This is a genomic window from Haemophilus haemolyticus (assembly GCF_001008205.1).
GTDB classification, from domain to species: domain Bacteria; phylum Pseudomonadota; class Gammaproteobacteria; order Enterobacterales; family Pasteurellaceae; genus Haemophilus; species Haemophilus haemolyticus_Q.
On the sequence record NZ_LCTK01000003.1, the window covers coordinates 1 to 54317 of the forward strand.

Annotated in this window: 71 protein-coding genes, 3 pseudogenes and 1 riboswitch (1 of these 75 running past the window's edge); of the genes and pseudogenes, 56 read left to right on the forward strand and 18 right to left on the reverse strand. The window is 38.7% G+C overall.

The window, feature by feature from the left end:
- Positions 1-106: 106 nt before the first annotated feature.
- Positions 107-931 carry a lipoprotein e(P4) gene (hel, locus tag AAX18_RS00030; protein WP_046952556.1) on the reverse strand — a complete coding sequence of 275 codons (825 nt, stop codon included), beginning with the start codon at positions 929-931 and terminating at the stop codon, positions 107-109.
- 226 nt (positions 932-1157) lie between these two features.
- Between hel and ftsB the strand changes: the two genes are divergently transcribed.
- The 3 genes from ftsB to ispF are packed head-to-tail and all read left to right on the forward strand — an operon-like array spanning position 1158 to position 2586.
- Positions 1158-1436, forward strand: a complete 279-nt coding sequence (gene ftsB / locus AAX18_RS00035) for a cell division protein FtsB (RefSeq protein ID WP_005627159.1) — start codon at positions 1158-1160, stop codon at positions 1434-1436.
- The gene (gene ispD / locus AAX18_RS00040; protein ID WP_046952557.1) at positions 1436-2113 is read left to right on the forward strand and encodes a 2-C-methyl-D-erythritol 4-phosphate cytidylyltransferase; all 678 of its coding nucleotides are present in this window, start codon (positions 1436-1438) and stop codon (positions 2111-2113) included. The genes ftsB and ispD overlap by 1 nt, the downstream gene beginning before the upstream one ends.
- On the forward strand, positions 2110-2586 hold the full coding sequence (ispF, locus tag AAX18_RS00045; RefSeq protein ID WP_009500705.1) for a 2-C-methyl-D-erythritol 2,4-cyclodiphosphate synthase: 477 nt from the start codon (positions 2110-2112) through the stop codon (positions 2584-2586). Before ispD ends, ispF begins: the two co-directional genes overlap by 4 nt.
- A 521-nt stretch (positions 2587-3107) precedes the next feature.
- Here ispF and dtd read toward each other — a convergent pair.
- The 3 genes from dtd to AAX18_RS00060 all read right to left on the reverse strand — a co-directional run bounded on the left by dtd (position 3108) and on the right by AAX18_RS00060 (position 4305).
- Positions 3108-3542: a D-aminoacyl-tRNA deacylase gene (gene dtd / locus AAX18_RS00050; RefSeq protein ID WP_005629919.1), complete on the reverse strand. Its 435-nt coding sequence runs from the start codon at positions 3540-3542 to the stop codon at positions 3108-3110.
- Entirely contained in the window at positions 3539-3979 is a 441-nt protein-coding gene (gene mioC / locus AAX18_RS00055; protein WP_046952558.1) for an FMN-binding protein MioC, read from the reverse strand. Before mioC ends, dtd begins: the two co-directional genes overlap by 4 nt.
- Positions 3980-4086: 107 nt before the next feature.
- Positions 4087-4305, reverse strand: a complete 219-nt coding sequence (locus AAX18_RS00060; RefSeq protein ID WP_005627167.1) for a cell division protein ZapB — start codon at positions 4303-4305, stop codon at positions 4087-4089.
- 160 nt (positions 4306-4465) lie between these two features.
- Between AAX18_RS00060 and glpX the strand changes: the two genes are divergently transcribed.
- Entirely contained in the window at positions 4466-5479 is a 1014-nt protein-coding gene (gene glpX / locus AAX18_RS00065) for a class II fructose-bisphosphatase (RefSeq protein ID WP_046952559.1), read from the forward strand.
- Positions 5480-5542: 63 nt separating this feature from the next.
- Here the strand turns inward: glpX and AAX18_RS08815 are convergent, their stop codons facing one another.
- The 3 genes from AAX18_RS08815 to ilvC form a co-directional block, all read right to left on the reverse strand.
- On the reverse strand, positions 5543-7585 hold the full coding sequence (locus tag AAX18_RS08815; RefSeq protein WP_230599523.1) for an autotransporter outer membrane beta-barrel domain-containing protein: 2043 nt from the start codon (positions 7583-7585) through the stop codon (positions 5543-5545).
- 21 nt (positions 7586-7606) lie between these two features.
- A complete protein-coding gene (locus tag AAX18_RS08955; protein WP_046952560.1) occupies positions 7607-7798 on the reverse strand; it encodes a hypothetical protein in 192 nt (63 codons plus the stop codon).
- A gap of 70 nt (positions 7799-7868) precedes the next feature.
- A complete protein-coding gene (gene ilvC, locus AAX18_RS00080; RefSeq protein ID WP_005627251.1) occupies positions 7869-9350 on the reverse strand; it encodes a ketol-acid reductoisomerase in 1482 nt (493 codons plus the stop codon).
- Between the two features lie 163 nt (positions 9351-9513).
- On the opposite strand from ilvC, the gene ilvY reads away from it, so the two are divergent.
- From ilvY to AAX18_RS08635, 4 genes are read left to right on the forward strand one after another with little or no spacing between them, the layout of a single operon-like run.
- Positions 9514-10392 carry an HTH-type transcriptional activator IlvY gene (ilvY, locus tag AAX18_RS00085; RefSeq protein ID WP_046952561.1) on the forward strand — a complete coding sequence of 293 codons (879 nt, stop codon included), beginning with the start codon at positions 9514-9516 and terminating at the stop codon, positions 10390-10392.
- Positions 10393-10424: 32 nt separating this feature from the next.
- Complete coding sequence (gene rarD, locus AAX18_RS00090; RefSeq protein WP_046952562.1) at positions 10425-11312, forward strand: EamA family transporter RarD; 888 nt, start codon at positions 10425-10427, stop codon at positions 11310-11312.
- Positions 11302-11619 carry a thiosulfate sulfurtransferase GlpE gene (glpE, locus tag AAX18_RS00095; RefSeq protein WP_005627244.1) on the forward strand — a complete coding sequence of 106 codons (318 nt, stop codon included), beginning with the start codon at positions 11302-11304 and terminating at the stop codon, positions 11617-11619. Before rarD ends, glpE begins: the two co-directional genes overlap by 11 nt.
- 18 nt (positions 11620-11637) lie before the next feature.
- On the forward strand, positions 11638-12744 hold the full coding sequence (locus tag AAX18_RS08635; RefSeq protein WP_046952563.1) for a hypothetical protein: 1107 nt from the start codon (positions 11638-11640) through the stop codon (positions 12742-12744).
- A gap of 174 nt (positions 12745-12918) precedes the next feature.
- Here AAX18_RS08635 and AAX18_RS00105 read toward each other — a convergent pair whose 3' ends face one another.
- Complete coding sequence (locus tag AAX18_RS00105) at positions 12919-13956, reverse strand: LLM class flavin-dependent oxidoreductase (protein WP_005626148.1); 1038 nt, start codon at positions 13954-13956, stop codon at positions 12919-12921.
- Positions 13957-14095: 139 nt separating this feature from the next.
- Here AAX18_RS00105 and AAX18_RS00110 point away from each other — a divergent pair.
- Positions 14096-14296, forward strand: a pseudogene (locus tag AAX18_RS00110) (ATP-binding cassette domain-containing protein); the annotation flags it as partial.
- Positions 14275-14388: pseudogene (locus tag AAX18_RS08960) on the forward strand (rhodanese-like domain-containing protein); the annotation flags it as partial. The pseudogenes AAX18_RS00110 and AAX18_RS08960, both read left to right, overlap by 22 nt.
- Positions 14389-14519: 131 nt before the next feature.
- Here AAX18_RS08960 and mazG read toward each other — a convergent pair.
- On the reverse strand, positions 14520-15311 hold the full coding sequence (gene mazG / locus AAX18_RS00115) for a nucleoside triphosphate pyrophosphohydrolase (protein WP_005626144.1): 792 nt from the start codon (positions 15309-15311) through the stop codon (positions 14520-14522).
- A gap of 131 nt (positions 15312-15442) precedes the next feature.
- On the opposite strand from mazG, the gene pyrR reads away from it, so the two are divergent.
- The 12 genes from pyrR to AAX18_RS00175 all read left to right on the forward strand — a co-directional run bounded on the left by pyrR (position 15443) and on the right by AAX18_RS00175 (position 27261).
- On the forward strand, positions 15443-15982 hold the full coding sequence (pyrR, locus tag AAX18_RS00120) for a bifunctional pyr operon transcriptional regulator/uracil phosphoribosyltransferase PyrR (RefSeq protein ID WP_005626142.1): 540 nt from the start codon (positions 15443-15445) through the stop codon (positions 15980-15982).
- A gap of 75 nt (positions 15983-16057) precedes the next feature.
- Positions 16058-16993, forward strand: coding sequence for a peptidylprolyl isomerase (locus tag AAX18_RS00125; RefSeq protein ID WP_046952621.1), 936 nt, complete (start codon positions 16058-16060; stop codon positions 16991-16993).
- A 69-nt stretch (positions 16994-17062) separates the two neighbouring features.
- Positions 17063-18106 carry an endolytic transglycosylase MltG gene (mltG, locus tag AAX18_RS00130; RefSeq protein WP_046952622.1) on the forward strand — a complete coding sequence of 348 codons (1044 nt, stop codon included), beginning with the start codon at positions 17063-17065 and terminating at the stop codon, positions 18104-18106.
- Positions 18107-18122: 16 nt separating this feature from the next.
- Positions 18123-18755 carry a dTMP kinase gene (gene tmk / locus AAX18_RS00135; protein WP_032825402.1) on the forward strand — a complete coding sequence of 211 codons (633 nt, stop codon included), beginning with the start codon at positions 18123-18125 and terminating at the stop codon, positions 18753-18755.
- Positions 18752-19735 carry a DNA polymerase III subunit delta' gene (locus tag AAX18_RS00140; protein ID WP_005626133.1) on the forward strand — a complete coding sequence of 328 codons (984 nt, stop codon included), beginning with the start codon at positions 18752-18754 and terminating at the stop codon, positions 19733-19735. The genes tmk and AAX18_RS00140 overlap by 4 nt, the downstream gene beginning before the upstream one ends.
- 54 nt (positions 19736-19789) lie before the next feature.
- Positions 19790-20572 carry a YchF/TatD family DNA exonuclease gene (locus AAX18_RS00145; protein ID WP_005626132.1) on the forward strand — a complete coding sequence of 261 codons (783 nt, stop codon included), beginning with the start codon at positions 19790-19792 and terminating at the stop codon, positions 20570-20572.
- Between the two features lie 26 nt (positions 20573-20598).
- Entirely contained in the window at positions 20599-21123 is a 525-nt protein-coding gene (locus AAX18_RS00150) for a DUF1523 family protein (protein ID WP_005626131.1), read from the forward strand.
- 50 nt (positions 21124-21173) lie between these two features.
- A complete protein-coding gene (gene paeA, locus AAX18_RS00155) occupies positions 21174-22472 on the forward strand; it encodes a polyamine export protein PaeA (RefSeq protein WP_046952565.1) in 1299 nt (432 codons plus the stop codon).
- 72 nt (positions 22473-22544) lie between these two features.
- Entirely contained in the window at positions 22545-23075 is a 531-nt protein-coding gene (locus AAX18_RS00160) for a hypothetical protein (protein WP_046952566.1), read from the forward strand.
- A gap of 71 nt (positions 23076-23146) precedes the next feature.
- A complete protein-coding gene (fruB, locus tag AAX18_RS00165) occupies positions 23147-24646 on the forward strand; it encodes a fused PTS fructose transporter subunit IIA/HPr protein (RefSeq protein ID WP_046952567.1) in 1500 nt (499 codons plus the stop codon).
- Between the two features lies 1 nt (position 24647).
- Entirely contained in the window at positions 24648-25589 is a 942-nt protein-coding gene (fruK, locus tag AAX18_RS00170; RefSeq protein ID WP_046952568.1) for a 1-phosphofructokinase, read from the forward strand.
- Position 25590: 1 nt separating this feature from the next.
- Positions 25591-27261 (forward strand): fructose-specific PTS transporter subunit EIIC, encoded by a 1671-nt coding sequence (locus tag AAX18_RS00175; protein WP_046952569.1) that lies wholly within the window; start codon positions 25591-25593, stop codon positions 27259-27261.
- Positions 27262-27322: 61 nt separating this feature from the next.
- Here AAX18_RS00175 and AAX18_RS00180 read toward each other — a convergent pair whose 3' ends face one another.
- Both AAX18_RS00180 and nadR read right to left on the reverse strand, forming a co-directional pair.
- The gene (locus tag AAX18_RS00180) at positions 27323-28003 is read right to left on the reverse strand and encodes a metallophosphoesterase family protein (RefSeq protein ID WP_046952570.1); all 681 of its coding nucleotides are present in this window, start codon (positions 28001-28003) and stop codon (positions 27323-27325) included.
- Positions 28000-29241: pseudogene (gene nadR, locus AAX18_RS00185) on the reverse strand (multifunctional transcriptional regulator/nicotinamide-nucleotide adenylyltransferase/ribosylnicotinamide kinase NadR); the annotation flags it as partial. The gene AAX18_RS00180 and the pseudogene nadR, both read right to left, overlap by 4 nt.
- A riboswitch (FMN riboswitch) is annotated at positions 29218-29395 on the forward strand. It overlaps the preceding pseudogene by 24 nt.
- An 88-nt stretch (positions 29396-29483) precedes the next feature.
- On the opposite strand from nadR, the gene ribB reads away from it, so the two are divergent.
- Both ribB and AAX18_RS00195 read left to right on the forward strand, forming a co-directional pair.
- A complete protein-coding gene (ribB, locus tag AAX18_RS00190) occupies positions 29484-30131 on the forward strand; it encodes a 3,4-dihydroxy-2-butanone-4-phosphate synthase (protein WP_005626122.1) in 648 nt (215 codons plus the stop codon).
- Positions 30132-30221: 90 nt separating this feature from the next.
- Entirely contained in the window at positions 30222-30992 is a 771-nt protein-coding gene (locus AAX18_RS00195; RefSeq protein ID WP_046952572.1) for a glycosyltransferase family 25 protein, read from the forward strand.
- Positions 30993-31039: 47 nt separating this feature from the next.
- On the opposite strand, the gene trmL is transcribed toward AAX18_RS00195, so the two are convergent.
- Positions 31040-31522, reverse strand: a complete 483-nt coding sequence (gene trmL / locus AAX18_RS00200; RefSeq protein ID WP_005625919.1) for a tRNA (uridine(34)/cytosine(34)/5-carboxymethylaminomethyluridine(34)-2'-O)-methyltransferase TrmL — start codon at positions 31520-31522, stop codon at positions 31040-31042.
- A 10-nt stretch (positions 31523-31532) separates the two neighbouring features.
- Entirely contained in the window at positions 31533-32114 is a 582-nt protein-coding gene (gene rsmD, locus AAX18_RS00205) for a 16S rRNA (guanine(966)-N(2))-methyltransferase RsmD (RefSeq protein WP_005625917.1), read from the reverse strand.
- A 96-nt stretch (positions 32115-32210) separates the two neighbouring features.
- Between rsmD and ftsY the strand changes: the two genes are divergently transcribed.
- The 31 genes from ftsY to rplQ all read left to right on the forward strand — a co-directional run bounded on the left by ftsY (position 32211) and on the right by rplQ (position 49209).
- Positions 32211-33554: a signal recognition particle-docking protein FtsY gene (gene ftsY, locus AAX18_RS00210; protein ID WP_005625915.1), complete on the forward strand. Its 1344-nt coding sequence runs from the start codon at positions 32211-32213 to the stop codon at positions 33552-33554.
- Positions 33555-33572: 18 nt separating this feature from the next.
- Entirely contained in the window at positions 33573-34229 is a 657-nt protein-coding gene (gene ftsE, locus AAX18_RS00215) for a cell division ATP-binding protein FtsE (RefSeq protein WP_005635730.1), read from the forward strand.
- A 9-nt stretch (positions 34230-34238) separates the two neighbouring features.
- Complete coding sequence (ftsX, locus tag AAX18_RS00220; RefSeq protein ID WP_005625910.1) at positions 34239-35171, forward strand: permease-like cell division protein FtsX; 933 nt, start codon at positions 34239-34241, stop codon at positions 35169-35171.
- Between the two features lie 319 nt (positions 35172-35490).
- The gene (gene rpsJ / locus AAX18_RS00225; RefSeq protein ID WP_001181005.1) at positions 35491-35802 is read left to right on the forward strand and encodes a 30S ribosomal protein S10; all 312 of its coding nucleotides are present in this window, start codon (positions 35491-35493) and stop codon (positions 35800-35802) included.
- Positions 35803-35818: 16 nt separating this feature from the next.
- Positions 35819-36445: a 50S ribosomal protein L3 gene (gene rplC / locus AAX18_RS00230; protein ID WP_005632753.1), complete on the forward strand. Its 627-nt coding sequence runs from the start codon at positions 35819-35821 to the stop codon at positions 36443-36445.
- Positions 36446-36460: 15 nt separating this feature from the next.
- Entirely contained in the window at positions 36461-37063 is a 603-nt protein-coding gene (rplD, locus tag AAX18_RS00235; protein WP_005625901.1) for a 50S ribosomal protein L4, read from the forward strand.
- The gene (gene rplW / locus AAX18_RS00240) at positions 37060-37359 is read left to right on the forward strand and encodes a 50S ribosomal protein L23 (RefSeq protein WP_005625900.1); all 300 of its coding nucleotides are present in this window, start codon (positions 37060-37062) and stop codon (positions 37357-37359) included. The genes rplD and rplW overlap by 4 nt, the downstream gene beginning before the upstream one ends.
- Before the next feature lie 17 nt (positions 37360-37376).
- Positions 37377-38198, forward strand: a complete 822-nt coding sequence (gene rplB, locus AAX18_RS00245) for a 50S ribosomal protein L2 (protein ID WP_005625898.1) — start codon at positions 37377-37379, stop codon at positions 38196-38198.
- 25 nt (positions 38199-38223) lie between these two features.
- Positions 38224-38499, forward strand: a complete 276-nt coding sequence (gene rpsS, locus AAX18_RS00250; RefSeq protein ID WP_005539416.1) for a 30S ribosomal protein S19 — start codon at positions 38224-38226, stop codon at positions 38497-38499.
- 11 nt (positions 38500-38510) lie between these two features.
- The gene (gene rplV, locus AAX18_RS00255) at positions 38511-38843 is read left to right on the forward strand and encodes a 50S ribosomal protein L22 (RefSeq protein ID WP_005625897.1); all 333 of its coding nucleotides are present in this window, start codon (positions 38511-38513) and stop codon (positions 38841-38843) included.
- A gap of 17 nt (positions 38844-38860) precedes the next feature.
- Complete coding sequence (gene rpsC / locus AAX18_RS00260) at positions 38861-39568, forward strand: 30S ribosomal protein S3 (protein ID WP_005625894.1); 708 nt, start codon at positions 38861-38863, stop codon at positions 39566-39568.
- A 13-nt stretch (positions 39569-39581) separates the two neighbouring features.
- The gene (rplP, locus tag AAX18_RS00265; RefSeq protein ID WP_005625890.1) at positions 39582-39992 is read left to right on the forward strand and encodes a 50S ribosomal protein L16; all 411 of its coding nucleotides are present in this window, start codon (positions 39582-39584) and stop codon (positions 39990-39992) included.
- Positions 39992-40183 carry a 50S ribosomal protein L29 gene (gene rpmC / locus AAX18_RS00270; RefSeq protein WP_005625888.1) on the forward strand — a complete coding sequence of 64 codons (192 nt, stop codon included), beginning with the start codon at positions 39992-39994 and terminating at the stop codon, positions 40181-40183. The genes rplP and rpmC overlap by 1 nt, the downstream gene beginning before the upstream one ends.
- Positions 40183-40440, forward strand: coding sequence for a 30S ribosomal protein S17 (rpsQ, locus tag AAX18_RS00275; RefSeq protein WP_005625886.1), 258 nt, complete (start codon positions 40183-40185; stop codon positions 40438-40440). Before rpmC ends, rpsQ begins: the two co-directional genes overlap by 1 nt.
- A 240-nt stretch (positions 40441-40680) precedes the next feature.
- Positions 40681-41052 carry a 50S ribosomal protein L14 gene (gene rplN / locus AAX18_RS00280; RefSeq protein WP_005548786.1) on the forward strand — a complete coding sequence of 124 codons (372 nt, stop codon included), beginning with the start codon at positions 40681-40683 and terminating at the stop codon, positions 41050-41052.
- Between the two features lie 10 nt (positions 41053-41062).
- The gene (rplX, locus tag AAX18_RS00285; RefSeq protein ID WP_005625883.1) at positions 41063-41374 is read left to right on the forward strand and encodes a 50S ribosomal protein L24; all 312 of its coding nucleotides are present in this window, start codon (positions 41063-41065) and stop codon (positions 41372-41374) included.
- A 17-nt stretch (positions 41375-41391) separates the two neighbouring features.
- Positions 41392-41931 carry a 50S ribosomal protein L5 gene (gene rplE, locus AAX18_RS00290; RefSeq protein WP_005625881.1) on the forward strand — a complete coding sequence of 180 codons (540 nt, stop codon included), beginning with the start codon at positions 41392-41394 and terminating at the stop codon, positions 41929-41931.
- An 11-nt stretch (positions 41932-41942) separates the two neighbouring features.
- On the forward strand, positions 41943-42248 hold the full coding sequence (gene rpsN / locus AAX18_RS00295) for a 30S ribosomal protein S14 (protein ID WP_005625879.1): 306 nt from the start codon (positions 41943-41945) through the stop codon (positions 42246-42248).
- A gap of 36 nt (positions 42249-42284) precedes the next feature.
- A complete protein-coding gene (gene rpsH, locus AAX18_RS00300; protein ID WP_005625877.1) occupies positions 42285-42677 on the forward strand; it encodes a 30S ribosomal protein S8 in 393 nt (130 codons plus the stop codon).
- 15 nt (positions 42678-42692) lie between these two features.
- Positions 42693-43226 (forward strand): 50S ribosomal protein L6, encoded by a 534-nt coding sequence (gene rplF / locus AAX18_RS00305; RefSeq protein ID WP_005625876.1) that lies wholly within the window; start codon positions 42693-42695, stop codon positions 43224-43226.
- Positions 43227-43239: 13 nt separating this feature from the next.
- A complete protein-coding gene (rplR, locus tag AAX18_RS00310; RefSeq protein ID WP_005625873.1) occupies positions 43240-43593 on the forward strand; it encodes a 50S ribosomal protein L18 in 354 nt (117 codons plus the stop codon).
- Positions 43594-43607: 14 nt separating this feature from the next.
- Positions 43608-44108: a 30S ribosomal protein S5 gene (rpsE, locus tag AAX18_RS00315; protein WP_005625871.1), complete on the forward strand. Its 501-nt coding sequence runs from the start codon at positions 43608-43610 to the stop codon at positions 44106-44108.
- Between the two features lie 6 nt (positions 44109-44114).
- Positions 44115-44294 carry a 50S ribosomal protein L30 gene (gene rpmD, locus AAX18_RS00320; RefSeq protein WP_005543631.1) on the forward strand — a complete coding sequence of 60 codons (180 nt, stop codon included), beginning with the start codon at positions 44115-44117 and terminating at the stop codon, positions 44292-44294.
- 3 nt (positions 44295-44297) lie between these two features.
- A complete protein-coding gene (rplO, locus tag AAX18_RS00325; protein ID WP_005625870.1) occupies positions 44298-44732 on the forward strand; it encodes a 50S ribosomal protein L15 in 435 nt (144 codons plus the stop codon).
- A 7-nt stretch (positions 44733-44739) separates the two neighbouring features.
- Positions 44740-46065, forward strand: coding sequence for a preprotein translocase subunit SecY (gene secY / locus AAX18_RS00330; RefSeq protein ID WP_005625869.1), 1326 nt, complete (start codon positions 44740-44742; stop codon positions 46063-46065).
- 28 nt (positions 46066-46093) lie between these two features.
- Positions 46094-46207 carry a 50S ribosomal protein L36 gene (gene rpmJ, locus AAX18_RS00335; RefSeq protein ID WP_005625868.1) on the forward strand — a complete coding sequence of 38 codons (114 nt, stop codon included), beginning with the start codon at positions 46094-46096 and terminating at the stop codon, positions 46205-46207.
- Positions 46208-46348: 141 nt separating this feature from the next.
- Positions 46349-46705 (forward strand): 30S ribosomal protein S13, encoded by a 357-nt coding sequence (gene rpsM, locus AAX18_RS00340; protein ID WP_005625867.1) that lies wholly within the window; start codon positions 46349-46351, stop codon positions 46703-46705.
- A gap of 16 nt (positions 46706-46721) precedes the next feature.
- Positions 46722-47111, forward strand: coding sequence for a 30S ribosomal protein S11 (rpsK, locus tag AAX18_RS00345; protein ID WP_005543603.1), 390 nt, complete (start codon positions 46722-46724; stop codon positions 47109-47111).
- 29 nt (positions 47112-47140) lie between these two features.
- On the forward strand, positions 47141-47761 hold the full coding sequence (rpsD, locus tag AAX18_RS00350) for a 30S ribosomal protein S4 (RefSeq protein ID WP_005625866.1): 621 nt from the start codon (positions 47141-47143) through the stop codon (positions 47759-47761).
- A 31-nt stretch (positions 47762-47792) separates the two neighbouring features.
- Positions 47793-48782, forward strand: coding sequence for a DNA-directed RNA polymerase subunit alpha (locus AAX18_RS00355; RefSeq protein WP_005625865.1), 990 nt, complete (start codon positions 47793-47795; stop codon positions 48780-48782).
- A gap of 40 nt (positions 48783-48822) precedes the next feature.
- Positions 48823-49209, forward strand: coding sequence for a 50S ribosomal protein L17 (gene rplQ / locus AAX18_RS00360; protein WP_005625863.1), 387 nt, complete (start codon positions 48823-48825; stop codon positions 49207-49209).
- 120 nt (positions 49210-49329) lie between these two features.
- Here the strand turns inward: rplQ and AAX18_RS00365 are convergent, their stop codons facing one another.
- Positions 49330-49926, reverse strand: coding sequence for a Crp/Fnr family transcriptional regulator (locus AAX18_RS00365; protein ID WP_046952573.1), 597 nt, complete (start codon positions 49924-49926; stop codon positions 49330-49332).
- 121 nt (positions 49927-50047) lie between these two features.
- Positions 50048-51127, reverse strand: a complete 1080-nt coding sequence (locus AAX18_RS00370; RefSeq protein WP_046952574.1) for an anaerobic sulfatase maturase — start codon at positions 51125-51127, stop codon at positions 50048-50050.
- 136 nt (positions 51128-51263) lie between these two features.
- On the opposite strand from AAX18_RS00370, the gene AAX18_RS00375 reads away from it, so the two are divergent.
- Positions 51264-52073: a sulfite exporter TauE/SafE family protein gene (locus AAX18_RS00375; RefSeq protein WP_032825368.1), complete on the forward strand. Its 810-nt coding sequence runs from the start codon at positions 51264-51266 to the stop codon at positions 52071-52073.
- Positions 52074-52104: 31 nt separating this feature from the next.
- Here the strand turns inward: AAX18_RS00375 and ispC are convergent, their stop codons facing one another.
- The 3 genes from ispC to pckA all read right to left on the reverse strand — a co-directional run.
- The gene (ispC, locus tag AAX18_RS00380) at positions 52105-53298 is read right to left on the reverse strand and encodes a 1-deoxy-D-xylulose-5-phosphate reductoisomerase (protein ID WP_046952575.1); all 1194 of its coding nucleotides are present in this window, start codon (positions 53296-53298) and stop codon (positions 52105-52107) included.
- Positions 53299-53407: 109 nt separating this feature from the next.
- Positions 53408-53965, reverse strand: a complete 558-nt coding sequence (gene frr / locus AAX18_RS00385) for a ribosome recycling factor (protein WP_005632773.1) — start codon at positions 53963-53965, stop codon at positions 53408-53410.
- Positions 53966-54115: 150 nt separating this feature from the next.
- Positions 54116-54317: the 3' portion of a phosphoenolpyruvate carboxykinase (ATP) gene (gene pckA, locus AAX18_RS00390; RefSeq protein ID WP_046952576.1), read on the reverse strand. Its footprint extends 1415 nt past the window's final position; only the last 202 of its 1617 coding nucleotides appear in the window; the start codon falls outside the window, past its right edge — the gene reads right to left on this strand; it ends in the stop codon at positions 54116-54118.

Below are 54317 nucleotides of genomic sequence, written 5' to 3' on the forward strand. Positions count from 1 at the left end.
TTGAGTTAATCTAAAAAACTAAAAAGGCTAAGCCAGTAAAAACTGAGCTTAGCCCCAAAACTAAATTTTCAGAATCGATATTTAAATCGATCTTTTTAATGGAAAATTATTTACCATCCCAAGCTTGTACTGCATCTAAACGAGCTTTGATTTTGCCTTGTGTATCTTTTTTGAAATATCCATCAGCTAAACCGCCTTCCCAGCCACCGTAGTTTGCGTTAGGTAACATAATGAAAGTTTTACCAAATTTACCTTGGTTTTGATCAACGAATGCACGACGATCTGCGTTTAATTTGCCATATACGGTATCACCGAAGTCATCTAAGTTATCGCCTACATAAAGTACGATTTCATAACCTTGTTTTTCAATTTCTGAAAAACGAGCCGCTTTAGCTGATTTGTCTTTTTTCAAATAAAATGCAGATTCTTCCACACCATTGAAACCTAAACGTTTCATATCATCGATAGTGCCGGCTTTTTCAGAGCTATCTTTGCGGTTTGTTACGTAGAACATTTTACCTTTGTGGCTGTTTACGTAATTGTTAAATTCTACCGCACCCGGAACGGCACGAGATTGACGAGCATCTACCCAACGAGTCCAATCTTTACCATCGAATGGTTTGTTATTTTGAACTTGCCAGCCAGCATAAGGGCTGTTATCTAACATGGTTTCATCTAAATCAACCACAACCGCTTTTTTCTTACCTTTTGCCACTTTTGCGTGATCAAATGCTACTTTTGCCGCATTGTAGGCTTGATAAGCTAATGCTTTATATTCGCCAGAATCTTGCATCCAGTTTAAGCCAAGAACAGCTTGTTGTTGTAATTGCATATTTGCATGTTCTTCTGACTTCATTTTGTGTACGCCACAGCCAGATAAAACAAGAGCAGAAAGTGCTGCAAGTGCGGTCATTTTTAAAGTTGTTTTCATGTTATATTCCTTTTAACTTTAGGGTTAGTAAAAACGAGGGAGAGTATAGCAAGCCTTTTTATTTTTTGGGGCGCTTTCTTGGTAATTCTATTAAATTTGTGATGTTCGTCACATTTTTAACGCGAGATTTAGATGTAAAACTTACCGCACTTTCTTTTTTATCCTATCGCCTTTCCCCCCTTTTCACGGTAAACTAACCGCAATTTTATTCATTACCAACATTTTTATGCGACTTCTTATTCTCATTCTTTTTGCCGTATTAGCTTTGTTTCAATATGACTTATGGTTTGGCCGTAATGGTTTCTTCGATTACCGCGACACTGCCGCAAAGATTGTAGAAAACCAAGCGGAAAATGAAAAACTGTCTCAACGCAACCAGCGTATTAATGCGGAGATTCAAGGACTAACTAAAGGCTTTGAAGCTATTGAAGAACGTGCTCGAATGCAGCATGGCATGGTAAAAGAAAACGAAGTGTTTTATCACATTGTGAAAGAGAATAAATAATGGCTCGTTCAATTATTGCGGTATTGCCAGCAGCTGGTGTGGGCTCGCGAATGCAAGCAGATAAACCGAAACAATATTTAACTCTACTCGGCAAAACACTGCTCGAACACACACTTGATGTTATGCTTTCTCATCCTGCCGTCTCTAAAATTATTTTGGCGGTGAGCAAAGATGATCCTTATATTGTTAAGCTATCACTCCCTAGTAAAATTCAGTTAGTGGAAGGTGGCGCAACGCGAGCTGAATCTGTCTTAAATGGTTTAAATGCAATTAAGGAAAAAAATGCGTGGGTGCTTGTTCATGATGCTGCTCGTCCTTGTTTGCAACACGCCGACATTGATAAATTGCTAGCCATTGAAGATGAACATGGTGCTATTTTGGCAATTCCAGCAACGGATACGATTAAACGGGCGGATAATCAGCAATGTATTGTGAAAACAGAAGATCGCCGTCAACTTTGGCAAGCGATGACACCACAGTTTTTCCCAGTAGATATATTAAGAAATGCGCTTTCCACCGGGATTCAACAAGGTGCGAATATAACGGATGAAGCATCAGCAATGGAACTGGCAGGATTTCGACCGCACTTGGTGGCTGGGCGTAGTGATAATTTAAAAGTGACTCGTCCAGAAGATTTGGCATTAGCAGAATTTTATTTAACAAGGAATAAATTATGATCAGAATTGGACACGGTTTTGATGTTCATGCGTTTGGCGAAAATCGGCCATTAATTATTGGTGGCGTAGAAGTGCCTTATCATACTGGGTTTATTGCGCACTCTGATGGTGATGTAGCATTACATGCCTTAACCGATGCCATCTTGGGAGCCGCCGCTCTAGGTGATATTGGAAAGCTTTTCCCTGATACCGATATGCAATATAAAAATGCTGATAGCCGTGGGCTATTGCGTGAAGCATTTCGTCAAGTGCAAGAAAAGGGGTATAAAATTGGTAATGTTGATGTCACTATCATTGCACAAGCACCTAAAATGCGCCCACATATTGATGCTATGCGTGCCAAAATAGCTGAAGACCTACAATGCGATATTGAGCAAGTCAATGTGAAAGCAACGACTACCGAAAAATTAGGATTTACAGGAAGACAAGAAGGAATTGCTTGCGAGGCTGTTGCTCTTTTAATCCGACAATAATCATTTATTCTTAAAAGTGCGGTGAAATTTTTAAAAGAATTTCACCGCATTTTTATTTTTGTGATCTAGATCACAGTTTTAACCTAGGAAAAGGCATACCATATTCTTGTACAGTGAGTTTGTAGCTGATAACACAGACTATAAATGAAAAGATTTAGGCGCAAGAATGGATGTTTGTGCCATTTGGCATTGCGCTGTGCACTTTGCCTATTGGGTTTGGCGGGCTGTTGTCTGACATTCCCGATTGTCCCTAATCAGTGAAATGGCAACGGTGATAATTCACCCTTGTTATTATAAGTGGCCATTGGTGAGAGGAAACGTCCATTTATGGACGAGGGAGCAATGGAGGGCTTCAGTTCGCCTTTTTGCTCACCAACCTTGTTGTTAGGTGCTATGTTGTTAGTTGACGTTGACTAATGGAATATGTACGTTTAACGTAGATATTCCATTAGTTAAGCTATTTAGCGTGCTTAATTTTCTAAAAGTCTTAAGAATCTTATTACTAAATTAACCGTTTTTATTTATACGTTTAACCAAAACGTAACTGGGCCATCGTTTGTTAAGCTCACTTGCATATCTGCTGCAAATTGCCCTGTTGAAACAGGTAATTTCTCACCGCACTTTTGGATAAAGTATTCATATAATTCATTAGCCAATGCTGGGGGGGCACCTTTTGAAAAGCTTGGACGCAAACCTTTTTGTGTATCCGCCGCTAATGTAAATTGAGAAACAATAAGTAATTCACCTTGTACTTGTTGAACATTTAAGTTCATTTTGTCATTTTCATCACTGAAAATTCGATAATTAAGCACTTTTTCAGCCAGTTTATCCGCTTTTTCTTGGTTATCTTCTTTTTCTACACCAAGCAAAACCAGTAAACCTTTGCCAATTTTCCCGATTGTTTCACCGTTTACATCAACTTTCGCTTGGGTGACACGCTGGATTAAGGCAATCATTTTAATCCCTCGATAAATCTCGGTAACCATGCTTCAGCATAGCCTTCTTGATCATCCACGTTTAAAACGTCTATTTTTAACGTCTCGCAAATTTTGACTGCATTTTTTTCTTGGAGAGTTTGCTCTACTTTATCCGCTGCATAGCAAAAAGTATCATAATCAGAATTACCTAATCCAACGACCGCAAAGCGAACATTTGAAAAATCGCTTTGATTTTTAGCTAATTCATCAAATAGAGGTTTTAAATTATCCGGCAACTCGCCCGCACCATGAGTTGAAGTCACAAAAAGCCAAATTTTTTCATTTTCGATATCGGATAGACTTGGTCCGTGAAAAAGAGTGGTGGAAAAATCTTGAGTTTTTAAAACATCGTTTAAATGTTCGGCAACATATTCTGCGCCACCTAAAGTGCTGCCAGAGAGAATGCAAATGTGCATTTGATTATCCTGTATTTATTTTCTTCCCTAACACAGGGAAAAGTAAAAGAATATTTTTGAAATGATTAAAATAAAAAGGCTTAGATTTTCTAAGCCTTTTATTACGATTAAACGTTATCGAATTTGCCAAGCAATGAACGAATATGTTCTTGCCAGTTGCGGTGTTCGTTTTTCAGTTGTTCGTTTTCAGTTTGTAAACTTTCGATATTTCTGTGAGATTCTGCGTTTTTCTCTTTTAATTCTTCAACTTCTAATTGAAGTAATTGGATAGTTTCTACCGCTTGTTTAATTTTTTCTTCAAGCTGGTCTAAAATTTCTAAAGACATAATGATTTCCTTTTAAATATGGGTAAGTTTGAGAGTATTTTACCCAGTAAATTTTCCTTTTTAAAGCGTTGGAGAAAAAATTATTATGCAAACGATTACGTGGTGATAAAATAAGGCCATTTTGCCATGATCTAGAAAAGTAAGCAGAAGGAGAATAATGATGAATCGTGCATTGGCTATTGAATTTTCACGTGTGACTGAGGCGGCTGCGTTAGCGGCTCATATGTGGCTGGGGCGAGGGGATAAAAATGCAGCTGACGATGCAGCAGTGAAAGCTATGCGTTATATGCTGAACTTAATTCATATGGATGCTGAAATCGTGATTGGTGAAGGGGAAATTGATGAAGCTCCAATGCTTTATATTGGCGAAAAAGTCGGTTCTGGCATGGGAGAATTGGTTTCTATCGCCGTTGATCCTATTGATGGCACGCGTATGACCGCAATGGGTCAGTCTAATGCTATTTCTGTCTTGGCTGCTGGTGGCAGAAATACCTTTTTAAAAGCACCAGATATGTATATGGAAAAATTGGTGGTTGGCCCCGATGTTAAAGGCATGATTGATTTAACTTTACCACTAGAACAAAATCTTCGCCGTGTCGCATCTAAGCTAGGAAAATCCCTTTCTGATCTCACCGTAATGGTATTGGCAAAACCACGCCATGATGCGGTAATTAAACAAATGCATAACTTGGGCGTGAGAGTGATGGCGATCCCTGATGGTGATGTAGCAGGTTCCGTATTGTGCTGTTTGCCTGATGCCGAAGTCGATCTTCTTTACGGAATCGGTGGTGCACCAGAAGGTGTGGCTGCTGCAGCTGCAATTCGTGCATTAGGTGGCGATATGCAAGCTCGTTTACTTCCTCGTAACGAAGTAAAAGGTGATACGGAAGAAAATAAAAAAATTGCTACCGATGAAATTCTGCGTTGTGAAGCATTAGGCGTAAAAATCAATGAAGTGTTAAAACTTGAAGATCTTGTGCGTGATGATAACCTAGTATTTACCGCAACAGGTATCACTAATGGCGATTTGCTTAAAGGTATCTCTCGAAAGGGCAATTTAGCCAGCACTGAAACAATTTTAATTCGTGGAAAATCTCGCACAATTCGTAAAATCCAATCCATCCATTATCTAGATCGTAAAGATTCTGAAATTTATAAGATTTTGAATATTTAGTTGGGACAAACAAAAGTGCGGTGAATTTTCACCGCACTTTTAAGAGGTATGTTTAGCAAGATACTACCAGCTATAATGATAAACCGCTTGAATTGCATAAGGTTTATCGAAGTTTTTACCGTCAGCACGGCTTACTTCTAAACCAAAACGATGATTTGCAAATCCAGCATTTAAACCGACCACACTTTCAAAACGTCCACGGCTGCTTGCGACATCAAGCGCGCTGTTTGTGTAATGAATTTTGCTGCTACGGTTTTTGCTAGTAATCGCATTGATTTCTGCATAAGGTTGTAAATTCCAACCATTACTTAATGCAAAGCCTTTGGCTACACGTAAACCAATTCGAGAATAAACAGAAGATAAGCTATCTTCATTCTCTTGTGATGAAATATGAGTCCACGCTAATTGCGCTTGCGAGGTAATTGTCCAATCGTTCGCAAGGCTAAAGCGTTTGCCTAATTCACTCGAAATAGTATAAGCGTTGTAATGGCGTTTTTCAGTGTGATCTGAGTTAGCGTGTAAACGGCTGTATTTCACGATGTTATCTACATAAATACCGTTATCTGCAAGGTAAGCGGCATATAAGCCCACGCTGTTGCTTTTTACTTTGCCATCACCGTAATGACTATTGAAATCAACGTTAGCTTGGCTACGGCCAACAAATCCACCAAGACGGAGGTTATCTGTTACAGCAGCATCAGAGCCCACTTGTACGCGATGTACGTTTTGTTTAAAGCCAGAAGTTTCACTCTCACCAGTCGAAAGTGCGGCTAATTTTTGGCGAGAATTCACATTACGAACCCATACATTACCTTTTTCACCATTTTTCACTTCACCTAGACGTTGATGAATACCACTTAAATCATCTTCCACTAAAAGCAATTGTGCTTGGCGAAGAGAAACTTGTGCATTCGCTAAGTCTGAGAGTAATGGTGTACTTGGTAGAACTGGAGCAGTTGGTGTTACTACAGGTTTATTTGGAGTCACCACAGGTTTGCTTGGAGTCACCACAGGATTGCTTGGGGTAACTGGTGCAACAGGCGGAGTTGGGGTGACCGCATTTTTAGAATTCGCTAATACCCAATTATTTCCTTCTTTTGTTAGGAAATATTGGTAAGCCCCTAAATCTACGCGGTTGTTTGGGTTGGTTAAGCTAAAGGTTGCATCACCACCATGAGTTTCTACAAGAGTTACCCTAGAATTTGCAACTGCAACCGTTCCTTGCTCATTAATATTGAGTTTGTGGTTACCCTCTGCTTTTCCTAAGACAACAATTTTATCTGATTGGAATCCTGGAATTAACGTGTTTAAATAAAACGTTCCGTTACCAGTTAAATCACCTTTAATCGTTAATGTTTGATAATTAGTTCCAAAGCGATCAAAATAAACAGTACCATTATTTAGTGATAAATTTGTAAGTGAGTTTTGGACGGTTTTATTCTCATTTTGATCAAAGTATGCTGATACGTTCCAAGACGAATTGTTTAATGCCAAATTAATTTTACTATTTGGGCTATTAACTTCAGTAAGCCCAGATAGCTGAGAATTATTTGCGATGATGGTTAGATTTTCAGATAGACGCTTATGGCTATCAATATCTGTAACAGAGGCAAGAATTGCTCCTTGAACAGTTGAATTACTAAATGTGATAGAAAATTGGCCATCCGTTGTTTCATGTATTCCTGGAGAAATACCAAGAATTGATCCATTAGGGATAGAAATATTTGAATCATTAATTACAATTTTAGAGTTTGGATTTTTATTTAATGCTTCATAATGAAAAACAGTATTATCACTATATGTAGTAATTTCAGTATTCTTCAACATTAATGAGCTATTTTGATCTACATGGAAAATATCAAAAAGCCCATCACTAGAAGATGAGTTTATTGAAAGTTTAGCATTAGAAATATTTGTTGTTGAATTATTAATATCAAATAAGTAACCTGCGGGAGATGCATTATGTGGGTTGGTAATAGAGTAATTACCACCATCAATATTAACTGATGAATTAGTGATATTAACAACTTTAAATGAGTTACCACGGTTAGCAGGTATTTCAAGAGATGCATTGACGTTATTTAATTGCCCGGTTGAGTTTGTCATCGTTACTGCAGATAGAGAACCCTATTCAGGCTCATTTGTTGGACTGATTGGATTAATCGAACATTGATTCAACACAGCTCCACTTTGCCCAGTAATTGTCACGCCACTACTATTACAAGCCACATCGGCTGCTAGAGCTGAATTTACCAATCCAAGAGCTGTAGCGACTAAACTCACTTTAAAAGTGCGGTTAAAAATTTTATTGTTTTTCATATTAATTCCTTTGGATTATAAAAAAGCCAACTTATTGAATAAGCTGGCTTAAATTTTAACGATCTAATGATTAACCTGCAACTGCGATACGTTTCATATCTGTCATGTAGCCACGTAACTCTTGACCGATTAATTCAACCGGGTGGTTACGGATTGCATCGTTTACATCGCGTAAAGTGATGTTGTCGATAGCGACTGCTGGTGTAGGTTCACCTAAATCACCTTTTTGTAAGGTTGGAATGATTTCTTTAGCAAGAATAGGGGTCGCTACGTTAGAGAATAAGTAGTTACCATATTCTGCCGTATCAGAAATAACTACGTTCATTTCGTATAAACGTTTACGCGCGATGGTGTTTGCAATTAACGGTAATTCGTGAAGTGATTCATAGTAGGCTGATTCTTCATAGATACCACTTGCCACCATTGCATCAAAGGCTAATTCAACACCTGCTTTCACCATTGCGACCATTAACACGCCGTTATCAAAGTATTCTTGTTCAGAAATTTTGATGCCATCTGCTTTTGGTGCATTTTCAAAGGCAGTTTTGCCAGTTGCTTCACGCCATGCGAATAAATCTTTGTCGCCGTTTGCCCAGTCAGCCATCATGGTCGCAGAGAAGTGACCGCTGATGATGTCATCCATATGTTTGTAATATAAGAAACCAAGGCTTTCTTTGATTTGCTCAGCAAGTTCAAATGCACGTAATTTTGCGCTGTTTGATAAGCGATCCATCATTAATGTGATACCGCCTTGTTTTAAGGCTTCGGTAATAGTTTCCCAACCGTATTGGATCAATTTACCTGCGTATGCTGGATCTTTACCGTCCGCGACTAATTTGTCGTAACATACGATAGAACCTGCTTGTAACATACCGCAAAGAATGGTTTGTTCACCCATTAAGTCAGATTTTACTTCTGCAACGAATGAAGATTCTAATACGCCTGCACGGTCACCACCAGTTGCTGCTGCCCATGCTTTTGCAATTGCCATACCCTCACCACGTGGGTCATTTGCTGGGTGAACCGCGATTAATGTTGGCACACCGAAACCACGTTTGTATTCTTCACGTACTTCAGTACCTGGACATTTTGGTGCAGTCATTACTACAGTGATGTCTTCACGGATTTGCTCACCTACTTCAACAATGTTGAAACCGTGTGAGTAACCGAATGCAGAATCTTTTTTCATTAATGGCATCACATCAGCCACCACTTTAGAGTGTTGTTTATCTGGCGTTAAGTTGATCACTAAGTCTGCAGTTGGGATTAATTCTTGATAAGTACCCACTTTAAAACCATTTTCGGTTGCGCGTTGGAATGAAGCGCGTTTTTCTGCAATTGCTTCAGGGCGTAATGCATAAGAAATGTCTAAGCCAGAGTCACGCATATTTAAACCTTGGTTTAAGCCTTGCGCACCACAACCTACGATAACGATTTTTTTGCCTTTTAAGTAGTTGCAACCGTCAGCAAATTCGCTGCGATCCATAAAACGACAACGACCTAATTGATCTAATTTTTCGCGTAAATTTAATGTGTTGAAATAGTTAGCCATTTTTCATCCTTAATATGATGTTGATTAATGTGTATGAGGTTGTGTTTGAATATAGTTTTTTGTTGTGTCATGGATTATAAGATTTTTAATTATTGCGTAAAGTGATATTATTGGCACTTAGTGTTGCATTTTTTGCAACGATATTTATATTTTAGTGATACATATGGACTTTCAAGACCTTCAAATATTTCTTCATCTTGCGGACACACAAAATTTTGCAAAAACCGCTACGCAAAATCATATGTCGCCTTCTACGCTTTCACGCCAGATTCAACGAATGGAGGAGGAATTAGAACAGCCTTTATTTATTCGTGATAATCGACAAGTGCGTTTAACCGAACAAGGTGAGAAATTTTTGCAATTTGCGAAAACAGAATGGCAAAACTGGCAACAGTTTAAGCGTCAGCTTCGGGATAACTCAGCGGAATTAAGCGGAGAGTTACGTTTATTTTGTTCGGTAACGGCTTCATATAGTCACTTGCCACAGGTATTAGCCAAGTTTCGTACGCGTTATCCGAAAGTTGAAATTCAACTGACAACTGGTGACCCCGCTTCTGCGGTGCAATTTATTCAATCGGAACAGGTGGATCTTGCTTTGGCGGGAAAACCGAATAATCTGCCGACAGGATTAGAGTTTTATAAGATTGATGATATTTCCCTTTCATTAATTGCGCCTCGCGTGGCTTGTTTAGCGACACAATTATTGCAAGAAGAGCCGATTAATTGGCAACAAATGCCTTTTATCTTACCGTTAGATGGAATGGCGCGGCAACGTATTGAGCAATGGTTACGGGGCAAGCATATTAAGCATCCGAAAATCTATGCTACCGTAGCAGGACACGAAGGGATCGTGCCAATGGTAGCGCTCGGTTTTGGATTGGCCATGCTACCCGATGCGGTAATTGATAATAGTCCAATGGCAAAAGAAGTTTCCCGTTTAAATTTGGATAATCCGGTAGAAGCGTTTGATTTAGGTGTTTGTGTGCAAAAAAGAAATTTAGCGAATCCCTTAATTCGTGCATTTTGGGAGATGTTAGACTAGAATAATAAGCAGAATTAACCTAAGGATTTATTATGTTAAGAGGCGTACTCATTTCACTTTTAGCCTCATTTTTATTTGGCTATATGTATTATTTTTCCACGCTGCTGAAACCACTCAGCGGCACGGATATTTTCGGCTATCGAATGATTTTTACATTCCCTTTTGTCGCCCTTTCCGTCATCATGTTTAAACAGAAACAGGCATTAGTGGAACATATAAAACGCATCAAAAAACAACCGCTCTTTGCCCTTTCCTATATCACCTGTGGCGCATTAATGGGTTATCAAATGTGGCTCTTTTTGTGGGCACCCAATAATGGCAGCTCCTTAAGTGTTTCTTTCGGTTATTTATTGTTACCAATTGTGATGGTGGCCGCAGGACGGATCATTTTTAAAGAACGAATTTCAACATTGAAATTTATTGCTGTGTTAATTGCGGCTGTAGGGGTGATTTCTAACATCGTTTTAAAAGGCGGGTTATCTTGGGAAGCCATTGTTATCTGTGTGGGTTACACCACCTATTTCTCCATACGAAAAGCCTTAAAAAATACCGATCTTGGTGCCTTTTGCTTAGAAATGATCGCATTATTGCCTGTTAGCATTTACTTTGCCCTTCAAACCGATTTTGCCACCGTGCAGGAATCGAATCCTAATATTTGGGGATTATTGGTATTACTCGGGCTTATTAGTGGTGCAGCATTAATTGCTTACGTGATTGCCAGCAATATGCTGCCGATGAATTTGCTTGGCCTTTTAGGTTATGTTGAAACCATTTTAATGGTGATTATTTCATTTTTAATTGGAGAGGAAATGGATGCGGACAGCTATCCGTTATTCATTTGTTTAGTATTGGCGATGAGCCTGATTATTTTTGATGGCGTGTATAAACAGCGCGCAAAGGGAACAAACCATGTCGTTTAAAGAAATTAGTCCAGAACAAGCTTGGGAAATGGTGCAAAATGGCGCCATGCTTGCTGATATTCGGGATCCACAACGTTTCACCTATTCCCATGCGAAAGGGGCGTTTCATTTAACTAACCAAAGCTTTTTACAATTTGAAGAATTGGTGGATTTCGACTCCCCGATTATCGTGAGTTGTTATCATGGCGTGAGTAGCCGAAATGTGGCGACTTTCCTCGTTGAGCAAGGCTATGAAAATGTGTTTAGCGTCATTGGTGGATTTGATGGTTGGGTAAAAGCTGGTTTGCCGATAGAAACGGCTTATTAATTCTGTGAGGTTGTATAAATGATTAATGATGAAAAGTTAAAGCAAAAACGTTTAGAAGTTTTAAAATATGTCCAAAATGTAAATAATACCGATGAGAAAGCTAGCAAAATTAATTTATGTTTTGTTTTATTAAATACATTAATTTATTTAGGGAGTGAAAAAGAAAATATATTACCTTTTGCCTTTAGAAAATATAGTTATGCATTAGAACAGTATATAAATTCTAGTAATATAGCGGACGATGCATCTTACTTAATATGTGCTTCATTTCTAAAAGAATATTACTTTTATATAAAATATATTAAAGATGACAATAAAGATAAACCTGAAATTTTTGATGCTTATAATACATGGGAGATTTTTTTGAGAAATGAATTTCAGATAAAAGGTCAAGGGATTTTTGATTTTAATTACTATAAAAACTTGAAGAATGATAGGTTTTTAGATTATTTTTATTTATCATTGTCTATTCAAGAAAGAAAGTTTAAATCAAAACTTGAACAACTTGAAAATGCTAAAGTAAATGGCTTAAGGGAAATTAACGAACGAAAAGGTACGTTAGATTCTGAACTTCAGAATTTTGACAAAAATATAATTAAAAATAGGAATGAAACTAATGAATTAGCATCATTGCTAGAAAAGCAAAAAACAGCTTTTAATTTTGTTGGCTTATCAAAAGGATTTGAAAAAATATTAAAGAAAAAAACTTGTGCAAAATGGACTTCTTTTGTTCTTTTATTTTTAATTACCTTATCTATGTTTACGATTTTGGGGTATTATCATAATTCTTTACCTGACGAGCCTACAGAAATCTTTGACTTCTGGAAGTTTTTAATGCCTTATCTTGGTCTTGAATTTATTTTACTTTATTTATTTAGGGTGGTTCTTAAACACTATAATTCAATTCAAACACAAATTATGCAAATAGAACTCAGACAGTCTCTATGTCAATTTATTCAAAGTTATGCTGATTATGCAAAAGAGATTAAAGAAAAAGATGGAACATCTTTAGATAAATTCGAAAACCTAATTTTTAGTAGCATCGTTTCAACATCAGAACAAGTACCAAGTACTTTTGATGGGTTAGAACATATAACTAATTTGATTAAAAGTGCAAAATCATAATAAGTGAATAATAGTTATACCATTTAAAATTTTTTAGTTTAAATATTTATGATTGTTTTTAGTAATGCCTTTCTGAAACACGGGCAAACCGAATTACTCGAGAAATGCCACGGCGACCATCAATCCGAAACAAAAAGTGCGGTGAAATTTACCGCACTTTTTATTTTTGTCTTGCTATTGCTTATCCACAATCGCTTTCAACATCGTGTAAGATTGGGCTTGTTTTTGTTCATCAAAAATATAGCTCACCGCCATAATTTCATCAAAATGTACCCGTTCACGCAGTTGCTTGAGTTGAAATTCCACACTTTCAGGACTACCAATAAGCGAACAAGCGGTCATTTGTTCCACTACAGCACGCTCTTGGTTGTAAATCGGGATCTCCTCGAAATCGACTGGACCAAAGTGCGGTTTCTTTTGGGCATGCATTTGGGCTTTCCAAACATCTTCCTCTGATGCCAAAGGCGGTTGTAAATTTTGTTGTGCGTTAGTGACCACATTTAAGAAAAATAGTGTTTGTGTTGTCACCAGTTGTTTTGCTTCTTTATCGGTTTCAGCAACAATCGCGTTCACACCTAAGATGACATAAGGTTCAGCAAGATAGGTAGAAGGTTTGAAGTTTTTGCGGTAAATCTCCACTGCCATTTCCATCATGCGTGGCGCAAAGTGTGAAGCAAAGGCATAAGGCAAGCCAAGCTCTGCTGCAAGATAGGCACTTTCGGTGCTGGATCCTAAAATATAAAACGGTATATTCAAGCCTGCGGAAGGATAAGCGGAAACAGGGTTGCAATCTTTAAAGTAACCACGAAGTTCCGCAATTTCCGCAGGGAAATCCAGACTGTTTCGTCCACGACGAAGTGCTGCAGCCGTTTGCATATCAGTTCCTGGCGCACGCCCTAAGCCGAGTTCAACTCGGTTTGGATAAAGCGTCTCCAGTGTGCCATATTGCTCAGCTACTACATACGGCGAATGATTCGGTAACATTACGCCACCAGACCCCACGCGCAAAGTTTTCGTATTGGCTAACGTATGCTGAATTAAAAGTGCGGTCGCTGAACTCACCAAATTTTTCATATTATGATGCTCAGCAATCCAATAGCGTTCAATGCCAATGTTCTCAGCGTGTTTTGCAAGACTTACCATAGACTCAACCGCTTGCAAATAAGTTTGTCCTTCTCGAACAGGGGCGAGATTAAGAATAGAGAGCTTCATTTTATTTCCTCATGATTGATTTGTTGAGCGTCATTATACGTGTTTTTTCAGGCAGAAATATCGATAAAATTGGAATAGACTGTTCCGAGAAAAGGAAAAATATTGCAAAATAGGCACAAATTCAGATGTATTCGAAAAAATGATTGTATTTAATAATATTTCCCTAAAGCGCGGGCAAACCGCATTGCTCGAAAATGCCACGGCAACCATCAATCCGAAACCAAAAGTCGGCTTGGTGGGGAAGAATGGTTGCGGTAAGTCGTCTCTTTTTGCCCTATTAAAAAAAGAATTAACGCCAGAGGGCGGCGAAGTCACTTATCCATCCAACTGGCGGCTTTCCTCATTGAGCAAGGCTATGAATATGTGTTTAGCGTCATTGGCAGATTTGATGCTTGGGTAAAAGCTGGTTTGCCGATAGAAACGGCTTATTAATATTTTTTCTCTTAAGTAAAGAAAGAGTTTGCTGAAATAAAATCAATCTTATAAACAAAAAGTGTGGTGAAGTTGATCTGACCCCAAAAAGTTAGATCAAAACTGATAGAAATTTTTACCACACTTCTCAATTAGTTTTCTTGTTTTTTCACTTCATCCCACAACAAATCTAATTCAATCAGTGGCATATCATTAACTTGCTTACCTTGTTGTTGAACCGCTTGTTCTACTGCTCGAAAACGACGTTCAAATTTTAAATTCGCTTTCCGTAATGCATCTTCAGGATCACATTTTAAGTGGCGAGCAAGATTGACGGTTGCGAACAATAAATCGCCGATTTCCTCCTCCACTTTATTTTGTTCAATCGAAGTGCGGTTAATTTCAGCTTGAACTTCTTCTAATTCTTCCCGCACTTTGTCAAATACGGGTGAAATTTCTTCCCAATCAAACCCTACTTTTGAACAACGTTTTTGTAATTTTGCTGCTCGCATAAGAGAAGGCAAGGCACGAGGTACATTATCTAAAATAGAGGTTTCTGCACTTTTACCTTGTTTTTCTTTGGCTTTCATTTCGTTCCAACGGGAAAGGGCTTCTGTTTCGTCCCCCGCTTTTGCATCGCCAAACACGTGAGGATGACGGCGCACAATTTTTTCAGCGACATCTTGCAATACATCGTCAAAAGTAAAGTATTTATCTTCTGTAGCAAGCTGGCTGAAGAAAACGACTTGTAACAATAAATCCCCTAATTCTTCGCGTAAATTTGGTATGTCTTTTTTCTCAATCGCTTCAATTACTTCGTAAGTTTCTTCCGTTAAGCAAGGAATCATAGATTCATAATTTTGTTTTAAATCCCAAGGGCATCCGCCATTTGGATTACGAAGTTGGGCAATGAGTTGGATAAAATCTTGAATGGAGTAGCGCATAATTTTATTTCCTTTGATGGAATGTTTTGGATAGTATAACGAACAAGAAAAATGGTGCAAATACCGTCGCTTTTTAGGCGCATTTTCTTTATACTTTGCGCATTGAAATACTATTGATAAAGCTGTGAAAAATGGAAAAAATTATTATCGACCACGATCGTTTTCTTCGCACGATTTCGCGTATTTCTCACGAAATTATTGAAAAACATCAAACGTTAGATGATCTCGTGATTGTTGGGATTAAACGTCGTGGCGCGGAAATTGCCGAATTATTACAACGTCGAGTTGAAGAGTTAAGTGGTATAAATTTACCTTCAATGGAACTGGATATCACCTTTTATCGCGATGATTTAACCTTGGTTGATCAGGAAGATAAAATGCCAGTTTATAGTGGTTCATCACAATATTTGAATATTCAAGATAAAACCGTCATTTTGGTTGATGATGTGTTGTTTACTGGTCGAACCATTCGAGCGGCAATGGATGCACTCACCGATTTTGGACGAGCGGCAAAAATTGAATTAGTTATTTTTGTTGATCGTGGCCATCGTGAATTACCAATTCGCGCTGATTACGTAGGTAAAAATGTGCCAACAAGCCGTGATGAACTTGTACAAGTTCGCACTGAAAAACAAGATGGCTGTTACGAAGTTGCTATCTTAGGGAAATAAATCTTATCTATTGTGAACCTTCAATAGAATTGTTACTCTAACGAACGTTATAGACTCTTTTTTGATGAGATGAAAATGAAAAAATTTATTCTAAAATCTTTTTTATGGGCTACTTTAGGTTGTGTTGCTTTTACTTCTATGGCTCAAGCAGGTGAACGCGTTGTCGCAACAGTAGATGGTATTCCTATTTTAGAAAGCCAAGTTCGTGCAAATATGGGTAAAAAAGGCGATCGCCAAAGTGCACTTGATAAAATTATTGATGATCTTTTAGTACAAAAAGCGATTCAAGAATCTGGTGTGAAAATTGATCCGCGCGAAATCGATCGTGTTGTGGAAGATACTGCGGCAAGAAATGGTTTAACTTATGGTCAATTTTTGGATGCGTTAGATTATCAAGGCATTTCATTAAATACATTTCGTCAACAAATTGCCAATCAAATGATGATGGGTGCGGTGCGTAATAAGGCGATCAATGAAAGTGTTGCAGTGACACGTGAAGAAGTGGTTGCGCTAGGCCAAAAAATGTTGGATGAGGCAAAATCACAAGGTACAGCGCAAAAAGTAACGGGTAAAGAATACGAAGTACGCCATATTTTGTTAAAACTTAACCCGATGTTAAATGATGCACAAGCCAAAGCAGAGTTAACAAGAATTCGCTCTGATATTATTGCGGGTAAAATGACTTTTGCAGAGGCGGCTTTAAAATATTCTAAAGACTATTTATCTGGGGCAAATGGCGGTAGTTTAGGTTATGCGTTCCCAGAAAGTTACGCACCGCAATTTGCACAGACCATTGCACAAAGTAAACAAGGTGTAATTTCTGTGCCATTTAAAACCGAGTTCGGTTGGCATATTTTGGAAGTAACAGGCACTCGCGATGGTGACCGTACGGCGGATGCTTATACGCAAAAAGCCTATGAACATTTGGTGAACAGTCAGTTACAAGACGCAAATAAAGATTGGGTAAAAGCATTACGTAAAACTGCGGATATTCAATATTTTAATAAATGATTTAATGTTTAAAAGAAAGGGGCTTAATTGCCCCTTTTGTTGTTTTTTATTTTCTCTTTCTTATTTCTTATGAAGAAATTTTTAATTGCGATTTTACTTTTAATTTTGATTTTAGCGGGCGCGGCCAGTTTTGGTTATTACAAAATTACTGAATTTGTAAAAACTCCGGTAAATGTGCAGGCAGATCAACTTTTAATGATTGAACGTGGCACAACAGGTTCAAAATTAGCCGCACTTTTTGAGCAAGAAAAGTTAATTGATGATGGGAAATTATTACCTTATTTGCTGAAGTTGAAACCAGAGCTAAATAAAATAAAAGCAGGGACTTATTCTCTTGAGAATGTTAAAACTGTGAAAGATTTACTGGATTTGCTTAATTCAGGTAAGGAAGTGCAGTTTAATGTAAAATGGATTGAAGGAAAAACCTTCAAGGATTGGCGAAAAGATCTCGAAAATGCACCGCACTTGGTGCAAACCTTGAAAGATAAGAGTAACGAGGAAATTTTCACATTACTTGATTTGCCAGATGTTGGTATAAATCTTGAACTAAAAAATGTGGAAGGTTGGCTTTATCCTGATACTTATAATTATACGCCTAAATCGACAGACTTGGAGCTACTGAAGCGAGCGGCTGAGCGAATGAAAAAGGCGTTAAATAAGGCTTGGAACGAGCGTGACGAGGATTTACCTTTAGCGAATCCTTATGAAATGTTGATTCTTGCTTCTATCGTAGAAAAAGAAACGGGCGTGGCTACGGAGCGAGCAAAAGTGGCATCTGTATTTCTCAACCGCTTAAAAGCAAAAATGAAATTACAAACGGATCCAACGGTAATTTATGGTATGGGTGAGAATTACAGCGGTAATATTCGTAAAAAAGATTTAGAAACCCCAACGCCTTATAATACTTATGTGATTGATGGATTGCCACCAACGCCAATTGCTATGCCAAGCGAAAGTTCGTTACAGGCTGTTGCGCATCCAGAAAAAACAGATTTTTATTATTTTGTAGCAGATGGTTCTGGTGGGCATAAATTTACCCGAAATTTGAATGAACATAATAAAGCGGTACAAGAATATTTACGTTGGTATCGCAGCCAGAAAAATGCCAAATAAAAGTGCGGAAGAAAATATGAAAGGAAAATTTATTGTCATTGAAGGCTTGGAAGGCGCGGGGAAAAGTTCCGCTCATCAGTCTGTTGTACAAGTCTTGTATGAACTTGGTATTCAAGATGCCGTGTTTACACGCGAACCTGGTGGAACGCCACTGGCTGAGAAATTACGCGATCTCATCAAACATGAAACCGAAGAACCCGTGACAGATAAAGCAGAGTTATTAATGCTTTATGCGGCTCGTATTCAGTTGGTGGAAAATGTGATTAAACCTGCCTTAATGCAAGGGAAATGGGTGGTGGGCGATCGTCACGATATGTCATCTCAGGCATATCAAGGGGGTGGACGTCAATTAGATCCGCATTTTATGCTCACCTTGAAAGAAACCATATTAGGCAATTTTGAGCCAGATCTCACGATTTATTTGGATATAGATCCGTGCGTTGGTTTAGCGCGAGCTCGTGGACGTGGCGAGTTAGACCGTATTGAGCAAATGGATTTAGATTTTTTTCACCGTACTCGAGCACGCTATTTAGCGTTAGTAAAAGATAATCCAAAAGCAGTCGTAATTAATGCAGAGCAGAGTATTGAACTTGTTCAAGCTGATATCGAAAGCGCGGTAAAAAATTGGTGGAAATCAAACGAAAAATGACCGCTCTTTACCCTTGGCTAATGCCAATTTATCATCAAATTGCTCAAACCTTTGACGAAGGTTTGGGGCATCATGCTGTGCTGATTAAAGCTGATTCTGGTTTAGGTGTAGAAAGTTTATTTAATGCACTTGCACAGAAAATAATGTGTGTGGCTCAAGGCGATAAACCTTGTGGCCAATGCCATTCTTGTCATTTAATGCAAGTCCATAGTCATCCAGATTATCATGAATTAAGCCCTATTGACGGCAAGGATATTGGCGTCGATCAAGTACGCGACATTAATGAAATTGTTGCGCAGCACGCACAACAAAACGGCAATAAAGTGGTGTATGTGCAAGGAGCGGAATGTTTAACGGAAGCAGCTGCCAATGCGTTATTGAAAACATTGGAAGAGCCTCGTCCAAATACTTATTTTTTACTTCAAACAGATAGTTCGTCAAGTTTGTTGGCAACCATTTACAGTCGATGTCAAGTGTGGAATCTGTCTGTGCCTAATGAACAAATGGCTCTTGATTGGTTGAAATCAGAAAGTGCGGCTGAAAATCAGGAAATTTTGACCGCACTTGCGATGAATCTTGGGCGTCCGCTTTTTGCCTTAGAAACTTTACAACAAGGGCTGATTGAACAGCGCAAAAACTTCTTACGTCAATTTTGGGTGTTCTATCGCCGACGTTCGCCATTGGAATTGCTTCCGTTGTTTGATAAAGAACGTTATGTTCAGCAAGTTGATTGGATTTTGGCTTTTCTTTCCGATTGTTTAAAACATAAACTTGAAATTGATAGTCATCGACAAGTGGCTGATCTTGGGCGTGGTATCGAACAATTCAGCGATGAGCAAACCGCTCTTGGTTTATTACAAGCCATTAAAATTATGCAAAAAGTGCGGTCAGATTTACTTACAATTAATGGTGTGAATGTTGAATTAATGCTATTAGATGGCTTGACGCGATTAGTTACAGAAGTATTTGAAACGCAATAAATTAAAGATATATCGTCTATGGCGTTCAAGCCTTAGGCATAAGGAAAAATAATTATGTTCATTGTTGACTCCCACTGCCATTTAGATGCTTTGGATTATGAAAATTTACATAAAAATATCGCGGATGTGGTGGAAAAAGCGCGAGCGCGTGATGTGAAACATTTGCTCGCGATTGGTGTAACCTTAAGCCGTTTTGAGCAGGCTTATGACTCTTTACGTGAATTTAATAATGTCTCACTTGCTTGTGGTGTTCATCCCCTTGATTTTGAAGAGGAACCTTATGACGCAGAACGCTTATTACGTTTAGCGCAAGATCCAAAAGTGATTGCGATTGGCGAAATTGGCTTAGATTATTATTACAGCGCGGACAATAAAGCGGAACAACAAGCGGTGTTTGGTAGCCAAATCGATATTGCAAATCAGTTAGATAAGCCTGTAATCATTCATACACGTTCTGCGGGCGATGACACCATTGCAATGTTACGCCAACACCATGCTGAAAAATGCGGTGGCGTTATTCATTGTTTTACGGAAACCATGGAATTTGCGAAAAAAGCGTTGGATTTAGGTTTTTACATTTCTTGTTCTGGCATTGTAACCTTTAAAAATGCCGAAGCGATTCGTGAGGTTATTCGTTATGTGCCAACGGATCGCTTATTGGTGGAAACAGATTCGCCTTATCTTGCGCCAGTGCCTTATCGAGGAAAAGAAAACCAACCGGCTTATACGAGAGAAGTATGTGAATATGTAGCAACCTTAAAGGGTGTTTCGGCTGAGGCGTTTGCTAGAATCACCACGCAAAATTTCGAGCGTTTATTTAAAATTCGTGTAGAATAAATGCACAGTTCTGACAAGGGAAAAGTATGCGAAAGTTTTTTAAATATTTCTTATTTATTGTTGTTTTTTTATTCCACGGTTTTATGTTTTCTGTGGTCAATTATGTATTTCCTCATTACGATGTGACGCGTGTTACTGGCGTAGAAGTTAAACGTGTTGATAAAGATGGCCCAATCACAAAATCGAATCCAGCTGATGGCCCAACACGTGATGTGTATTACATCAATACGCAAAATGATGATGGCAAAATTATGGTGTATCGCAATGAAGATACACGTTGGGGTTTCCCGTTCTACTTCAAATTTGGATCAGCCAATTTACAGGCTGAAGCGCAGGCTTTGGGTAATGACAACAAACTTGTGCAAATTAAATACTATGGTTGGCGTATTACGATGATGGATGAATATCGTAATGCAACCTCAATTAAAGAAATTACGGCTGATGACACGCCAAGTCATCCAATCGTTTCTTGGATTTTTTATGCATTCCTGTTAGCTACTTTATTCTTGTCTATTCAATTTGTTCGCGGCTGGTTTGACAGCGAAGAGTAATATCCTGAACGGCCGCAAAGTGCGGTCGTTTTCTTTCATATTTTTGAGTAATGATTATGGAATTATTTCATACTATTTTGGCGATTATTGCCTTAATTCTAATTAGTGCGGTTGTTTCTTCTGCAGAAATTTCACTGGCGGGTTCGCGTAAATTGAAACTACAAACCCTTGCGAATGAAGGGGATGTACGCGCGCTTCAAGTGCTTAAATTACAAGAGCACCCAGGTCGTTTTATTACCGTGGTTCAAATCGGTTTGAATATGGTGGCTATTCTTGGCGGGGGAATTGGTGAAAGTGCACTAAGCCCTTATATCGCGGAAATTTTAAGCCGTTCTTTTGTGGGCGATTGGATTGAGCCAACCTCTTCTACAATCGCGTTTGTATTGGTTACTTGTTTCTTTATCTTATTTGCTGATCTTATTCCAAAACGTATTGCCATTACTTATCCTGAAATGGTGGCATTGCGCGTTGTCGGAATTATGAATTTCAGTATGTTTGTCTTTAAGCCGCTTGTATGGTTTTTTGATACGATAGCTAATGTATTTTTCCGCTTATTTCGTATTTCCACTGTGCGTGAAGATGGCATGACATCTGAAGATATTTTCGCCGTAGTAGAAGCGGGTGCAGAGGCTGGAGTATTAAAAACTCAAGAGCATTATCTCATCGAAAATATTTTCGATATGCAATCGCGTACAGTGACCTCCACTATGACAACGCGTGAAAATATCGTGTATTTAGACCGCACTTTTTCTCGCCAAGAAGTCATGGATACGCTTTCTCGTGATTCTCATTCTAAAATCGTGATTTGTGACAATAGCCTAGACAAAATCTTAGGTTATGTAGAATCCCATACGTTGCTCACCATGTATTTGCAGAATGAAAATGTGGTGCTCACAGATCCTAAACTACTCCGTAAAGCATTATTTGTGCCTGATACGCTTTCTCTTTACGAAGTATTGGAATTGTTTAAATCTACTGGCGAAGATTTTGCGATTATTGTAAATGAATACGCCCTTGTCGTTGGTATTGTTACGCTAAATGATGTGATGAGTATTGTTATGGGGGAATTGGTTTCTAACGAAGAAGAATATATTGTGAGTCGTGATGAAAATTCGTGGCTTATTGATGGCGCAACGCCATTAGAAGATGTGACACGAGTGTTAGATATTGAATCTTTCCCAGATGAAGAAAATTACGAAACCATCAGTGGCTTTATGATGTATATGTTACGTAAAATCCCGAAAAAAACCGATTCTGTGGTTTACGGAAAATACAAGTTTGAAGTGATTGATACAGAAAATTTTAAAATCGATCAGATTTTGGTATCTTTAGTAAAAGAGGCGGAATAATTACCGCCCTTTCTTTAATCCCCTTCAGCCAGTATAATGGCGGCGTTTTATTAACTTTAATCAGGTATGACTATGTTTAAAAAAATCTCTGTTTTATTTTTTACGTTAATGTTGGCAGGTTGTTCTTCTTGGTCATCGGTTACCAACTATATTCCATTTATGGGGAACGATAAAAAAGTGATTGATTTAGATAAAGATAAAATCGATCAAAAATCTTATGCGGCTGCTTATGAAGCGACTGTGGCGACATATAAAGGTAGCGTGAATGAAAATTTCTTTGTAGATAATTTTGCAAGTGGTGCCAATGATTGGTATTTAGGCCGTATTTTAGTTCCTGTGAAACAAATTCAGGATAAACTTTATACTGGCGGCCATGATTCTGATGTATATGCTTATTATAGCGGAGTGTTACATGCGGAAGCATTGCAAGCTAATATTAAACGTTTGAACGCAAATTGTTGGGAAAAAGTGGATTCGCAAAGCATGACTCAAGGTATTTATGATGCGATGCGTGATTTGCAAAAAGGCAAAGAGCGCGGTGAAAATGATGAATATATTGCGCAAGGTAGTGAAGCACTGCTGAAAGCCTGCACATCTAAATAATTGTTTTTCAACAAGCTGCTGGTCGATTTATTTCACCAGCAGCTTTATTTTTAAATTATTAAGGAGCAAGAATGTTAGAACTTTCGGAAAGCAACATTCATTTAAATGCTAACGCAGCTGATAAACAACAAGCGATTGAAATGGCAGCGTCCGCATTAGTTCAAGCAGACAATGTTGAAAATGGTTACTTACAAGGAATGCTAGCCCGCGAGTTGCAAACCTCAACCTTTTTAGGCAATGGCATCGCTATTCCTCATGGCACCTTGGATACTCGTTCGATGGTAAAGAAAACGGGTGTACAAGTGTTTCAATTTCCTCAAGGCATAGAATGGGGCGAAGGAAATATTGCTTATGTCGTGATTGGTATTGCGGCGCGATCTGATGAGCATTTGTCCTTGTTACGTCAACTTACTCACGTTTTGAGTGATGAAGATACCGCAGCGAAGTTAGCAAAAATAACCGATGTTGCTGAATTTCGTGCGATTTTAATGGGTGAAACTATCGAACCGTTTGAAATTCCTGCTGCTAATATCAGTTTAGATGTAGATACACAAAGTTTATTAACTTTAGTCGCGATTAATGCAGGGCAATTGCAGGTGCAAAGTGCGGTGGAAAATCGTTTTATTTCTGAAGTGATTAACAATGCGGCATTACCGCTTGGCAAAGGGTTATGGGTAACGGATTCTGTTCTAGGTAATGTGAAAAATGCCTTGGCATTTAGTCGTGCCAAAACGATTTTTAGTCACAATGGAAAAGCTGTAAAAGGCGTGATAACCGTTTCAGCTATCAGTGATCAAATTAATCCAACTTTGGCGCGTTTATTAGATGACGATGTTCAAACAACCTTGCTCAATGGTAATTCAACAGAAATTTTGACCGCACTTTTGGGTTCATCGAGTGATGTTGAAACTCAATCTGTAGAGGGGGCCGTTGTAGGAACCTTTACGATTCGTAATGAACACGATTTACATGCGCGTCCAAGTGCAAATTTGGTTAATGAAGTGAAAAAATTCACTTCGAAAATTACCGTGCAAAATCTTACTCGTGAAAGTGAAGTTGTCAGCGCAAAAAGCTTGATGAAGATAGTTGCGCTTGGTGTAACACAAGGGCATCGTTTACGTTTTGTGGCAGAAGGGGAAGATGCAAAACAAGCTATTGAAGCATTGGGCAAAGCGATTGCTGATGGTTTGGGCGAGAATGTTTCTGCGGTGCCACCATCCGAACCAGATACCATTGAGATTATGGGGAAACAAATTCACGCACCAGCGGTAAGCGAAGATCATAACTTGCCAGCAAATGCTATTGAGGCAGTGTTTGTGGTTAAGAACGAACACGGTTTGCACGCTCGCCCAAGTGCAGTGTTGGTAAACGAAGTGAAAAAATATAATGCCTCTGTGGCGGTTCAGAATCTTGATCGTAATTCTCAATTAGTGAGCGCGAAAAGCTTGATGAAAATTGTGGCATTAGGTGTAGTGAAAGGGACTCGTTTACGTTTTGTTGCGACGGGCGATGAAGCGCAACAGGCTATTGACGGAATCAGTGCGGTGATCGAATCAGGTTTAGGGGAATAGTATGGCAAGCGTCGTAACAATTACCTTAAATGCGGCCTATGATTTAGTCGGGCGTTTAAATCGTCTCCAACTTGGTGAAGTAAATACCGTAGAAACCCTTGGTTTATTTCCTGCTGGGAAAGGCATTAATGTCGCAAAAGTACTAAAAGATTTAGGCGTTGATGTTGCAGTAGGTGGTTTCTTGGGCAAGGATAATTCAGCTGATTTCGAGCAAATGTTTAATAAGCACGGTTTGGAAGATAAATTCCACCGTGTTGATGGCAAAACGCGTATCAATGTAAAAATTACCGAGACTGAAGCGGATGCTACAGATTTAAATTTCTTGGGATATCAAATAAGCCTACAAGTTTGGCAACAATTTGTGATGGATTCTTTGGCTTATTGTTTAAATTATGACATTGTCGCAGTGTGTGGCAGTTTACCTCGAGGTGTATCTCCTGAATTGTTTGCTGATTGGTTGAATCAGCTTCATCAAGCTGGCGTAAAAGTTGTGCTTGATAGTAGCAATGCTGCGCTCACCGCTGGATTAAAAGCGAAACCTTGGCTAGTAAAACCCAATCATCGAGAACTTGAGGCTTGGGTTGGTCATTCATTAAATAGTCTTGAAGAAATTATTGCGGTAGCATGGCAACTCAAAGCGGAAGGCATTGAAAACGTGATTATTTCAATGGGCGAAAAAGGTTCTTTATGGATTAATAATGAAGGCGTGCTCAAAGCCGAACCACCAAAATGTGAAAATGTAGTGAGTACTGTTGGAGCAGGGGATTCCATGGTAGCAGGCTTAATTTATGGTTTTGAAAAAGGTTTATCGAAAGCTGAAACCTTAGCTTTTGCTACGGCTGTGTCCGCTTTTGCTGTGTCGCAAAGTAATGTTGGTGTGAATGATTTGAGTTTACTTGACTCCATTTTAGAAAAAGTACAAATAACGATGATTGAAGGATAGTATGAAGTTATTTTTAACCCAATCAGCTAATGTAGGCGATGCGAAAGCCTATTTATTACATGAAGTTTTTCGAGCAGCTGCACAAAAAGCGAATGTCTCTATTGTAGAAACACCAGCTGAAGCAGAGCTTGTTCTCGTATTTGGTTCTGTCTTACCAAATAACCCCGCTTTAGTTGGTAAAAAAGTCTTTATTATCGGCGAAGCTATCGCTATGATTTCACCTGAAGTCACGCTGGCAAATGCCTTAGCCAATGGAGCAGATTATGTTGCACCGAAAAGTGCGGTGAGTTTTACAGATGTTTCTGGTGTAAAAAATATTGTTGCGGTAACAGCTTGTCCAACTGGCGTTGCGCATACGTTTATGTCAGCCGAAGCGATTGAAGCCTATGCGAAAAAGCAAGGTTGGAATGTCAAAGTTGAAACCCGTGGTCAAGTTGGGGCTGGCAATGAAATTACTGCAGAAGAAGTCTCGGCGGCTGATTTGGTATTTGTTGCAGCAGATATTGATGTGCCTTTAGATAAATTTAAAGGTAAGCCAATATATCGCACTTCAACAGGCTTAGCCTTGAAGAAAACCGAGCAAGAATTTGATAAAGCATTTAAAGAAGCCAAAATTTTTGATGGTGGAAATAATGCGGGAGCGAAAGAAGAAAGCCGTGAGAAAAAAGGTGTGTACAAACACTTAATGACTGGCGTTTCTCATATGTTACCGTTAGTGGTTGCGGGGGGATTGTTGATCGCGATTTCCTTTATGTTCAGTTTTAATGTAATTGAAAATACTGGGATTTTGCAAGATCTTCCAAATATGTTGATGAATATCGGTAGTGGTGTGGCGTTCAAGTTAATGATTGCCGTGTTTGCTGGTTACGTTGCATTTTCTATCGCTGATCGTCCAGGGCTTGCTGTTGGTTTGATTGCAGGGATGCTGGCAAGTGAAGCGGGCGCAGGGATTCTTGGCGGTATTATTGCAGGTTTCTTAGCAGGCTATGTGGTGAAAGGGCTGAATGTGATTATTCGATTGCCAGCAAGCCTGACTTCATTAAAACCGATTTTAATTTTACCGCTCTTGGGTTCGATGATTGTTGGCTTGACGATGATTTATCTCATCAATCCACCCGTGGCTGAAATTATGAAAGAGCTAAGTAATTGGCTTACTTCAATGGGCGAAGTGAATGCGATTGTGTTGGGCGCAATTATCGGCGCAATGATGTGTATTGATATGGGCGGACCGGTAAATAAAGCAGCGTACACTTTTTCGGTTGGATTGATTGCATCCCAAGTTTATACGCCAATGGCTGCGGCAATGGCCGCGGGTATGGTTCCTCCAATTGGTATGACAGTTGCGACTTGGATTGCTCGCAATAAATTCACAGTTAGCCAACGCGATGCGGGAAAAGCGTCATTTGTCCTTGGTTTATGCTTTATTTCTGAAGGTGCATTACCATTTGTGGCAGCAGATCCAATTCGTGTCATTATTAGCTCTGTGATTGGTGGTGCGGTGGCTGGTGCGATTTCAATGGGATTAAATATTACATTACAAGCTCCACACGGCGGATTATTTGTAATTCCATTTGTATCTGAGCCATTGAAATATCTTGGTGCAATTGCGATTGGTGCTTTATCAACAGGCGTAGTTTACGCCGTCATTAAATCGAAAAACAATGCGGAATAATACCGCACTTTGAATGTAAAAAAGCCGATTCATTTGAATCGGCTTTTATTTTGGAATAGATTTATTTTTCACGATCGTCGATCGTTTGTAGCAAATAATTTCCCTCTGCATCAGCAAGACTGCGGAAACCTACATTCGTGATTTTGTAGGGATACTTTGTTCGATAAGTAAAGTTTTCGTGATGATGTCCGTGGAATACTTGCTTAACCCCCATCTTCATTGCCAAATCATTGATTACTTGGAAACCCATCGGATGTGGTTTAGGTGCTTCATGACAAATCAATACATCCGCTTGTTGATTTTCTAAGATTTCAATATCGGATGGAAAAATTGACGTGCGATGACGCAAAGGCACACCGCCTCGCCAGATTTTCTCCTGTGGGCTATATTGACAATAATGAATAGGATCAAAAAACATGGGGCGATTGGGCGGCATCCAAATTTGCCCGCGGAACACACCGCCTAACCCAGCAATGCGAGTACCTTGAATATCAACTACGCGATTGTGTAAATTTCGTGATTGCCATTCAGAGCCCCAAATCGCATCAAAAGCACTAATTGTTTTGCTATCATGATTTCCATGAATAAACCAAATATCACAATGTTGTGCGAGTTTATCCAACTCATCTGTTGTGATGAGCTGTAAATCGCCTAAAATTATGAGTGCGACATTTTCCTGTTTTCTCACAAAAGGGTAAATATGATCGTAGCTTCCGTGTGGATCACCGGCAAATAAGATCATTGATGTTTTCCTTTTATAACAAATGGACTATTTTGCAATTCACTGATTTCTTCTTCATTTAACACTTTCTCAATGACTGCTTTAACTTGGTTATAACGGTCAAGATAACTTGGCGATTCAATCTCTATATAAGGAACTTTATATTTATCTAACAGTTTTTTGAGTAGTTGTTGAAATTGTTGGCGTTGTTTTTGTGAGCCTAAGCTGCGTAAGCCATCATCCACCCATTCAGTATTATTTTTCAGCAAAATAGTGACATCGAAGGGATATTCTTTAATCATTGAGTCTAAAAATGGGTGAGCTTTTCCTTCATATTGAATGCAGAAAGCTTGCGTGGTGATGAAATCCGTATCAATAAATGCAATTTTATGTGCATGGCGCACGGCATAATCAATATATCGTTGATGACCAAGAGCCATTTGCGGATAATCAGAATATTGCATAGCTTGCTCATTACCACCGAGTTTTTCAAATACAAATTCACGTCCGTATTCCCATGCAGAGGTGGTATTAAATACGGCGGCTAACTTATTAACGAGCACGCTTTTACCGCTACTTTCTCCACCTAAAATTGCCACCGTTTTGGCAAAGAAAGGACGAACTTCTTTCGGAATAAATTTCCAATATTGGAATGGTGTCGTACGAATTTTAGTTGCGGACACATTAAAGAAAGTGCGGTCAGGATCGACTAACGAAACTTCTAAACCTAAGTATTTCTCGTAAGGCGCTTTATCTTGAGGTTCGCTACTAAATACGATTGAAGGTTCAAAATGCTTTTCATTAAATAACGTTTTAACTGCTTCACTCCAAGATTGCCAGCCATTTGGATAACTTGGAATACCGTCTTCAACCAAATGATGAATAAAAATCTGATTTTTTTGATATTTGAAAATTTGCTGCATCCAACGCAAACGATCCTGCACGGTTGGCATACGTTTCATTTTACTATCGTAAAATAATTTCAAATCGCGCTCCGTATCACTACACACGATAACGTGCAGTTCATCTACTTTACTGAACGCTTCATAAATCATATTTATATGACCTGTGTGTACGGGATAAAATTTCCCGAAAATGACACCGACTTTTTTCTCTTTTGCTTTTGACATAATCCGTTCTTGATAGCGTAAGAATTGAGTGCGTTTATTGTAGGCTAAATGAAAATATTTTTCACGTTCTGATTTAGTGCCTAGGTATTTTGCGCTATACTTAGTGCGCATTCTCAGGGCAGGGTGAAATTCCCTACCGGTGGTAAAGCCCACGAGCGTTTAAAAGTGCGGTCAATTTTTGGCAAATTTTCCCTGCTAAATTGTCCTGTTCTTCACTTTTAAAGTCAGCAGATTTGGTGAAATTCCAAAGCCGACAGTAAAGTCTGGATGAAAGAGAATAAAAGGAGTTGGCTTCCCAAATCGTTCATTTTATTTGCATTTCTCAGCCCTGATTCTGGTATTTAATTGAAATCTCAAATTAGGAAATTACTATGAATCAGTCAATTTTATCCCCATTCGGCAATACCGCTGAAGAACGCGTACTTAACGCAATTAATGCTTTCAAAGATGGAAATGGTGTATTAGTTTTAGATGATGAAGATCGTGAAAATGAAGGTGATTTAATTTTCCCGGCAGAAACAATCACACCAGAACAAATGGCAAAATTAATTCGTTATGGAAGTGGTATAGTTTGTTTATGCATTACCGATGGACGTTGCCAACAACTCGATTTGCCACCAATGGTAGAACACAATAATAGCGTAAACAAAACGGCTTTTACGGTTACGATTGAGGCTGCAAAAGGTGTTTCTACAGGCGTATCTGCCGCAGACCGAGTAACCACTATTCAAACGGCGATTGCGGATAATGCTGTTCCGACAGATTTACATCGTCCGGGCCATGTATTTCCACTTCGTGCAGCAAATGGCGGTGTCCTTACCCGTCGCGGACATACTGAAGCTTCCGTTGATTTAGCACGTCTGGCAGGATTTAAAGAAGCAGGCGTTATTTGTGAAATCACGAATGACGACGGCACAATGGCTCGCGCCCCTGAGATTGTAGAATTTGCGAAAAAATTTGGTTATTCTGTGCTAACCATTGAAGATTTGGTTGAATATCGTTTAACTCATAATATTTAGCATGAAGAAGTGCGGTGAAAATTTCTATGATTTTTCACCGCACTGTTTATATTATACAGCTTCATCTTTTTATTTATTTTGGTAACTTTTATGCAGAGCACAGAACAACACAATTATGTCATTAGTTTAACTACTGAACAAAAACGCCGAAAACATATTACAGAAGAATTCTGTAAGCAGAATATTCCTTTTGAATTTTTTGATGCTATCACGCCTGACCTTATTGAAGAAACCGCTAAAAAATTTAATATTACATTAGATCGCTCTCCTAAAGCCAAGTTGTCGGATGGGGAAATTGGTTGTGCATTAAGTCATATTGTCTTGTGGAATTTAACCTTAGAGAACAATTTAAACTATATCAATATTTTTGAAGATGACATTCATCTAGGGGAAAATGCCAAAGAATTATTAGAAATTGATTATATTTCTGATGATATTCATGTTTTAAAATTAGAAGCAAATGGCAAAATGTTCTTTAAAAAACCACAAACTGTAAAATGTGATAGAAATATTTATCCTATTACGGTAAAGCAATCTGGAACTGCTGGATATACTGTTACAGCGAAAGGGGCTAAATATTTACTTGAATTAGTAAAAAATAAACCGCTTGATGTAGCTGTTGATTCTCTTGTTTTTGAGGATTTTTTACATTTCAAAAATTATAAAATAGTACAACTTTCACCCGGTATTTGTGTTCAAGATTTTGTTTTGAATCCAAGCAATCCTTTTGAAAGTAGCTTAAAAGAGGGGCGAGATAGAGTGCATGGAAGTCAACATAAGTCTTCTGTTTTAGAAAAAATAAAAAATGAATTTGGACGAGTAAAAATAAAAATGTTCGGAAAACAAGTTCCATTTAAATAACAAAAGAGCAGTTAAAAATCCCATTGAATTTTAACTGCTCTTTTTGTTTATTTTATTTCTGGTAAATTTACTGCACCTTCATAGCCTAATTGTCGCCATGCTTCATAAACCGTTACTGCGACAGAATTAGACAAGTTCATACTGCGACTATTGGCTGTCATTGGAATGCGGATTTTTTGTTCCATCGGCATTTCATTTAAAATTGACATCGGAATGCCGCGAGTTTCGGGGCCAAACATTAAATAATCACCAAGTTCAAACTTTACCTGACTATGTGCTGGACTGCCTTTTGTTGTGAGTGCAAAGAGACGTTTAGGTTTTTCGCTTTCTAAAAAGGCTTCAAAAGTCTTGTGACGTTTGATTTCTGCAAATTCGTGATAATCCAAACCTGAGCGGCGTAAGCGTTTATCATCCCAGGTGAAACCTAGCGGCTCAATTAAGTGCAAGCGAAATCCTGTATTGGCACAAAGGCGAATAATGTTACCGGTATTTTGTGGGATCTCTGGTTCATATAAAACGATATCTAACATAATTTTTTCTCTAATTCTGATATAAACGATAACTCACCATTCCCGTTGTTTTTTCTTTCAATAACGTCCAGTTTTCAGGAGTGATGAGCGGTTTATCTTTCTCTGTTTCTACGTAAATTAACGCATTGGGTTTTAGCCAATTATTTTCACAAAGCAAGTTAATTGCTTGTTCTGCCAAATTAAAATGAAAGGGTGGATCTAAAAACACGACATCAAAGTGCGGTTGATTTTGTGGCTGTTTTAGAAAATCCAAACTACTTTGATTAACCACTTCAGCCTGTTCTGATGAGCATTTGAGTGTTTGTAAATTCTTTTTTAATTGATTGGCGACGGTTTTATCTAATTCTAAAAAAGTCACTTTTTTCGCTTGGCGAGAAAGTGCTTCAAAACCTAATGAACCACTCCCCGCAAAGCCATCTAAACATTCAGACTGATGGATATAAGGCATTAACCAATTAAAAAGCGTTTCTTTCACTCTATCGCCAGTTGGGCGTAAGCCTTCTGAATTTAATACTGGAAGTTTTCGACCTCGCCATAGACCTGCAATAATGCGAACCTCGCCCTTTGCATTTGGCGTTTGTATTTTTTTCATAAAGATTCGATTTTTATTGAAAATTGTGCTTAGTTTAGACGATTTTTTGCTAGAATAAACGACATTTTTATCGGATTACAGTTAAGAGAGCATTTTATGGCTGAAGAAAATAAAAAAGGCGGATTTTGGGCATCGTTATTTGGGCGTAATAAAAAGCAAGATGAACCTAAAATTGAGCCGATAATAGAAGAAAAGATTAAAGATGTCGAGCCATCTATTGAAAAACTTGAAACTCATGATTTAGTTGAAGAACCGTCTGAATTAGAGGCAGTAGAAAGTGCGGTGGAATCTGAGCCGTTTTTAGTAGAAAGCATTGAAACGAATGAAATAGTTGAAGACGAAAAAATACAGGAAATTTCAACCGCACTTGAGCCAGTCGAAGAAATCATCGAAGCGAAAAATTTAGAAGATGACCTTCCTATTACAGAAACCGTGGTTGAATCTGAAATTGTTGAAGATATTAAAGATGAGCTTCAGCCTGTTGTTGAAATTGAAACTCGCGAAAAGCCAAGTGAAGGGGGCTTTTTTAGTCGTTTAGTGAAGGGATTACTGAAAACTAAACAAAATATTGGCGCAGGTTTTCGTAGTTTTTTCTTAGGAAAAAAAATTGATGATGAGTTGTTTGAAGAATTAGAAGAACAACTGTTGATTGCGGATATTGGCGTGCCGACAACAAGTAAAATCATCAAAAATTTGACTGAGCATGCAAGTCGCAAAGAATTACAAGATGCCGAGCTTTTATATCAACAATTAAAAGTAGAAATGGCGGATATTCTTGAGCCAGTAGCACAGCCATTAAAGATTGATAGCACGAAGAAACCTTATGTGATTTTAATGGTGGGCGTAAATGGCGTGGGGAAAACGACGACAATTGGTAAGCTTGCACGTAAATTTCAGGCTGAAGGAAAATCAGTGATGCTCGCAGCAGGTGATACTTTCCGTGCAGCGGCCGTTGAGCAGCTTCAAGTTTGGGGAGAACGCAATCACATTCCAGTTGTTGCCCAAAGCACCGGCTCTGATTCTGCATCGGTGATTTTTGATGCGATGCAATCAGCGGCTGCACGCAATATTGATATTCTTATTGCGGATACGGCGGGTCGTCTGCAAAATAAAAATAACTTAATGGACGAACTGAAAAAAATTGTTCGTGTTATGAAAAAATATGATGAAACTGCACCACATGAAATTATGCTTATGCTGGATGCTGGAACGGGACAAAATGCCATTAGCCAAGCGAAGTTATTTAATGAAGCTGTAGGTTTAACAGGGATCTCTCTAACTAAATTAGATGGCACGGCAAAAGGTGGCGTGATTTTTGCCATAGCCGATCAGTTTAAGTTGCCTATTCGCTATATCGGTGTAGGCGAGAAAATTGAAGATTTACGTGAGTTTAATGCCAAAGAATTTATTGAGGCATTATTCGTTCATGAAGAAGAATAAAAAGAATAAGGAAAAATTGTGATTAAGTTCTCAAATGTTTCTAAAGCCTATCATGGCGCAACACAGCCTGCGTTACAAGGCTTGAATTTTCATCTTCCTGTGGGAAGTATGACTTACTTAGTTGGGCATTCAGGCGCAGGGAAAAGTACATTACTCAAGCTTATTATGGGAATGGAAAAAGCCAATGCGGGTCAAATTTGGTTTAACGGGCACGATATTACTCGCTTGTCGAAATATGAAATTCCATTTCTGCGTCGCCAAATTGGTATGGTTCACCAAGATTATCGTTTACTAACAGATCGTACTGTGGTGGAAAATGTGGCATTGCCATTGATTATTGCAGGTATGCATCCAAAAGATGCGCATACACGTGCGATGGCATCTTTAGATCGTGTAGGATTGCGTAATAAAGCTCACTATTTGCCACCACAAATTTCTGGAGGGGAGCAGCAACGTGTTGATATTGCGCGTGCTATTGTGCATAAACCTCAGCTCTTACTAGCAGATGAGCCAACGGGTAACCTAGATGATGAACTTTCTTTAGGCATTTTTAATTTGTTTGAAGAATTTAATCGTCTCGGAATGACTGTGTTAATTGCTACTCACGACATTAATTTAATTCAACAAAAACCAAAACCTTGTCTTGTACTTGAACAAGGTTATTTACGTTATTAAGGAATAATCATGAGCCGACCAACGGATGCATCCTTTTTTGTTCAAACAGCCTATACTTTGCGTGCAGTATGGGCGGATTTATGGCAACGTAAATTTGGCACGCTGCTCACGATTTTGGTGATTGCTGTATCTCTGACGATCCCAACCGTGAGCTATTTAATGTGGAAAAATTTACATTTAGCGACCACTCAATTTTATCCTGAAAGTGAATTGACGATTTATCTTCACAAAAATTTAAGTGAAGAAGACGCGAATTTAGTGGTAGAGAAAATCCGTCAACAAGAAGGGGTGGAATCACTGAATTATGTCTCTCGTCAAGAAAGTTTAAAAGAATTCAAAAGTTGGTCTGGCTTTGGTGAAGAATTAGAAATTCTAGATGATAATCCATTACCTGCGGTCGTCATGGTAAAACCTACAAGCGAATTTAATGTTTCAGAAAAACGTGATGAGTTACGTACCAATTTAAATAAAATTAAAGGCGTGCAAGAAGTTCGCTTGGATAACGATTGGATGGAAAAATTAACCGCACTTTCTTGGTTAATCGCCCATGTGGCAATTTTCTGCACTGTATTAATGACGATAGCGGTATTTTTAGTTATTGGTAACAGTATTCGCTCTGATGTGTATAGTAGCCGATCAAGTATTGATGTGATGAAATTGCTTGGTGCAACAGATCAATTTATTCTTCGTCCTTATCTTTATACAGGGATGATTTATGCCGTGTTAGGTGGGTTAGTTGCTGCGATTTTTAGTAGCTTTATTATCAGCTATTTTACTTCTGCAGTGAAATACGTAACGGATATTTTTGCCGTTCAATTCAGTTTGAATGGATTAGGCGTTGGGGAATTTGTATTCTTATTAGTGTGCTGTTTAATTATGGGATATGTTGGTGCGTGGATTGTAGCAAAACGACATATTACGCTATTAGATAACCATCAATAATTTTAATATGCTAAGTGCGGTGATTTTTCTAGGTATTTTTCGATGAGAAAATACGGCGATAAATGACTGCACTTTTTATTTGCTTTGAATAAATCCCTTGCAATTTGTTTAACTTTTGTGTAGTATTTGCAGGCTTTCAATATGAAAGCCGTTTAATGTAATCATTTATTAAACGAGCATGACGATATGTCACGCTAAACAATGTTTCCGATTTGGAGACTATATAACAGGTAACTTGCACCTCCTTTTCTATTTTGAAGTTAGAATTGTGATTGGTGTTAGTTTTTTATTAGCTAAATTTTATTGGAGCTCTGGTCTAATGCAGAACCAAAGAATCCGTATCCGCTTAAAAGCTTTCGATCACCGTTTGATCGATCAATCTACTGCGGAGATCGTAGAAACAGCTAAACGTACTGGTGCACAAGTTCGTGGTCCAATCCCTTTACCAACTCGTAAAGAGCGTTTCACCGTGTTGATTTCTCCACACGTGAACAAAGATGCGCGTGATCAATACGAAATTCGTACACACAAACGTTTAGTAGATATCGTAGAGCCAACAGAAAAAACTGTTGATGCATTAATGCGTTTAGATTTGGCTGCCGGCGTGGACGTGCAGATCAGCCTAGGTTAATTAAGAGGTTATTACAATGATTGGTTTAGTCGGTCGTAAAGTTGGTATGACCCGTATCTTCAATGAAGACGGTGTTTCAGTACCAGTTACCGTTATCGAAATCGAAGCCAACCGCGTAACTCAAGTTAAAACTCTTGAAAACGATGGCTATACTGCAGTTCAAGTTACAACTGGTTCTAAAAAAGCGAATCGTGTAACTAAACCTGAAGCAGGCCATTTCGTGAAAGCAGGTGTTGAAGCTGGTCGCGGTTTATGGGAATTTCGTACTGAAGGTGAAGAATTCACTTTAGGTCAAGAAATCAATGTTGACATCTTTGCAGATGTTAAAAAAGTAGATGTTACTGGTACTTCTAAAGGTAAAGGTTTCCAAGGTGGTGTTAAACGTTGGAACTTCCGTACTCAAGATGCTACACACGGTAACTCTTTATCACATCGTGTACTTGGTTCTATTGGTCAAAACCAAACTCCAGGTCGTGTGTTTAAAGGTAAAAAAATGGCAGGACATTTAGGTGCTGAGCGTGTAACCGTTCAATCACTTGAAGTTGTTCGTGTAGATGCTGAGCGTAAATTGCTATTAGTAAAAGGTTCTGTACCTGGTGCTATCAATGGCGATGTTATCGTTAAGCCAGCAGTTAAAGCATAAGTCTAGGAGATAGAGATGGAATTACAAGTTGTAGGTGCAAACGCACTAACTGTTTCTGAAACTACCTTCGGACGTGAGTTTAACGAAGCGTTGATCCACCAAGTTGTTGTTGCTTATGCAGCAGGTGCGCGTCAAGGTACTCGTGCGCAAAAAACTCGTGCTGAAGTGTCTGGTTCAGGTAAAAAACCTTGGCGTCAAAAAGGTACAGGTCGTGCTCGTGCTGGTGATATCAAATCACCAATCTGGCGTTCTGGTGGTATAACCTTCGCGGCTAAACCACAAGATCACAGTCAAAAAGTGAACAAGAAAATGTACCGTGGTGCTATCAAAAGCATTCTTTCTGAATTAGTTCGTCAAGACCGTTTGGTTGTTGTTGAAAAATTCGAATTAGATGCACCAAAAACTAAAGTTTTAGTACAAAAATTAAAAGATTTAGCAGTTGAAGATGCGTTAATTATCACAGCAAGTTTAGATGAAAATCTATTCTTAGCAGCGCGTAACTTATACAAAGTTGATGTACGTGATGTTCAAGGTATCGATCCAGTTAGCTTAATCGCTTTCGATAAAGTGATTGTTACTGTTGACGCTGTGAAACAAATTGAGGAGATCCTAGCATGAGTCAAGAACGTTTGCTAAGCGTGCTACGTGCACCGCACATCTCTGAAAAAGCAACTAACAATGCTGAAAAATCTAACACTGTTGTACTTAAAGTTGCTTTAGATGCGAACAAAGCTGAAATTGCTGCTGCTGTTGCTCAATTATTTGAAGTAAAAGTTGACTCTGTTCGTACCGTGGTTGTTAAAGGTAAAACTAAACGCCGTGGTAGTAAAATGGGTCGTCGCAGCGACTGGAAAAAAGCTTATGTAACTTTAGCCGAAGGCCAAAACTTGGACTTCGTGGACAGTGCAGAGTAATCGGAGGAAATTAGAGAATGGCTATCGTTAAATGTAAGCCGACCTCCGCTGGTCGTCGTCACGTTGTTAAAATCGTGAACCCTGAATTACACAAGGGTAAACCTTACGCACCTCTTCTAGATACTAAATCTAAAACTGGTGGTCGTAACAACTATGGTCGTATTACTACTCGTCACATTGGTGGCGGTCACAAACAACACTACCGTTTAATCGATTTCAAACGTAACAAGTTAGACATCCCAGCGGTTGTTGAGCGTTTAGAATATGATCCAAACCGTTCTGCTAACATTGCTTTAGTGCTTTATAAAGATGGTGAACGCCGTTATATTTTAGCACCTAAAGGTCTGTCAGTAGGCGATCAAATCCAAGCTGGCGTAAACTCACCAATTAAAGTGGGTAACTCATTACCAATGCGTAATATCCCAGTTGGTTCAACAGTACATAACGTTGAATTAAAACCAGGTAAAGGCGGTCAAATCGCTCGTTCTGCTGGTGCTTATGTACAAATCATCGCACGTGAAGGCAACTATGTAACTTTACGTTTGCGTTCAGGCGAAATGCGTAAAGTATTAGCTGAATGTGTTGCTACAATCGGTGAAGTTGGTAACTCAGAACATATGCTTCGCGTATTGGGTAAAGCTGGTGCTAACCGCTGGAGAGGTATTCGCCCTACAGTTCGTGGTACTGCAATGAACCCAGTAGATCACCCACACGGTGGTGGTGAAGGTCGTAACTTTGGTAAACACCCAGTAACTCCTTGGGGCGTTCAAACCAAAGGTAAGAAAACTCGTCACAACAAACGTACTGATAAATATATCGTACGTCGTCGTGGCAAATAATAGATTAAATTAAAGAGGATTAGCCATGCCACGTTCTCTCAAGAAGGGTCCTTTCCTTGACCTACACTTGTTGAAGAAGGTAGAGAAGGCGGTGGAAAGCGGGGATAAAAAACCAATCAAAACTTGGTCCCGTCGTTCAATGATCATTCCATCAATGATCGGATTGACCATCGCAGTCCATAATGGTCGTCAGCACGTTCCTGTTTATGTATCTGATGAAATGATCGGTCATAAGCTTGGTGAATTTGCACCGACTCGTACATACCGCGGTCACGCGGCAGATAAGAAAGCTAAGAAATAAGAGGTAAAGAGATGGAAACTATCGCAAAACATCGTTACGCTCGCACTTCTGCCCAAAAAGCTCGCTTAGTTGCCGATTTAATTCGTGGTAAAAAAGTTGCGCAAGCATTAGAAATCTTAACTTTCACTAACAAAAAAGCAGCAGCTTTAGTGAAGAAAGTTTTAGAATCAGCTATTGCAAACGCAGAGCACAATGACGGTGCAGATATCGATGATCTTAAAGTTGCTAAAATCTTCGTTGATGAAGGTCCTAGCATGAAACGTGTTATGCCACGTGCTAAAGGTCGTGCAGATCGTATTTTAAAACGTACTAGCCACATTACTGTGGTTGTGTCAGATCGTTAATAAGTAGAGGAATAGCAATGGGTCAAAAAGTACATCCACATGGTATTCGCCTAGGTATTGTTAAACCTTGGAGCTCTACTTGGTTCGCGAATACACAAGACTTCGCTGACAATCTTGAAGGCGATTTCAAAGTACGCAAATTCTTAAATAAAGAATTAGCAAATGCTTCAGTTTCACGTATTACTATTGAGCGTCCAGCTAAAAGTATTCGTGTAACTATTCACACAGCTCGTCCTGGTATCGTAATCGGTAAAAAAGGCGAAGATGTTGAAAAATTACGTAACGCAGTGTCTAAAATCGCTGGCGTTCCTGCTCAAATCAACATTGCTGAAGTGAAAAAACCTGAATTAGATGCGAAATTAGTTGCAGATAGCATCGCTTCTCAATTAGAACGTCGTGTAATGTTCCGTCGTGCAATGAAACGTGCGGTACAAAGCGCAATGCGTTTAGGTGCTAAAGGTATCAAAGTTGAGGTTAGCGGTCGTTTAGGTGGTGCAGAAATCGCACGTTCAGAATGGTATCGTGAAGGTCGCGTACCTCTACATACTCTTCGTGCGGACATCGATTATAACACTGCAGAAGCTCACACAACTTACGGCGTAATCGGCGTTAAAGTGTGGATCTTCAAAGGTGAAATTCTTGGTGGAATGGCTGCCGTTGCGCAATCAGAACAACAACCTGCCGACAAGCCTAAAAAGGCTCCTCGCGGTAAAGGTCGTAAGTAAGGAGAAACGCTAAATGTTGCAACCAAAACGTACAAAATTCCGTAAAGTTCACAAAGGCCGCAACCGTGGTATCGCGGGCGGTACTGAAGTTAGTTTCGGTACTTACGGTTTAAAAGCAGTTGGTCGTTGTCGTTTAACCGCTCGTCAAATCGAAGCGGCACGTCGTGCAATGTCACGTGCAGTAAAACGTCAAGGTAAAATCTGGATTCGTGTATTCCCAGATAAACCAATTACTGAAAAACCATTAGAAGTCCGTATGGGTAAAGGTAAAGGTAACGTTGAGTACTGGGTAGCCTTAATCCAACCGGGTAAAGTGCTTTATGAAATGGATGGTGTGTCTGAAGAAGTAGCAAGAAACGCATTTGCATTAGCAGCTGCTAAATTGCCAGTTAAGACCACTTTCGTAACTAAGACGGTGATGTAATGAAAGCTCAAGATTTACGTACAAAAAGTGTTGAAGAGCTGAATGCTGAATTAGTAAACCTTTTAGGTGAACAATTCAAGTTGCGTATGCAGACAGCCACCGGTCAGCTTCAACAAACCCATCAGGCTAAACAAGTGCGTCGTGATATTGCACGTGTAAAAACTGTATTAACCGAAAAGGCGGGTGAGTAATGACTGATAAAATTCGTAGCGTACAAGGTAAAGTTGTTAGCGACAAAATGGAAAAATCTTTCGTTGTTGCTATTGAACGTAAGGTAAAACACCCTTTATATGGTAAATTTATCCGTCGTACAACTAAATTACACGTACACGATGAGAATAATGAAGCCAAAGTTGGTGATACCGTAGAGATTCGCGAATGTCGCCCTCTATCAAAAACCAAATCTTGGACTTTAGTTCGCGTTGTTGAGAAAGCAGTTATTGCTTAATTAATAACAAAGAGTAATAAAATAAAAGCCAATAGTGTAAATCTATTGGCTTTTTTTACATTTAAGTATTGTAAATTTCAACCGCATTTTTAGTAAATGGGCTAAGAGGATAAAGGTAAATTATCATTGCCTTTCTCTTTTTCTTTTGATAAAATCCCACAGCTATCCGCCATTCTGTCTCAGTAGTGCGGATGGGTTCGTCCCGAAAGGGTGTTTTTTTAATCTTAACGGAGCACTAATATGATCCAAGAACAGACTATGCTGGATGTTGCTGATAATTCAGGCGCTCGCAGCGTAATGTGTATCAAGGTTCTAGGTGGATCGCACCGTCGTTATGCTGCGATTGGTGACATCATCAAAATTACTGTAAAAGAAGCAATTCCACGCGGTAAAGTAAAAAAAGGTGATGTATTAAAAGCAGTTGTTGTGCGCACCAAGAAGGGTGTTCGTCGCCCAGATGGCTCAGTTATTCGTTTCGATGGTAACGCTTGTGTAATTTTAAATAATAACACTGAGCAACCAATCGGTACTCGTATTTTTGGACCAGTGACTCGTGAACTTCGTTCTGAGAAATTCATGAAGATCATTTCTTTAGCTCCAGAAGTACTGTAAGGGGAATGTAATGGCTGCTAAAATCCGTCAAAATGATGAAGTAATTGTTCTTACTGGTAAAGATAAGGGCAAACGTGGCAAGGTAACTAAAGTGTTACCAAACGGTAAAGTGTTTGTTGAAGGTATCAACATTATTACTAAACATGAAAAACCAGTTCCTGCATTAGGAAAAGTTGGTGGTTTAGTGAAAAAAGAAGCTGCAATTGACGCTTCAAATGTTGCGATTTTCAATCCTAAAACAAATAAAGCTGACCGTGTAGGTTTTAGATTCGAAGACGGCAAAAAAGTACGTTTCTTCAAATCTAACAATGAAATTATCTAACAAACTGGAGTAATGCGATGGCGAAACTGCATGATTACTACAGAGATCAAGTAGTAAGCGAATTAAAAAATAAATTCGGCTACAAATCTGTCATGCAAGTCCCACGAATCGAAAAGATTACCCTGAATATGGGTGTGGGTGAAGCATTGACCGACAAAAAATTGCTAGACAACGCAGTAGCGGACTTAGCAGCAATCAGCGGTCAAAAACCTTTAGTAACTAAAGCTCGTAAATCTGTTGCTGGCTTTAAAATCCGTCAGGGATATCCAATCGGTTGTAAAGTAACACTACGCGGTGAGCGTATGTGGGAGTTCTTTGAACGTTTAATTACAATTGCTGTTCCACGTATTCGTGACTTCCGCGGTTTAAGCGCGAAATCATTCGATGGTCGTGGTAACTATAGCATGGGTGTGCGTGAACAAATCATCTTCCCTGAAATCGATTACGATAAAGTAGATCGTGTACGTGGTTTAGATATCACTATCACAACTACTGCTAAGAATGATGAAGAAGGTCAAGCACTACTTGCTGCCTTTAATTTCCCATTCCGTAAATAAGGCAGGTTATAATGGCTAAACAATCAATGAAAGCACGCGATGTAAAACGCGTTAAATTGGCTGAAAAATTCTACGCAAAACGTGTTGAATTAAAGAAAATCATTTCTGATGTCAATGCCTCTGATGAAGATCGTTGGGATGCAGTGTTAAAGTTACAAACTTTACCACGTGATTCTAGCCCATCTCGTCAACGTAACCGTTGCCGCCAAACTGGACGTCCTCATGGCGTTTTACGTAAGTTTGGTTTAAGCCGAATTAAGGTTCGTGAAGCTGCAATGCGCGGTGAAATCCCAGGCCTTAAAAAAGCGAGCTGGTAATATACCACTTTATTTTGGAATCGGAGAAAAAGTACAATGAGTATGCAAGATCCAATCGCAGATATGCTGACCCGTATTCGTAACGGTCAAGCTGCGAACAAAGTTGCAATCAATATGCCTTCTTCCAAGCTAAAAGTGGCAATTGCCAACGTATTAGCTGCTGAAGGTTATATCGAAAGCGTAAAAGTTTTAGAAGGTGCTAAACCTGAATTGGAAATTACTTTAAAATATTTCCAAGGCAAACCAGTTGTAGAAAGCATCCAACGTGTAAGTCGTCCTGGTCTTCGTATTTACAAACGTAAAGATGAATTACCAAAAGTTATGGGCGGTTTAGGTGTTGCAGTTATTTCTACATCTAAAGGTGTTATGACTGACCGCGCTGCTCGTCAAGCAGGTTTAGGCGGTGAGATCATCTGTTATGTAGCTTAATAGAGAGGTAGGAAAATGTCTCGTGTTGCAAAGGCACCTGTTAATATTCCTGCCGGCGTTGAAGTTAAACTCGACGGTCAGCTATTAACAGTAAAAGGTAAAAATGGCGAGTTATCTCGCAAAATTCATGAATCAGTTGAAGTAAAACAAGATAACGGACAATTTACGTTCACTCCACGTGAAGGTTTTGTTGAAGCAAATGCTCAATCGGGTACTGCACGTGCATTAGTTAATGCAATGGTTATCGGTGTTACTGAAGGTTTCACTAAAAAATTGGTATTGGTGGGTGTAGGTTACAGAGCTCAACTTAAAGGCAATGCAATTGCATTAAGTTTAGGCTATTCTCACCCAGTAGAGCATACTTTACCGGCAGGTATTACTGCAGAATGTCCATCTCAAACCGAAATCGTGTTGAAAGGTGCAGACAAACAGTTGATCGGTCAAGTTGCAGCAGATATTCGTGCTTATCGCCGTCCTGAGCCTTATAAAGGTAAAGGGGTACGTTACGCTGATGAAGTGGTACGTATCAAAGAGGCTAAGAAGAAATAATTAAGGTAACACTATGGATAAGAAATCAGCTCGTATCCGTCGTGCAGCTCGTGCACGTCATATGATGAGAGAGCAAGGTGTAACTCGTTTAGTTATTCACCGCACTCCACGTCATATTTATGCACAAGTTATTGCACCAAACGGTTCAGAAGTGCTTGCCGCTGCTTCAACTGTTGAGAAAGCAATTCGTGAGCAAGTAAAATACACCGGTAATAAAGATGCTGCTGCTGCAGTAGGTAAAGCTGTTGCAGAACGCGCATTAGCAAAAGGCGTTCAAGCTGTTGCTTTTGATCGTTCCGGTTTTAAATATCATGGTCGTGTCCAAACTTTAGCGGACGCTGCACGTGAAGCTGGTCTACAGTTCTAATGAGGTAAATTGAGATGTCAAACATCGAAAAACAAGTTGGTGAACTGCAAGAGAAGCTAATCGCAGTAAACCGTGTATCAAAAACTGTAAAAGGTGGTCGTATTATGAGTTTCACTGCATTAACTGTGGTGGGCGATGGTAATGGCCGAGTAGGTTTTGGTTATGGTAAAGCACGCGAAGTTCCAGCAGCGATCCAAAAAGCAATGGAAAAAGCACGTCGTAATATGATTAACGTTGCTTTGAATGAAGGTACATTACAGCATCCAGTTAAAGGTGTACATACTGGTTCACGTGTATTTATGCAGCCAGCAAGCGAAGGTACAGGTATCATCGCTGGTGGTGCAATGCGTGCAGTATTAGAAGTTGCAGGTGTACGTAACGTTCTTTCTAAAGCGTATGGTTCTACCAACCCAATTAACGTTGTTCGTGCAACTATTGATGCATTAGCAAACATGAAATCACCAGAAATGGTTGCTGCAAAACGCGGTAAAACTGTTGATGAAATCTTGGGGTAATGAATAATGGCTAAAACTATTAAAGTAACACAAGTTCGTAGTTCAATTGCTCGTTTACCGAAGCATAAAGCTACCTTGCGTGGTCTTGGTCTTCGCCATATGCACCACACTGTTGAGTTAATTGATACGCCTGCAGTACGTGGTATGATTAACCAAGTTTCATACATGGTTAAAGTGGAGGAGTAAGAGATGCGTTTAAATACTCTATCTCCGGCTGAAGGTGCAAAGCATAGCGCTAAACGCCTTGGTCGTGGTATTGGTTCAGGTTTAGGCAAGACAGGTGGCCGTGGTCATAAAGGTCAAAAATCTCGTACTGGTGGCGGTGTTCGTCGCGGTTTCGAAGGTGGTCAAATGCCGTTATACCGTCGTTTACCAAAATTTGGTTTCACTTCAATGAAAGCTGCAGTAACTGCAGAAGTTCGTTTGAATGAATTAACCAAAGTTGAAGGTAATGTAGTAACCTTAGAAACATTAAAAGCAGCAAATATCTTAACTAAAGATATCCAATTCGCTAAAGTAGTTTTAGCGGGTGAAGTGAAATCTGCAGTAACAGTTCGTGGTTTGCGTGTAACTAAGGGTGCAAAAGCAGCAATTGAAGCTGCTGGCGGTTCAGTTGAGGAATAATTAGCAAATGGCTAAACAACCAGGTTATCAAGCAAGAAGTACTAATAGCGGTAAAGGTGAATTAAAAAGCCGATTACTTTTCGTTTTAGGTGCGCTTATCGTTTACCGAATTGGTTCTTTCATTCCGGTTCCTGGTATTGATGCGGCTGTGCTAGCTCAATTAGTTGAACAACAAAAAGGCACCATCATTGACATGTTTAACATGTTCTCTGGTGGTGCATTAAGCCGTGCATCTATCTTAGCATTAGGTATTATGCCGTATATCTCGGCATCTATTGTAATTCAGTTGCTTGCAACGGTTTCTCCTGCTTTAGCAGAATTAAAGAAAGAAGGTGCTGCTGGTCAACGTAAAATTTCTAAGTATACTCGGTATGCGACAGTTGTTTTTGCAACCATTCAGGCAGTAGCTATTTCAACAGGTTTACCAAATATGTTACCTGGCTTAGTGCCAAATGTTGGATTTGGTTTTTACTTCACTTCAGTTGTTAGCTTAGTAACTGGAACTATGTTCCTCATGTGGTTAGGTGAACAAATTACTGAAAGAGGTATTGGTAACGGTATTTCAATTCTTGTTTTTGGCGGTATCGTAGCTGGTTTACCATCGGCTATACTTCAAACTATTGAGCAGGCTCGTCAAGGACAGATGCATCCATTAGTGCTTCTTCTTATCGCAGCTATTGTATTTGCAGTAACTTATTTCGTTGTTTTTGTTGAAAGAGGACAGCGTAGAATTCGCGTTGAATATGCAAAGCGTCAACAAGGTCGTCAAATTTTAGGTGGTCATTCGACACATTTACCATTGAAAGTAAATATGGCAAACGTAATGCCGGCAATTTTTGCCTCAAGTATTATTTTATTTCCTGCTACCTTAACTCAATGGTTTGGACAAAATGATAAGTTTGAGTGGTTAAATAACTTATCTATGCTGTTGAATCCGGGTCAACCTCTTTATTTGCTTGTTTATGCTGTAGCAATTATTTTCTTTAGCTTCTTTTACACTGCAATGCAGTATAATCCGCGAGATACAGCAGATAATCTAAAAAAATCTGGTGCATTTATTCCAGGAATTAGACCAGGGGAACAAACATCTCGTTATATTGATAAAGTTATGACTCGTCTTACACTGATTGGCGGTCTTTATGTAACGTTTGTGTGTTTAGTTCCTTATATTATGACATCGGCTTGGGATGTTAAATTTTACTTCGGTGGAACATCTCTTTTAATTGTAGTCGTTGTAATTATGGATTTCATCGTGCAGGTTCAGAGTCACTTAATGTCGTCTCAATATGAGTCTGCGTTGAAAAAAGCAAACCTTAAAGGTTTTGGACAATAATTGTTCATTTAGTAGAAAAGGATAAGCAATGAAAGTTCGTGCTTCCGTAAAGAAAATGTGTCGTAACTGTAAAATTGTTAAACGTGAAGGTGTTGTACGCGTATTGTGCAGCGATCCTAAACATAAACAACGTCAAGGTTAATTCATATTTTTTCTTGCAAAGAACCAGTTGAGCAGTTATACTGCTCAACTCATTTATGTCCTTGGTATTCTGTTTGAGTATCCTGAAAACGGGCTTTTCAAGATCAGAATACCAAATTAGTTAAAATAATAGGAGTGCATAGTGGCCCGTATTGCAGGCATTAACATTCCTGATCACAAACACGCTGTAATCGCTTTAACTGCAATTTACGGTATTGGTAAGACTCGTTCAAAAGCTATTTGTGCTGCAGCGGGTATTGCTGAAGATGTTAAGATCAGAGAATTGTCTGAAGAGCAGATTGACAAACTGCGTGACGAAGTTGGTAAATTTACCGTTGAAGGTGATTTACGTCGTGAAGTAACACTAAACATCAAACGTCTTTTAGACTTAGGTTGTTATCGTGGTTTACGTCACCGTCGTAGTTTACCGGTACGTGGTCAACGTACTAAAACTAATGCGCGTACCCGTAAGGGTCCACGTAAGCCGATCAAAAAATAGTCGGGGTAAATAAAGAATGGCTAAAACACCAGTTCGTGCACGTAAACGTGTAAAAAAACAAGTCGTAGATGGCGTAGCACATATTCACGCATCTTTCAATAATACAATCGTTACTATTACTGACCGTCAAGGTAACGCTCTAGCATGGGCGACTGCAGGTGGTTCAGGTTTCCGTGGTTCTCGTAAATCTACCCCGTTCGCTGCGCAAGTTGCTGCTGAACGTTGTGCTGAAATTGTTAAAGAATTCGGCTTAAAGAACTTGGAAGTTATGGTTAAAGGTCCGGGTCCAGGTCGTGAATCTACAATTCGCGCGTTAAACGCAGCGGGTTTCCGTATCACGAATATTACTGATGTGACTCCGATTCCTCATAACGGTTGTCGTCCACCGAAAAAACGTCGCGTTTAAGACGTATATAGGATAGTTGGAGAAAGAAAATGGCAAGATATTTGGGTCCAAAACTCAAGCTCAGCCGTCGTGAAGGTACTGATTTATTTCTTAAATCAGGCGTGCGTGCGATTGATTCAAAATGTAAAATTGATACAGCACCTGGTCAACATGGTGCTCGTAAACCGCGTTTGTCTGACTATGGTAGTCAATTACGTGAAAAACAAAAAGTTCGTCGTATCTATGGTATTTTAGAACGTCAATTCCGTAACTACTATAAAGAAGCAAACCGTTTAAAAGGTAACACTGGTGAAAATTTATTAGTGTTATTAGAAGGTAGATTGGATAACGTTGTTTATCGCATGGGATTTGCTGCAACTCGTGCAGAAGCTCGCCAATTAGTGAGCCATAAAGCGATTGTTGTAAATGGTCGTGTTGTTAACATTCCATCTTTCCAAGTTTCTGTAAATGATGTTGTTGCTGTTCGTGAGAAATCTAAAAAACAAGCACGTATTAAAGCGTCATTAGAATTAGCAGAACAAAGAGAAAAACCAACATGGTTAGAAGTTGATTCTGCAAAAATGGAAGGTGTGTTCAAACGTGTTCCTGAACGTTCTGATTTATCAGCAGATATTAACGAACATCTGATCGTTGAGCTTTACTCTAAATAATAGTTAAGCTTAAAAGCAAAGAGAGGATAAAATGCAGGGTTCTGTTACAGAATTTTTAAAACCACGTTTAGTAGATATTGAACAAATTAGTTCAACTCATGCTAAAGTGATCTTAGAGCCGTTAGAGCGTGGTTTTGGCCATACTCTAGGTAATGCATTACGTCGTATCCTTCTGTCTTCAATGCCAGGTTGTGCTGTAACTGAAGTGGAAATTGATGGCGTATTGCACGAATATAGTAGTAAGGAAGGTGTTCAAGAAGATATTCTTGAAGTTCTTTTAAACCTTAAAGGTCTAGCGGTTAAAGTACAGAATAAAGATGATGTTATTCTGACACTAAATAAATCTGGAATTGGCCCTGTTGTTGCAGCGGATATCACCCATGATGGTGATGTTGAAATTGTGAATCCGAATCATGTAATCTGTCACTTAACTGACGAAAATGCATCAATCAGTATGCGTATTCGAGTTCAGCGTGGTAGAGGATATGTTCCAGCTTCAGCTCGCACTCATAGTCAAGCAGAGGAGCGCCCAATTGGTCGCTTACTTGTTGATGCTTGTTACAGCCCAGTTGATCGCATTGCATATAATGTTGAAGCAGCTCGTGTTGAACAACGTACCGACCTAGATAAACTTGTTATCGAGTTAGAAACTAATGGAACCCTTGAGCCTGAAGAAGCAATTCGTCGTGCTGCAACAATCTTAGCAGAGCAACTCGATGCATTCGTTGATTTGCGTGATGTTCGTCAACCTGAGATTAAGGAAGAAAAACCGGAATTTGATCCGATTTTATTACGTCCTGTAGATGATTTAGAGTTGACAGTTCGTTCTGCTAACTGTTTGAAAGCAGAAACAATTCATTATATCGGTGATTTAGTACAACGTACAGAAGTTGAATTATTAAAAACACCTAATCTTGGTAAGAAATCTCTTACTGAAATTAAGGATGTGCTCGCTTCACGTGGCTTGTCACTTGGTATGCGCCTTGAAAATTGGCCACCAGCAAGTATTGCTGAAGACTAGTTTGGTCATAGGTTAAGATTTTTCTGAGAAGGATAAGATCATGCGCCATCGTAAGAGTGGTCGTCAACTAAACCGTAATAGCAGCCATCGCCAAGCGATGTTTCGTAACTTAGCAAGTGCTTTAGTTAGTCATGAAATCATTAAGACTACTTTGCCTAAAGCTAAAGAATTACGCCGTGTAGTTGAACCGTTAATTACATTAGCAAAAGTAGATAGCGTTGCAAACCGTCGTTTAGCATTCGCTCGTACTCGCAACGTTGAAACTGTTGCAAAATTATTTAATGAATTAGGTCCACGTTTTGCTCAACGTGCAGGTGGTTACACTCGCATTTTGAAATGTGGTTTCCGTGTAGGCGATAATGCACCAATGGCATACATTGAGTTAGTTGATCGCCCAGAAGTTGCTGAAGCAGCTACTGAGGAATAAAAATCAATTCAAAGGAAAAGCTCACTTTATAGTGAGCTTTTTTATTTTATATGTAAGTAAAAAGAGCTTTATTTACTGAAAAATTATTTAGATAGATAGTTCAAAACCATAATATTGAATTTAAGAGCAGATTCGTAAATGTCTTGTATTTTTGTCTAGAATTCCTTGTTTCTTTAATTCTTGACTAATACGAATGGCAGTTTCTGTTTCGCATCCACAAAATTCAGCTACTTCTCGGTAGGTCCAAGGATAATCGGGATAACTTTCAGTTAGATTTTCAATTGCATCAATTATACGCTCGTAGCTTCGTTTATAGGCTGTACTACTTACTCGGTGTTCTGCGTCATATAATTCATTCGAAAGTTGTTTCATAAGATAGCGGGAAAAATCAGGATTATTTGCGATAAAAGTAGTGTGATTTCCAGGAAATATACGAATAATATCTGCTTCTAGTAATACCTTTGCACTACAATGATAAGTTGTTTCACTAAAGATTGTTCTAAACCCAAAATACTCGTTAGCATGATAAAGTCGAATCAAGGTTTCTTTACCATTTTCTAAGCTATGATAAAGCCCGACAAGCCCTCGTTTTAAAAAATAAAATTCTTTAGGTTTTTCACCTTGAGTATAAATTAAGCTGTTTTTCCCTAGTGTTTTACTTTCAGAAATAATGCATTGGTGTAAGTTTTGAGGTAAATAAGGTGATGAGCTTGACATAAATATCCTTTTAATACATAAACAACTTTAGGTTACTATACAAATTTCTGTTTTTATCCGCTATAAGCAAGTTTTAAAAGTGTTAACTTGGTAACAAAATTTTTATTTTAAATGAATAATGTTATTTTGCGTTACCAAAGCATTTTGCAAATTCTTTCAAATAGGGTTCCATGTGAGAGAGCGCTGCATAATAGGCTTCACAGAGTTGATTATGTGGTTTTCCAAATCCTTGAACAGTTCGATGTTTTGGGCAACCTCCATGACAGGCAAAACGAAATTTACAGCTTTTGCATCGTTCGGAAAGAAAGGATTTCGCTGAACTAAAATGTTTTTGTTTTATGTTATCAACTAATGTTACTACTGGTGTTTCTATGAGGTTTCCCAATTTGTATTCAGGGTATACATAATGATCGCAACTATAAATATCGCCATTTTGTTCAATAACTAATTGATCACCGCAGGTTTCACGAAAAATACATAAATCAGGTTGTAATCCAAGATAAGCCATAAACCATTGTTCAATAAATTGAATCCCAATCTTTCCTACATCATTGGCGTACCATTCATCAAAAATATTAATTAGAAACTGGCCATAATCCTTTGCAGAGGCTTGTTGCTTATAATCTCCCATTAGTGGAATAAATTGCATATATAGTGATCCAATTCGTTTTAGAAAATGATAGATTTCTTTGCCATGTAGAACATTTAGATTATGCACTACAGTGAGAGTATTAAAAGACACTTGATAGTTATGTAGTAAATCTAGTGCATCTATTACTTGTTGAAATGTGCCTTTGCCATTTTTAGTTAAACGATAGGTATCGTGTAAGTGTTTTGGACCATCTATAGAAAGCCCCACAAGAAAATTATGATCATGTAGAAAACGACACCAATCGGCATTAAGTAATATACCATTGGTTTGTAGCGAATTTTCAATTTGTTTCCCATTAGCGTATTTATGCTGAAAATCGACCGCTCTTTTATAGAAATCAAGGCCTGCCATGGTTGGTTCACCGCCTTGCCAGAGGAAAGTTACTTGTTGTTGAGGGGCTGTTTCTATGTAAGATCTGATATAGGTTTCTAATACCTCATCACTCATGGCCCGTTGATTTAAATGAGGTTTTTCCAAGTAAAAGCAATACTGGCAATCTAAATTACAAATTGAGCCAGTAGGTTTTGCCATTAATTGAAATGCGTTCATACATCATATCCTTTCTATTTTTTTCATCATAACAGAATATTTTTAAGTGTATATGATGCTGATCATAAGATATGCTCATCCCCTTACGCCACAATTAGAATATATTATTAAGCTGATTTTCTTGATAGGAGTAGCAATGGCAATTAGTACAATTTTTATCTTACTGATTTGCGGTATTTGTACCAATATGGTTTCTGCTATTTTGGGTATTGGCGGTGGGGTCTTGATGGTGCCAATTTTACGTACATTATTTCCAGAATTGCCGATTCAAGTTATTTCAGCTACGTCACTCACCATTGTAATGTGTACCGCATTGATTAACTTATTATTTTTCCATAAGCAAAAAATCAAAATTGATTATATCAATATGATTTTATGGTCTATTGCTATGGTGATTGGCGTGCAAATTGGTTTTGAATTAAGTTTTTATTTTTCTACAGCGATAATTAGTTTAATTTTTACAGTCAGTTTGAGTGCACTTGCGATTAAAACATTTTTAAACAGATCGAGAACACAAATAGAAGTGTCTAATATGTCTCCTATAGAACGAGCTAAAGGTAGTATTAGTTGCTGCGGAGGAGGCTTAATTGCCGGTATTACAGGTATTGGAGGCGGATCTATCCTTGCTCCGCTTGTAGGCCAATTAAAAGGGGTAAAAACGCAGCAAATTGCCGTTTATACGAACTACATGATGATTATTGGTGGGATTGGTAATTTATATGGCTATCTCACAAGAGCCTTTCCTTATGATGTCAGTCTAAGTGGTCAATTAGGATATGTAAATTTTCTTGTGGTTGGTGTCGTTACTCTGGGGTCATTTGGAATGAGTTTCTTCTCAATGAAATTGCGTGGATTAATGAATCCGGCTTTAACAAGAAAATTATTGGCGATTATTTTATTTTGTATTGCAGCCTATATGTGCATTTTGGAATTTGTATGCCATTAAATCGAATAAACTAGACCTAGTTATTCTAGGTCTATTCCCTAATTAGCGTTTTCGCAATCTCTCTTGCTTGTGCATCAATTTCGAGTACATCATCAATATTTTGAATGGTATAAGGCGAAATTTTCTCAATTGTTTTTGCATTAATTTTTGCAATATCCATAAAGCTAATTTGACGATCTAAAAATGCTTGTACGGCAATTTCATTAGCTGCATTCATTGCTGTTGTCGCATACTGACCCGCAGCAAAGGCATCAATAGCCAGTTTTAAATTTGGATAACGATTAAAATCAGGTTCAATAAACGTCAGTTCTTTGACTTTAAAGAAATCGAGTGGTTCTACCCCAGCAAAAGTGCGCTGAGGATATGCCATAGTTTCTGCAATTGGTGTACGCATATCTGGATTTCCCATTTGAGCAATGACTGAGCCATCAACATAACGTACCATAGAATGAATAATCGATTGTGGATGAATAATGACTTCCATTTCTTCCGCACTTGCGTTGAAAAGCCAGCGAGCCTCAATGTATTCCAAGCCCTTATTCATCATTGTAGCTGAATCGACAGAGATTTTTTTACCCATAGACCAATTAGGGTGCGCAACTGCTTGTTCTGGTGTGATACTAGCAAACTGTTCGAGTGGTGTGTAATGAAATGGCCCGCCAGAACCAGTGAGTATAATTTTACTTACACCTAATTCAGAAAGTGGGCAAAAACCGATTTTTTCTTGTGCTTCTGGCGGTAACGATTGAAAAATAGCATTATGTTCACTATCTACTGGTAAAAGTTTTGCACCATAGTTTTTTACGGCATCAATAAAAAGCTGTCCGCAGGTTACCAATGATTCTTTATTTGCCAGTAATACCCGTTTACCCGCTTTAACCGCTGAAAGAGTCGGTAATAATCCTGCTGCGCCAACAATCGATGCCATTATCTGATCGGCATCTGGGTGTGCTGCAAGTTCACAAATAGCTTGTTGTCCTGCTAATACTTCCGTTGAAATATGATGCGCAATTAATTTCTCACGTAAAATTTTAGCAGCATTTACATCATCAAGAGCAGCAAAGTGAGGTCGGAATTTTATGCATTGTTCAAACATTGCTTCTACATTTTTTCCGCCGACGAGTGCAAATGCATGATATTTCTGAGGGTTATTTTCGATAACAGAGAGGGTACTCTTACCGATTGATCCCGTTGAACCAAGAATGACAATGTTTTGTTTTTGCATAGAATCTTTACCGCACTTTTGTTGATTATATTTTTATTGGTACGTCTAAATTCGCATACCTAATAAAATAAAGGCAGACAAAACTGTCTGCCTTTCGCATTTTTTATGATTAGAAATCCATTAATTCTTTTTCTTTATCCGCTAATACTTCATCTACTTTTTTAATGTAAATATCTGTGATTTTTTGGATTTCTTCTTCTGCTTTATGTTGTTCGTTTTCACTGATTTCTTTGTCTTTTAATAATGCTTTGATTTTATCATTCGCATCACGACGCACATTACGAACCGCAACTTTACCTTGTTCACCTTCGCCTTTCACAATTTTGATTAAATCACGACGGCGTTCTTCTGTTAATGGAGGAAGCGGAACACGGATTGTGGTACCCGCTGAAGATGGGTTTAAACCTAAATCTGAGGTTAAAATTGCTTTTTCTACCGCGGAGATTAAAGAACGATCAAAAACAGTTACAGCTAATGTACGCGCATCTTCTGCCACTACGTTTGCTAATTGGCGAAGTGGGGTCGCTGCACCATAATATTCAACTTGAATTGCATCAAGTAAACTTGGTTGTGCACGACCGGTACGGATTTTCGAAATATGGCCTTTTAATGCTTCAAGGCTTTTTTCCATACGATCTTGAGCATCTTTTTTAATTTGGTTAAGCATTGCATTGTCCTTTTAATTGACGAAAGTTAAAACGCGGTGATTTTACTGGATTTTTGTAAATTTTTGAATACATTTATCAGCTTGAAAACAGATAAAAAATGACCGCACTTCAGTTACCCAAAGTGCGGTTAATATTTTTAGTATTTTTAATTAAGCTTTAGGACCAGCTGCAATTAAAGCTTTACCTTCTTCGTTAGTTGCATATTTAACAAAGTTTTTCACAAAGCGACCAGCTAAGTCTTCAGCTTTTGATTGCCATTGTGCTTTATCTGCGTAAGTATCACGAGGATCTAAGATTGCAGAATCTACACCTGGTAATGCTTTAGGAATTGCTAAGTTGAAGATTGGTAAT

Coding starts and splice junctions, on each gene's coding strand:
- rplB (WP_005625898.1), top strand. CDS start 37,377: ATGGCTATCGTTAAATGTAAGCCGACCTCCGCTGGTCGTCGTCACGTT.
- AAX18_RS00180 (WP_046952570.1), bottom strand. CDS start 28,003: ATGATCTTATTTGCCGGTGATCCACACGGAAGCTACGATCATATTTAC.
- trmL (WP_005625919.1), bottom strand. CDS start 31,522: ATGTTAGATATCGTTTTATATGAACCAGAGATCCCACAAAATACCGGT.
- AAX18_RS00370 (WP_046952574.1), bottom strand. CDS start 51,127: ATGAACGCATTTCAATTAATGGCAAAACCTACTGGCTCAATTTGTAAT.
- rsmD (WP_005625917.1), bottom strand. CDS start 32,114: ATGAAAAAAATACAAACGCCAAATGCAAAGGGCGAGGTTCGCATTATT.
- hel (WP_046952556.1), bottom strand. CDS start 931: ATGAAAACAACTTTAAAAATGACCGCACTTGCAGCACTTTCTGCTCTT.
- rpmD (WP_005543631.1), top strand. CDS start 44,115: ATGGCTAAAACTATTAAAGTAACACAAGTTCGTAGTTCAATTGCTCGT.
- rpmJ (WP_005625868.1), top strand. CDS start 46,094: ATGAAAGTTCGTGCTTCCGTAAAGAAAATGTGTCGTAACTGTAAAATT.
- rplP (WP_005625890.1), top strand. CDS start 39,582: ATGTTGCAACCAAAACGTACAAAATTCCGTAAAGTTCACAAAGGCCGC.
- ilvC (WP_005627251.1), bottom strand. CDS start 9,350: ATGGCTAACTATTTCAACACATTAAATTTACGCGAAAAATTAGATCAA.
- rplX (WP_005625883.1), top strand. CDS start 41,063: ATGGCTGCTAAAATCCGTCAAAATGATGAAGTAATTGTTCTTACTGGT.
- rpsD (WP_005625866.1), top strand. CDS start 47,141: ATGGCAAGATATTTGGGTCCAAAACTCAAGCTCAGCCGTCGTGAAGGT.
- frr (WP_005632773.1), bottom strand. CDS start 53,965: ATGCTTAACCAAATTAAAAAAGATGCTCAAGATCGTATGGAAAAAAGC.
- rplR (WP_005625873.1), top strand. CDS start 43,240: ATGGATAAGAAATCAGCTCGTATCCGTCGTGCAGCTCGTGCACGTCAT.
- ispC (WP_046952575.1), bottom strand. CDS start 53,298: ATGCAAAAACAAAACATTGTCATTCTTGGTTCAACGGGATCAATCGGT.
- ilvY (WP_046952561.1), top strand. CDS start 9,514: ATGGACTTTCAAGACCTTCAAATATTTCTTCATCTTGCGGACACACAA.
- rplC (WP_005632753.1), top strand. CDS start 35,819: ATGATTGGTTTAGTCGGTCGTAAAGTTGGTATGACCCGTATCTTCAAT.
- ribB (WP_005626122.1), top strand. CDS start 29,484: ATGAATCAGTCAATTTTATCCCCATTCGGCAATACCGCTGAAGAACGC.
- rplQ (WP_005625863.1), top strand. CDS start 48,823: ATGCGCCATCGTAAGAGTGGTCGTCAACTAAACCGTAATAGCAGCCAT.
- rpsQ (WP_005625886.1), top strand. CDS start 40,183: ATGACTGATAAAATTCGTAGCGTACAAGGTAAAGTTGTTAGCGACAAA.
- AAX18_RS00160 (WP_046952566.1), top strand. CDS start 22,545: ATGTTTAAAAAAATCTCTGTTTTATTTTTTACGTTAATGTTGGCAGGT.
- rpsS (WP_005539416.1), top strand. CDS start 38,224: ATGCCACGTTCTCTCAAGAAGGGTCCTTTCCTTGACCTACACTTGTTG.
- mioC (WP_046952558.1), bottom strand. CDS start 3,979: ATGCACATTTGCATTCTCTCTGGCAGCACTTTAGGTGGCGCAGAATAT.
- rpsC (WP_005625894.1), top strand. CDS start 38,861: ATGGGTCAAAAAGTACATCCACATGGTATTCGCCTAGGTATTGTTAAA.
- glpE (WP_005627244.1), top strand. CDS start 11,302: ATGTCGTTTAAAGAAATTAGTCCAGAACAAGCTTGGGAAATGGTGCAA.
- rplN (WP_005548786.1), top strand. CDS start 40,681: ATGATCCAAGAACAGACTATGCTGGATGTTGCTGATAATTCAGGCGCT.
- AAX18_RS00105 (WP_005626148.1), bottom strand. CDS start 13,956: ATGAAGCTCTCTATTCTTAATCTCGCCCCTGTTCGAGAAGGACAAACT.
- AAX18_RS08955 (WP_046952560.1), bottom strand. CDS start 7,798: ATGAAAAACAATAAAATTTTTAACCGCACTTTTAAAGTGAGTTTAGTC.
- ftsX (WP_005625910.1), top strand. CDS start 34,239: ATGAGCCGACCAACGGATGCATCCTTTTTTGTTCAAACAGCCTATACT.
- AAX18_RS00175 (WP_046952569.1), top strand. CDS start 25,591: ATGAAGTTATTTTTAACCCAATCAGCTAATGTAGGCGATGCGAAAGCC.
- rplO (WP_005625870.1), top strand. CDS start 44,298: ATGCGTTTAAATACTCTATCTCCGGCTGAAGGTGCAAAGCATAGCGCT.
- glpX (WP_046952559.1), top strand. CDS start 4,466: ATGAATCGTGCATTGGCTATTGAATTTTCACGTGTGACTGAGGCGGCT.
- pyrR (WP_005626142.1), top strand. CDS start 15,443: ATGGAAAAAATTATTATCGACCACGATCGTTTTCTTCGCACGATTTCG.
- rplV (WP_005625897.1), top strand. CDS start 38,511: ATGGAAACTATCGCAAAACATCGTTACGCTCGCACTTCTGCCCAAAAA.
- rpsE (WP_005625871.1), top strand. CDS start 43,608: ATGTCAAACATCGAAAAACAAGTTGGTGAACTGCAAGAGAAGCTAATC.
- AAX18_RS00125 (WP_046952621.1), top strand. CDS start 16,058: ATGAAAAAATTTATTCTAAAATCTTTTTTATGGGCTACTTTAGGTTGT.
- AAX18_RS00355 (WP_005625865.1), top strand. CDS start 47,793: ATGCAGGGTTCTGTTACAGAATTTTTAAAACCACGTTTAGTAGATATT.
- ispF (WP_009500705.1), top strand. CDS start 2,110: ATGATCAGAATTGGACACGGTTTTGATGTTCATGCGTTTGGCGAAAAT.
- rplE (WP_005625881.1), top strand. CDS start 41,392: ATGGCGAAACTGCATGATTACTACAGAGATCAAGTAGTAAGCGAATTA.
- ftsY (WP_005625915.1), top strand. CDS start 32,211: ATGGCTGAAGAAAATAAAAAAGGCGGATTTTGGGCATCGTTATTTGGG.
- ispD (WP_046952557.1), top strand. CDS start 1,436: ATGGCTCGTTCAATTATTGCGGTATTGCCAGCAGCTGGTGTGGGCTCG.
- rpsH (WP_005625877.1), top strand. CDS start 42,285: ATGAGTATGCAAGATCCAATCGCAGATATGCTGACCCGTATTCGTAAC.
- fruB (WP_046952567.1), top strand. CDS start 23,147: ATGTTAGAACTTTCGGAAAGCAACATTCATTTAAATGCTAACGCAGCT.
- paeA (WP_046952565.1), top strand. CDS start 21,174: ATGATTATGGAATTATTTCATACTATTTTGGCGATTATTGCCTTAATT.
- AAX18_RS00145 (WP_005626132.1), top strand. CDS start 19,790: ATGTTCATTGTTGACTCCCACTGCCATTTAGATGCTTTGGATTATGAA.
- rplF (WP_005625876.1), top strand. CDS start 42,693: ATGTCTCGTGTTGCAAAGGCACCTGTTAATATTCCTGCCGGCGTTGAA.
- AAX18_RS00140 (WP_005626133.1), top strand. CDS start 18,752: ATGACCGCTCTTTACCCTTGGCTAATGCCAATTTATCATCAAATTGCT.
- rpsK (WP_005543603.1), top strand. CDS start 46,722: ATGGCTAAAACACCAGTTCGTGCACGTAAACGTGTAAAAAAACAAGTC.
- rplW (WP_005625900.1), top strand. CDS start 37,060: ATGAGTCAAGAACGTTTGCTAAGCGTGCTACGTGCACCGCACATCTCT.
- ftsB (WP_005627159.1), top strand. CDS start 1,158: ATGCGACTTCTTATTCTCATTCTTTTTGCCGTATTAGCTTTGTTTCAA.
- AAX18_RS08635 (WP_046952563.1), top strand. CDS start 11,638: ATGATTAATGATGAAAAGTTAAAGCAAAAACGTTTAGAAGTTTTAAAA.
- tmk (WP_032825402.1), top strand. CDS start 18,123: ATGAAAGGAAAATTTATTGTCATTGAAGGCTTGGAAGGCGCGGGGAAA.
- AAX18_RS00375 (WP_032825368.1), top strand. CDS start 51,264: ATGGCAATTAGTACAATTTTTATCTTACTGATTTGCGGTATTTGTACC.
- AAX18_RS00195 (WP_046952572.1), top strand. CDS start 30,222: ATGCAGAGCACAGAACAACACAATTATGTCATTAGTTTAACTACTGAA.
- rpmC (WP_005625888.1), top strand. CDS start 39,992: ATGAAAGCTCAAGATTTACGTACAAAAAGTGTTGAAGAGCTGAATGCT.
- rpsJ (WP_001181005.1), top strand. CDS start 35,491: ATGCAGAACCAAAGAATCCGTATCCGCTTAAAAGCTTTCGATCACCGT.
- AAX18_RS08815 (WP_230599523.1), bottom strand. CDS start 7,585: ATGACAAACTCAACCGGGCAATTAAATAACGTCAATGCATCTCTTGAA.
- AAX18_RS00365 (WP_046952573.1), bottom strand. CDS start 49,926: ATGTCAAGCTCATCACCTTATTTACCTCAAAACTTACACCAATGCATT.
- rplD (WP_005625901.1), top strand. CDS start 36,461: ATGGAATTACAAGTTGTAGGTGCAAACGCACTAACTGTTTCTGAAACT.
- rarD (WP_046952562.1), top strand. CDS start 10,425: ATGTTAAGAGGCGTACTCATTTCACTTTTAGCCTCATTTTTATTTGGC.
- rpsN (WP_005625879.1), top strand. CDS start 41,943: ATGGCTAAACAATCAATGAAAGCACGCGATGTAAAACGCGTTAAATTG.
- mazG (WP_005626144.1), bottom strand. CDS start 15,311: ATGCGCTACTCCATTCAAGATTTTATCCAACTCATTGCCCAACTTCGT.
- dtd (WP_005629919.1), bottom strand. CDS start 3,542: ATGATTGCCTTAATCCAGCGTGTCACCCAAGCGAAAGTTGATGTAAAC.
- fruK (WP_046952568.1), top strand. CDS start 24,648: ATGGCAAGCGTCGTAACAATTACCTTAAATGCGGCCTATGATTTAGTC.
- mltG (WP_046952622.1), top strand. CDS start 17,063: ATGAAGAAATTTTTAATTGCGATTTTACTTTTAATTTTGATTTTAGCG.
- AAX18_RS00150 (WP_005626131.1), top strand. CDS start 20,599: ATGCGAAAGTTTTTTAAATATTTCTTATTTATTGTTGTTTTTTTATTC.
- AAX18_RS00060 (WP_005627167.1), bottom strand. CDS start 4,305: ATGTCTTTAGAAATTTTAGACCAGCTTGAAGAAAAAATTAAACAAGCG.
- secY (WP_005625869.1), top strand. CDS start 44,740: ATGGCTAAACAACCAGGTTATCAAGCAAGAAGTACTAATAGCGGTAAA.